Genomic DNA, 57,671 nt, shown 5'->3' on the forward strand with positions numbered 1-57,671 from the left:
CCCGCAGACGACCGGCGTCTCCAGGGGCGCGGGGAACGGCGCAATCCTTTGGGCCAACCCCCACCATCCCGCAGACGAACGCGGTTTTTCAGGGGCGCGGGGAACGGCGCGAGCAACCCCCACCAACCCGCAGACGACCGGCGTCTCCAGGGGCGCGGGGAACTGCGCAATCCTTTGGGCCAGCCCCCACCGTCCCGCAGACGAACGCGGTTTTTCAGGGGCGCGGGGAACGGCGCGGCCGGCCTCATCCGACCCGCGGACGACGAACCCGCGCACCCGGTCAAATCAGCGGCAAGCGTCACACCTTGCTGTGCGAGAACAGCTTCAGCACCGGCACCCCCACCTTGTGCCGCGCCCGCGACGCCCAGTCCCGGTGGAAGAACTCCTCCACGTAGTGCGGATCGGTCAGCACGATGACCTCGTCCGCCCCCACCTCGTCGACGAGCCCCTTCAACGCGTCGAGCGGATGCTCCTCGATCAGCCGCCCCCGCGCCTCACTGCCCGTGGCCCGCAGCGCCACCAGTGACACCTCCAGGGCCCGCTGTCCCTGCCCGACCGCCTCCGCGCCCTCGGGCGTCTCGTTCTCGCGGGCCGCCTCGTCCAGCTCGCCGAGCGCCACGTCGTCGATCGCGCGCAGGAGCCGGTCCGCCTGGTCGCCGCGGGGCTGGAGCAGCACGTGGAAGGCGACGCCTTCCTCTCCGTGCAAGGTGGTGACGAACTCCACGTCCGCGGAAGTGAGGGCCTTCTCGATCATCAATACGCTCGTGAACACGACAAACGCCCTTCTCGTCCGTGGGCCGTTCGTAGACCCCTGCGGAAACCATCCTGCCCCGTGACCGCACGGGGACTGCGATTTTCAGTGTGCCCGGCGAAAGCTAACCGGAACAGCCGATTCCACTACTTTGTCCGGACCCGATTCCTTGATCAGGTCCGGCGGTAACGGCTGAAGAGGAACCCGGCCTCCTCCAGCAAGGACGCCAGTTCGAACCGCTTCGGCACCGCGAGGGACGGACCGCCCGCGATGCGCTGGGCGTCCCCGGCGGTGAGCATCGGGGAGACCGTCAGGCACAGCTCGTCGAGGACATCGGCCGCGACCAGCTGGCCCAGCAGCCGTGGCCCGCCCTCCGTCAGGAGCCGGTACAGGCCCAGGTCGGCGAGCGCGCGAACGGCCCGTACGGGGTCCACCCCCGTGCCGTCGCCCGCGATCACGACCCGCGCGCCGGCCTTCTCGGCGGCGGCGATCCGGTCGGGCGCCGCCGCGGCCCCGGTGAGCAGCAGCGTGGGAAGCAGTGGCGAGGTGAAGAGCGGAAGCGAGAAGTCCAGGTCGAGGCTCGCGCTCACCACGGCGATCGCGGGCGCCGGGCCCTGTCCCGCCGCGGCCCGGCGCGCGGCGAAGTCGTCGCGGGCCCGCGCGGGCCGGTAACCCTCCTGCCGTACCGTTTCCGCACCGACGATCACGACGTCCGCGAGTCCGCGCAGCGTGCCGAAGATCCGCATGTCGGCGGCGCAGGAGATCGGCTGCGAACGCCCGTCGTGCTGGGCGGCCCCGTCGAGCGTGGAAACCATGTTGGCCCGCAGCCACGGCCCGGCCTCCGCGGACCTCTCGGACCTCTCGGACCCCTCGGAGCCCCCAGAGCCCCCATAGCCCCCGGCAGCCTCAGCGGATCCCGCGTCGGCCCCAGCGGATCCGACGGCATCCGCGCCGCCGCCCACGACACCCCCGTCGGGTCCCGCAACACCCGCGCCGGATCCCGCGACGCCCACCGGATAGGCGTACGCCTCGGCCAGTTCGTCGAGCTCCCATTCCCGCTCGGCTCCGGCCGGGGCTGCTGTCTCGTCGGTCACAGGGAACAGGCGTCGCATGTCGTGCAGTCTGGCACGAGACGTAGAGTGGGGAACCGTGTCAACCTCCACCACCGCCTCCGGATTCGGCCCGATAGCCGACGCGACCCCGTCGTCCCTGTGCGCCCGCGAGCCGCGCGTCCCCGCGGACCGGCTGGTCGCCGAGATGGTGCCGCCACCGCGCTTCGACTCGGTCCGTTTCGAGACCTACATCCCGGATCCGAACCAGCCGAGCCAGACCGAGGCCGTGCGGGTCCTGGCCGGTTTCGCGGCGGGTCTCGGCGGGGCACCGGCCGACGCGGGCAAGCGCGGTTTCCTCGGGCTCGGCTTCGGCAGGAAGCCCGCGAAGGCCCCGGCGGGCCCCCGCGGTGTCTACCTGGACGGCGGCTACGGCGTCGGCAAGACGCACCTGCTCGCCTCCCTCTGGCACGCGACCCCGGCGGAGCCCGCGCTCAAGGCCTTCGGCACGTTCGTGGAGCTGACGAACCTGGTCGGCGCCCTCGGTTTCCAGCAGACCGTCAAGACGCTGAGCGGCCACCGGCTGCTCTGCATCGACGAGTTCGAGCTGGACGACCCCGGTGACACCGTCCTGGTGTCCAGCCTGCTCGCCCGGCTGGTCGAGGCGGGCGTGGCGCTCGCCGCGACCTCCAACACCCTGCCGGGCAAGCTCGGCGAGGGCCGGTTCGCCTCGGTCGACTTCCTGCGTGAGATCCAGGGCCTGTCCGCCCACTTCAGGTCGCTGCGCATCGACGGCGACGACTACCGCCACCGCGGACTGCCCGAGGCCCCGGCCCCGTACTCGGAGGAGCAGGTCACGAAGGCCGCGTACGCGACTCCGGGCGCCTCGCTCGACGACTTCCCGCATCTGCTCGACCATCTGGCCCGGGTGCACCCCAGCCGGTACGGCGCGCTGACGGACGGGATCGAGGCGGTCTGCCTCACGGACGTCCAGCCGGTGCCGGACCAGTCCACCGCGCTGCGGCTGGTGGTCCTCGCCGACCGGCTGTACGACCGCGAGGTGCCGGTGCTCGCCTCGGGGATGCCGTTCGACCGCCTGTTCAGCGAGGAGATGCTGAACGGCGGCTACCGCAAGAAGTACTTCCGCGCGATCTCCCGGCTCACGGCGCTGGCCCGGGACGCCAAGGGGCTCGTACAGGACTGACCGTCCCGCCGCCCGCCCCTGCCCGCCACTCGGTGCGCTGCCCGTCGCTCGGCGATTTCCGGCCTGCCATCGACGCTCTTCGGCCCTCTTCAGGCTCTCTTCAGGGTGAAACGTTAAGTTAACCCAGCAAACAACTTCCCGCGTTAACGTTCGTGTCAACAAGGGAATACCTGATCTGAGAACCGGCCGAGAGGGGGCCCATGCGACGAGGTACGACGGTCCGGACACTGTTCGCCGTTCTCGCCGCCGTCCTGCTGGCCCTGCAGCTCTCCGCCACCACCACAACGTTCGCACCCGCGTTCGCATCCGCGCACACACCCCGACTCGCCGGCCCCGGGGAAGGCACCTGGCACGTCCCCGAAGCCAGGGCCGAGTTCGTCACCTGTGGCGACACCTCGCACTCGCACGGCCCGACCGGTCCCCTGCGCACCCGCGACCGGATCCGGGTCGCGGACCACGTCGCCCCCGCCGCCGCGCGCCTGCTGCTCTGCAAGGACGTGGCGGCCGTGCACGAGGACCCGTCGCACACCGCGGCCCCCGCGGCGCACCACCGTACGACGAGATCCTCGGGCGCCCACTCGTCGGCGGCGCTCCAGGTCTTCCGTTGCTGAGAGCACCGGTTCGGACCTGAACACCGGGCACGAAGCGACTCCGACCTGACCCACCCCTCACCACGCCACGTCCGCCGAGCGCGTCGACGTGGGGTCATGTCGCCGTACCCGCATGCGCTCCGTTTTGTACGCCGACGCGCTCGCATATGCGCGCCAGGAGGAACTGACACATGCAGCCCCTGATCGATCACGCACGCTCCTTCCGCAAGCAGTCCGCGGACCGCCCGGAGGAGTTCGCCCGTCTCGCCGAAGGCCAGTCCCCGCAGGTCCTGTTCATCACCTGCTCCGACTCGCGGGTCGTCCCGGCCCTGATCACCGGAGCCCGGCCCGGTGAACTCTTCGAACTGCGCACCGCAGGCAACATCGTCCCCCCGCACACCTCTTCGCAGCCCACCAGCGAGGCCGCCACCGTCGAGTACGCGGTGGAGGTGCTCGGCGTCACGGACGTCGTCGTCTGCGGTCACTCCCACTGCGGCGCCGTCGGCGCGCTGGTACGCGGCGACGACCTGACCGCCGTACCCGCCGTCCGCGACTGGCTCGCGCACTCGACCCCGCGCCCCGACGGCGCCACCGAGGATCCGACCGTCGCCGAGGCCGTGCAGAACCACGTCCTGACCCAACTCCTGCGGCTGCGCTCGTACCCGTGCGTGGAACGGCGGCTGAGGGACGGTCAACTGCGCCTGCACGGCTGGTTCTACGAGGTCCACACCGGGTCCGTCCTCGCGCACGACGTCCGCTCCGACTCCTTCGAGGCACTGTGAGCGCCGCGACGGGCACCCCCGCGGCCGACGGCGGGACCAACCCGGGCCGGCACCCTCGATTCCCCTTCCTGCGGCAGGACTTCGCCGCCTCGCTCGTCGTCTTCCTGGTGGCGCTGCCACTGTGCGTGGGCGTGGCCGTGGCGTCGGGCGTGCCCGCCGAACTCGGCCTGATCACCGGCATCGTGGGCGGTCTGGTCACCGGGCTGCTGCCCGGCAGCAGCCTGCAGGTCTCGGGCCCGGCCGCGGGTCTGACCGTGCTGGTCTTCGAGGCGGTACGCGAGTACGGACTGGCCGTGCTCGGTGTCATCGTCCTGGCCACCGGTCTGATCCAACTCGCCATGGGCGCGATGAAGTTGGGGCGCTACTTCCGGGCCATCTCGGTGGCCGTCGTGGAGGGCATGCTGGCGGGCATCGGCCTGGTCCTGATCGCCGGCCAGCTCTACTCGGTGGCCGGCGCCGAGGCCCCGGCCTCAGGTCTTGACAAGCTCGCCGGCCTGCCCGGGCTGGTCGCCGACTCCGCCGGTTCCACCACCGCGCTGACGTCCTTCGGGCTCGGCGCCGCCACCGTCGCCGTACTCGTGCTGTGGAAGCACCTGCCGGCCAAGGTCCGTACGGTGCCGGGGGCGCTGGCCGCGGTGGCGCTCGCCACGCTCGCGACCCTGGCCTTCGACCTGCCCGTCGCGACGGTGGAGGTACGGGGGCTGCTCGACTCCATCCAGCTGCCGGGGCTCGAAGCCGTCGGCGGGCTGGCGAGCGTGGGCGTGCTCGGCACGATCCTGGCGTTCGTGCTGATCGCGTCGGCGGAGTCGCTGTTCAGCGCCGCCGCCGTGGACCGGCTGCACGACGGGCCGCGCACCCAGTACGACAAGGAACTGATGGCGCAGGGCGCGGGCAACACGGTCTGCGGGCTGCTCGGCGCGCTGCCGATGACCGCGGTGATCGTGCGCAGCTCGGCGAACGTGTCCGCGGGCGCCCGTACGAAGGCGTCCCGGGTGCTGCACGGGGTGTGGCTGCTGCTGTTCGCGGCGCTGCTGCCGTCCGTGCTCGCCTACATCCCGCTGCCCGCGCTCGCGGGCATCCTGGTGCACGCGGGCTGGAAGCTGATCCCGCTGCGCTCGATCGCGGCACTGTGGCGCGGACACCGGGGCGAGGCGCTGATCCTCGTGGTCACGGCCGTGTCGATCGTCGCGGTCAACATGTTCGAGGGTGTGCTCATCGGCCTCGCGCTCGCCGTCGCCAAGACCGCGTGGGAGGCCTCGCACATCAAGCTGGAGGTCATAGACAAGGGAGCGGGGCCCGTACAGGCGTATCTGTCGGGCAACGCCACCTTCCTGCGGCTGCCGAAGATACTGGACGACCTGGAGGCGCTGCCGAAGGACCGTCCGGTGACGGTGGACCTGTCCGGGCTGCACCACCTGGACCACGCGTGCCGGACGGCACTGGAGAACTGGTCGCAGCGGCACAGCGAGAAGGGCACCGAGCCGGTGAAGGTCACCACGCCGGCTCCGTAGGCACCGGCTCCGTAGGCACTGCCTCCGTAGGCACCGGCAGCTGAACCGGAACCGTTCACCCCGGGGCCCGGTGCGGAACTCCCCACGAGTCCCGCACCGGGCCTTCGGGCTGTCCGGGTCGTCCGACGGCCCGCGGGAACGCCACGCTACGCGCGTGGTTCACGTGATCGTGACCACGTGATACACACAAGCGGGTCACGTACTCCTGTCCGCCAACAGGAAGGTTGCCCCATGTCCGCATCACGACTGCCCGCAACACGACGCGAAGTGCTGGCCCGCTCCGGAGCCCTGGGAGTCGGCATCGCCTTCACCGGTGCCGTGTCGGAACTCTTCACGGGTACGGCCGCCGCGCTGGGCCACTCCGGATACGGCCCCCTGCTCCCCGACCCGGACGGTCTGCTGGACCTGCCGAAAGGTTTCCGGTACCGGGTGCTGTCCCGCGAGGGCGACGAACTGCGCTCGGGCGAGGGCCAGGTGCCGAGCAACCACGACGGCATGTCCGCCTTCGCCGGCAGACACGGCCGCGTCCACCTGGTCCGCAACCACGAGAACCGCGTCACCGGCAGGATCGGCGTCCCGACGGTCGACGGCCTCACCTACGACCCGGCGGGCAAGGGCGGCTGTACGGCGCTGACCCTCGACGCCCACGGGAAAGTCGTCGGTGAACGGGTCGCGATCGCCGGTACGGCCGTCAACTGCGCGGGCGGGCCCACCCCTTGGGGAACCTGGCTGACCTGCGAGGAGACCGAGGACAAGGCCGGCACGAACGGCTACACCAAGGACCACGGTTTCATCTTCGAGGTCGACCCGGTGGACCCCCACCGCACCGGGGCCGTGCCGCTGACCGCGATGGGCCGCTTCCAGCACGAGGCGATCGCCGTCGACCCGAAGCGCGGCGTCGTCTACGAGACCGAGGACGCCTTCCTCAAACCCTTCGGCCTCTTCTACCGCTTCCTGCCCAACAAGCCGGAGGGGGGCCGCGGTTCGCTCCGCGCGGGCGGCAGACTCCAGGCGATGCGCGTACCGGGCGTCCCGGACCTCTCCTCGATCCAGGAGACGGGTGCGAGCTTCGACCGCATCGAGTGGGTCGACGTACCGGACCCGCTGGCGAGTGAAACCCCCATCCGCGACCAGGACTTCGGACCCAAGGGCATCACCCACGCGCAGAAGCTGGAGGGCTGCTACTGGGGCGGCTCGTCCGTCTACTTCGTGTCCTCCTTCGCGCACAGCAGCGAGGGCTCCGCGGCCGACCACTACGGGCAGATCTGGCGGTACGACCCCGGTGCCCGCCGGCTCACCCTGGTGATCGTCTTCGGTCCCGACACCGACGTACAGCTGCCCGGCGAGTCCCCCGACAACATCTGCCTCGCCCCCAGCGGCGGCCTGATGGTGTGCGAGGACGGCGGGGGCGCGCAGCACGTGTACGGCGTGACCCGGCGCGGTGAGGTGTATCCGATGGCCCGCAACCGGCAGGACATCGGTACGCCGGACGCCCCGGAGTGGGGCGAGTTCGCGGGCGTCACCTTCTCGCCCGACGGCCGGACGATGTACGTGAACTGCTACACGCCGGGGACGACGTTCGCGGTGACGGGGCCCTGGAGCAGGTAGTGACCTGCGCCCTGGTGGGCACCCGGCGGCCATGACGGCCGCCGGGTCGGGGGCGGGTGCGCCGCGGGTAGCGGCCCCCGCCCCCGCGGCGCAGGATCGTAGGAACCGCCCCGAAGGGATGCGCGATGGCCAAGAAGGACAGCAAGGGCAGGAAGGGCACGAAGGACGTCGGGGCCGGGGCACACCGGGCCGGGGAGAGCGCCGTCGCCATCCGCGACGCACTGCGTCTGCCGGTCGGCGAACGGATCTCCCTCTCCTCGTACGACGCCTCGGCGACCCCCGGCGGAGCGACGGCGCCCAGGTCCAAGGCCGACGGTCTCGCCGCCATCACCCGGATGGCGCAACCCCTCGCCGGACTGCAGGAACGCCTCTGGGCGGCCAGCACCGCGGGTGATCACCGCCGGGTCCTCCTGGTCCTCCAGGGCATGGACACCAGCGGCAAGGGCGGCACGGTCAAACACGTCATCGGGCTCTTCAACCCCGTCGGCTGCCGGGTCCGTGGCTTCAAGGCGCCGACCCCCGAGGAACTGGAGCACGACTTCCTCTGGCGGATCAGGAGGCAGCTCCCCCACCACGGCGAGCTGGGCATCTTCGACCGCTCCTACTACGAGGACGTCCTCGTCGGCCGGGTCCGGGAGCTGGCCCCGCGCACCGAGATCGAGTCCCGGTACGACCGGATCAACGACTTCGAGCGGGCCCTCGCCGACGACGGCACGACCGTCATCAAGTGCTTCCTGCACATCTCGTTCGAGGAACAGCGCCTGCGTCTGCTGCGCCGGCTCGCCAACCCGGACAAGCACTGGAAGTTCAGCCCGTCGGACATCGACGACCGGGCCCTGTGGCCCGCGTACCAGGAGGCGTACGAGATCGCCCTCGAACGCTGTTCCACGGACACCGCTCCCTGGTATCTGATCCCCGCCGACCGCAAGTGGTACCGGAACTGGGCGATCAGCCGGCTGCTGCTGGAGCACCTGACGGCGCTGGACCCGCAGTATCCGCGGCCGGACTTCGATGTGGAGGAGTGCCGGAAGCGGCTGCAGGAGGAGGGCTGAGCAACACCGATCAGGGGTGATATAACCGGTTTTTCCTATTCATCCGGTTAATGTCGCCCGCGTGAACACCTTCCTGTTCCTGAAGAGGGCCACCGCGGCCACCGCCGCCTGCGCGCTGACGACGGCGGGCGCGGTCGCCCTCGCGGCGTGCGGCGCTCCCGGCACCCCCCGCGCCGCCACGGTCCCCGCACCCGCGAGCGCGGTCGGTACACCCTCCCCGCCGCCCACGCTCGCCCCCGGCCCGGGCGGACTGACCCCCGTCTTCATGAAGGCGGCCGGGGCGCACGACAGGACGGTCGCTCTGACCTTCGACGCCGACATGACGGCCGACCAGGGGCCGCGGGCCGCCGCCGGGGAGCGTTTCGACAACCCGCGGCTGATCGGGACACTGCGGCGGCTGAAGGTGCCGTCGACCGTGTTCATGACGGGGCGCTGGGCCGAGGAGTACCCCCGTCAGGCGCGGGCCATCGGGCGCGATCCGCTCTTCGAGGTCGCGAACCACTCCTACAGCCATCACGCCTTCACCGAGGACTGCTACGGGCTGCCGACCGTTCCCGCGTCGGGGATGCGGGCGGACGTGGAGCGGGCGTTCACCGCGTTCCGGACGGCGGGGATCGAGCATCCGATGCCGTACTTCCGCTTCCCTGGCGGCTGTTACGACCGACGGGCGCTCAAGGCGCTGAGCGGCACCGGGGTGACGGCCGTGCAGTGGGACGTGGTCAGCGGGGACGCGTTCGCGACGGACGCGGGGGCGGTGGCGCGGCAGGTGCTGGACGGCGTACGGCCCGGTTCCGTGGTCGTCATGCACTGCACGCGCAGCGCCGCTCCGGCGACGGAGGAGGCCCTGCGGACGATCGTCCCGGAGCTGCGGGAGCGCGGCTACCGGTTCGTGAAGGTGTCGGAGCTGATCCGGCCGGACGCCTGAGACCGGAACGCGATTCATCGCCCGGGGCTCTCAAAGCGATCGCATTCTCTTGTTGGACGGCAAAAACGTCTCGGTGGAGGCTGGGACGTACCGAACGAACCCCCAGGAGGAGCCCCCATGCAGACACGCACCATCGGTGACGTCCGGGTCGGAGCGATCGGTCTGGGCGGGATGCCGATGTCCATCGAGGGGCGCCCGGACGAAGCGCGCTCGGTCGCGGCCGTGCACGCGGCGCTGGACGAGGGCGTGACGCTCTTCGACACCGCCGACGCGTATCACCGGGACGCCCACGAGGTCGGGCACAACGAGTCGCTGATCGCCCGCGCGGTGGCCTCGTACGGCGGCGACACCTCGGACGTGCTCATCGCGACGAAGGGCGGCCACCTGCGTCCGGGCGACGGCTCATGGACGCTGAACGGCTCGCCGGAGTACCTGAAGAAGGCGTGCGACGCCTCGCTGGAACGGCTCGGAGTCGAAGCCATCGGGCTCTACCAGTTCCACCGGCCGGACCCGAAGGTCCCCTACGCGGAGTCGGTCGGCGCGATCCGCGATCTGCTGGACGCGGGGAAGATCCGGTTCGCGGGTGTCTCCAACGCGGACCCCGACCGGATCCGGCTGGCGAACGACATCCTCGGCGGACGGCTGGTGAGCGTGCAGAACCAGTTCTCGCCGGCGTTCCGCTCCAGCGAGCCGGAGCTGGAGCTGTGCGCGGAACTCGGCATCGCGTTCCTGCCGTGGAGTCCGCTGGGCGGGATCTCGAAGGCGGGTGAACTGGGGTCGCGTTACGCCGTGTTCGCGGAGGTGGCGGGTGACCACGGGGTGAGCCCGCAGCAGGTGTGTCTGGCGTGGATCCTCGCGAAGGCGCCGGTGACGATCCCGATCCCGGGGTCCTCGCGCCCGGAGACGATCCGCGACTCCGTCGCCGCGGCGAGCCTGTCCCTGTCCCCGGAGGAACTGACCCGCCTGGACGCGGCGTAAAAGACTGCGCAGTTCCCCGCGCCCCGTCCGGGGGCGCGGGGAACTGCGCAGTCTTCTAGGGGCGCGGGGAACGGCGCGACCAGCCCCGACGGACCCGCACGTCACCACCCCCGACACCCCCACCCCCCGGCTGGCAAACTGGTGCACGTGAGCAGCGACGGAACACAGCACAACCCCTTCCAGCACGACCGCACCCCCCGCGACGACGCACCGCAGTTCGTACTGCCCCTGGTCGCCCGCATCGAACGCGACGAACCCCCCGCCCGCACGGACGCCCTGGAGACCGCCGCCCGAGCCGTCCTGGTCCTCCTCAGCGACGAACGCTCGCTCGGCGAGGGCGAGTGGGCGCAGGCCGTCCACGACTGGCAGGACGCCCGCATCCGCAAGGTCGTCCGCAGGGCCCGCGGCGCGGAGTGGCGCCGCGCGGAGGCCCTGCCCGGCATCACCGTCACCGGCAAGTCCGCCGAGGTCCGTGTCTTCCCCCCGGTCCCGCTCGACGGCTGGCCCAAGGACCTGGCCCGCCTCCAGGTGTCCGGCACGGACCTCGACGACCCGGAGCCGCCCGCGGACACCGACGCGGCGACGCCCGTGCTGTGGCTGAGCCCGGACCTGGACATGTCGGCGGGCAAGGCGATGGCCCAGGCGGGCCACGGCGCCCAGCTGGCCTGGTGGGAGCTGTCCGGCGAGGACCGCACGGCCTGGCGCGAGGCCGGTTTCCCGCTCGCCGTCCGCACGGCCGACGGCGAGCGGTGGGAACGCCTGGTCACGAGCGGCCTCCCGCTGGTCCGTGACGCCGGCTTCACGGAGATCGCCCCTGGTTCGTGCACGGTGGTCGCCGACCATCCGGCCCTGCGTCTCGACCGGCGGTAGGCGGAGGATGGACAGTCCGTGGAAGGACGGGCGATGACACGACTGGACGGCAGGGTCGAACGGGGCAACCGCACACGGCAGTCGGTGCTCCGCCGTACCGTCGACATCGCCTCCGCCGAGGGCCTGGAAGCCCTCTCCGTGGGGCGTCTCGCGACCGAGCTGCGGCTCAGCAAGAGCGGGGTCTTCGCCCTCTTCGGCTCCAAGGAGGAGCTGCAACTGGCCACCGTGCGCGAGGCTGCGCGCATCCACGTCGAGCGGGTCGTCACTCCGGCGGCCGAAGTCCCCGCCGGAGTGCGCCGGTTGTGGCGGCTGTGCGAGTACTGGCTCGACTACTCCCGGGACCGGGTCTTCCCCGGCGGATGCTTCTTCTACGAGGTCGTCGCCGAGTTCGACGCCCGCACCGGCCCCGTGCACGACGCGGTCGCCCAGGCCCAGCGCGCCTGGACGGGCCATGTGGAGCGCGTCATCACCGAGGCACGCGAGCTCGGTGAACTCCGCGCCGACACGGACGTGCCGCAACTCGCCTTCGAGCTGGTCGCGTTGATGGAGACCGCCAACGCCGTCTCCGTCCTGCACGACGAGACGGCCGCCTACCGCCGGGCGCGCGTCGCCATCGCGACCCGGCTGCGCATGGCGGCGACCGAGCCTTCATCGGTACCCGATCCTGCGTCGGTACGCGATGCCGTCTCGGTTCGCGATCCCGCCCAGGCACCCGAACCTGTGCCGGCGCCTGAACCGGCGTCGGTACCCGAACCGGCCTCGGCGTCCGAAATCCCCTGATCTGAGGCCCTGTTGACGTGGTGGCCGACTACCTCCCCGATCACGCGAAACAAGTAGCACGACCGTTCGCTTACTTTTATACTCCGACCATGCCCCTTCACCTCCTCCGCTCGCCCTGGCAGCCGGGCCCGCGCGCCGACGCCCAGGGCGGTCCGGCCGTCATCAGCGTCACCGACTTCACCGCCACCACCCACCCGCAGTCCTGGTCCGTCGCGCTGGCGGGGCTGAGACTGCGCCGCACCTGGCCCGGGACGCCCGGCGCGATCGGCATGTGGCTGTGGACCGACCCGGCGCGCCGGCGTTCCGGGTCCGTCTCGGTCTGGACCGACGAGACGGCCCTCAAGGAGTTCGTCGGCCGGCCGGACCACCTGCGGATCGTCCGGGCCCACCGCGGCCGGGGCGTGCTGCGCTCGGCGCTCCACACGACCGAACGGTTCGACGAGGCCGACGCCTGGGCGTACGCGCGGCACTTCATCACCGGGGAGAGGCCGTGACGGACCCGCTCGGCATCGTGGCGCTCGACCGGATCGCGGTCCTGGAGACCTCGCGCCTCGTCGACGCGGCGACCGCGGAGGACTGGGCGCGGCCCACACCCTGCGCGGGCTGGGATCTGCGGCGGCTGGTCGCCCACATGACCGCCCAGCACCGCGGATTCGCGGCGGCGGCGCGCGGCGCGGGCGCGGATCCGGCGTACTGGCGGGAGCAGGAGGAGCGGGGCGAGCCGTCGCGGATCCACCGGGAGGCCGTGACGGCGCTGCTCGCCGCCTTCGCCGCGAACGGCGTCCAGGAGCGGGAGTTCGTCCTGCCGGAGCTGGGTCTGGCCCTGCCCGGGTCACGTGCGATCGGGTTCCACTTCATCGACCACGTGGTGCACGCCTGGGACGTGGCCGTCTCGCTGGGGCTCGCGGTGCAACTGCCGGAGCCGGTCCTGGAGGCCGGGCTGGTGATCGCCCGTCTCGTGCCGGACGATCCGGCCGGGCGAGGTCCCGGCCGCCCGTTCGCGCAGGCCCTCGCGGTGCCCGCCGGGGCCGGCCCGTTGGACGAGACGCTGCGCCTGCTGGGGCGTACGCCCGAGGAGTGGCCGGCCGCGGCGTAGGGCCTGGCGCGGGACTGTGGCTCAGCCGTGTGAGGTCTGTGACACAGCAGACACGAACCATTGAACAGGTCCGCCGTCCCGTACGTATCTTCCGGCGCTGGCCAAGTACAGATTCCCAACGACCAGTTGGTAAAAACCCGGAGGCACCTGTGCGGCGTATCAACGGTACGGCCCTCGTCATCGTGGCACTCGTCGGAACGCTCGGCGCGCTCGCGTTCCCCGTGTGGTCGTACGCCGACCGCGCCGGGACCGGACCGGCGAACCTCGCCGCCGGGACCGTACAGACGAAGTGGGGGCCGCTGACCGCCACCGACCGTGACCTGATCGTCCGGGTGCGGCTGGCGGGTCTGTGGGAGCTGCCCGCCGGGCAGCAGGCCCTCGAACGCAATCCGAGTCCCGCGATGAAGGAAGCGGCCGACCACCTGATCGTCGGCCACACCGACCTCGACAAGCGGGTGCGGGGGGTCGCTCGGGAACTCGGCGTCGAACTGCCGAACCAGCCGAACGAGCAGCAGCAGGGCTGGCTCCAGCAGATGACCAACGCGAGCGACGCGGACTACCCCAAGGTGTGGGCGAACCTGCTGCGCTCCGCGCACGGCAAGATCTTCCCGGCGATCGGGACGGTCCGGAACCAGACGCGCAACACGCTGGTGCGACAGCTCGCCTCGGACACCAACCAGACCGTGCTCGACCACATCACGGTGCTGGAGAAGACCGGCGCCGTCGACTTCGAGGCGATCGCCAACGACTCGGTGGTCGGATCCACGGCCAGCCCGTCCGGTCCGGCGGCACCTGTCCCCGGAGTGGTTCCCAGCTCGGCGCCGCCCGCCGAGGCGACCGGTGACATCAACACCACGTCACGGCCGTCCCCCGGGGAGCCGGGCACGGTCAACACGAACCGCCCCGACCCCGAGGACCCGGACGCCACCCCCACCTCGCAGTGACGGTCCGAACCTCAAATGTTGCTCTGAACGTCCCCGCCGATGGGTTCGGCCCCGCCTGACGGGGCCATCACCCCGTCACGCCGGAACACAGGTCCGTCGAAGGAGACGCGCAAGGTCCTGGTGAAGTCGTGGTGACGGAGTGGAGGAGGGGGACGATGAGGAACCTGGGTACGGGAATCGGGTGGCGGCCGGAGATCGCCGAGGCCGTGGAGCGCATGCCCGGCATCGACTGGGTCGAGGCCGTCGCCGAGAACATCTGCCCCGGACATCTCCCCGAATCGCTGGTGCGGCTGCGGGAGCGCGGTGTGACCGTGGTCCCGCACGGGGTGTCGCTCGGCCTCGGCGGCGCCGACCGCCCCGCCGAGGCGAAACTCGCCGACCTGGCGGCCCGCGCCGAGGCCCTCGGCTCCCCGCTGGTCACCGAGCACATCGCGTTCGTCCGGGCGGGCGGGGCACTGACCGCCTCGCCGCTGCTGGAAGCCGGGCACCTGCTGCCCGTCCCCCGCACCCGGGACGCCCTCGACGTGCTGTGCGAGAACGTCCGGATCGCCCAGGACGCGCTGCCCGTGCCGCTCGCCGTGGAGAACATCGCGGCGCTGATCTGCTGGCCGGGCGAGGAGATGACCGAGGGGCAGTTCCTGTACGACCTGGTCGACCGCACCGGCGTACGCCTGCTCATCGACGTGGCCAACCTCCACACCAACCACGTCAACCGCGGCGAGGACCCCGCCAAGGCCCTCGACGAACTGCCCGTCGAGGCCATCGCGTACGTCCATGTCGCCGGCGGTTTCGAACGCGACGGCGTCTGGCACGACAGCCACGCGCACGCCGTGCCCCCGGCGGTCCTCGACGTACTCGCCGAACTGGCCTCCCGCGTCCGCCCGCCGGGCGTGCTCCTGGAGCGCGACGAGAACTTCCCCGAACCGGCCGAGCTGGAACGCGAGCTGCTCACGATCCGCGAAACGGTCGAGAAGTCCGCCGCGCCCCCCAAGGCGGCCGGCGGCGGCCCGGCCGCCGCCGTGGCATCCGAGGCTCACGAGCCCGAGGACCGGGCAGTCACCGGCCCCGCCCGGCAGCGGCTCGCGCTCGCGCAGGCCGCTCTGCTGTCCGCGCTCGTCGCGGGGACGCCCGTGCCCGAGGGGTTCGACCGGACCCGGCTGGCCGTGCAAGCGCGGGCGCTGGCCGGGAAGCGGGCCGATGTCGTGGCCAAGGTCGCTCCGGAGCTGCCGGAGATCCTGGCCGAGGCGTACCGGAAGGCGTTCCTGGCGTACGCGCACGGCCACCCGATGACCGACGGCTACCGGCGGGACGCGCTGGACTTCGCCGAGCACCTGCTGTTCGAGGGACGTCTGCAGGACACCGCCGTGCGGCGCGCGCTGAGCGACTGGTGGCTGGAGCGTTCGGGTCCGGCGCCGCTGTCGCAGCGCCCGGCAGCCCGGCTGGCGCGCGCCACCCGCCGGGTGCTGCTGAGGCGTTGAGAACCGGTCGACGGGTGGCGTAGAAGGCCCTCGCCGCCCGTGACGTCGCTCACCCGGGTGACAGCGCCACCCGGTGTGTCCAGGAACGCGGGCCCCGCGCCTGCTCAGCGCCGCCTCGCGACCACCGGGACGCGCGGGCACGCACTCAGCCGGCACACAGCGCATCCCGTACGGGCCCGGCGCGGGCCGGACCCGGACGACCGCCGGGCGCCGCCCACGGCACCGCCCCCGCCTGCGAGAACACCGGCCCCACCGGCCTGACCGGCTCATCCGGATCGCGTACAGCATTCGTCCAAACCCGTACCACAGTCGGCGTACGCCACGAAGTACTATGCCAAGCTCCACCAGAAGCGCACTAACGTGCGGTGCCGCAACAGGAGGCACCATGCGATCCATCGACGGCCGCGGGCTGTTCACCGGCACCGGGCTCATCATCGCGGGTCTGACGACGACCCTCGTGGCCCTCGCCTTCCCGATCTGGTCGTACGCGGACCGGTCGGGCACGGGCGTGGACACCCTGAACGCCCAGAGCGTGACGACGAGTTTCGGACCGCTGTCCGCGCAGGACCGGGACTTCGTCACGAAGGTCCGGCTGGCCGGCCTGTGGGAGCTGCCCGCCGGTCAGCAGGCCGAGGAACGCGGCACCACCAAGGCCGTACGGACGGCGGGCGAGCACCTCGTCGAGGGCCATACGTTCCTGGATGCGCGCGTACGCAGCGTGGCCGCGCGGCTCAGCCTCGAACTGCCCAACCAGCCCAGCGAACAGCAGCGCGGCCGGCTCGCCACGCTGAGCGCGGCGCGGGGCGGGGAGTACGACCGGCAGTTCGCGAACATCCTCCGCGCCGCGCACGGCAAGGTCTTCGGCCTGGTCGCCCAGATCCGCGCGAACACCCGCAACTCACTCGTCCGCGGCCTCGCCGACGACGCGAACACCACGGTGCTGGACCACATCACGGTCCTGGAGGCGACCGGCCTGGTCGACTTCGACGCCCTGGCCCGTGACGCGGCCTCCGCGAGCGCGCCCCCGCTCACCTACTCCCCCGCACCTCCCGGCCCCAAGGCCTCGCCCAGTCGCCCCGTCCCCGCCACACCCACCCCGGCCTACTCCCTGCCCCCGGCCGCGACCGCCCGGCCGTCGGACGACGGGGCGGACGGGACCGACGGGACCGACGGGACCGACGGCGGGGCGGACGGCGGGGCGGACGGCGGCGACAACAAGTCGTAGCAACCGAAGTACCGCCGACGCGAAACGTCACACCATGGCGATGCTTCGTCCAAATTGTGAACAAGCCGTGGCGCGGCCGGTCCCGCGTCGCATAGAAATCCGGCATGTTCTGGGTCCTCCTCCTTCTCCTCGCCTGGGCCGCGGCGGGCACGGCCTGTACGCGCCTGTGCCTGGCCTCGGTCCGCGCCGCCGCCGCGGACGACGCGCACACGCTCGACGGACGCGGCCTGACGCTGTACGAGGCCGCGTTCCTGTCGGGCGGCCCCGCCAGGGTCGCCGAGCTGACGCTCGTGTCGATGGCCCGCCAGCGCCGTCTGCTGCTCGCCCACACCGGCTGGGCGACCGTCGTGGACCCGCGCGGCCGGGACGAGATGGAGCGCTCCGTCCTGGGCGCGATAGGCCCCGACGGACAGTCCCGGATCGCACCGGTCCGTACGAGCGCCGCCGCCGCGGAGGCCGTACGCGTGCTCGCCGACCGGCTGGTCGCGGCGGGCCTCGCCGTGCCGGACGGGGCGCGCACCACCGTCGCGGGCGCCGTGCGCGAGGTGCGCTCGGCCACGGCGGCCGTGCTGGTGCTGGCCGCCGTCGCGCTGCTGATGCCCGCTCAGGCCCCGCACGAGCGGGCGCTGGTGGCCGTCTGGTTCACGCTGCCCCTCATCCTCACCATGAGCTGTCTGGCCATCGCGCGGATCGAGGTGCACCCCTACACCCGCTGGGCTTCCCCGGCCGGGCAGCACCTGCTCAGCTCCCTGACCCACCGGGCGGACCCCGACAGCGACGACCGTACGTACCTCACCACCGTGGCCGTGCGGGGCATCCGCGCGGTCGGCGAACCGAACCTGCGGGCGGCTTTCGGACACCGCGAGCCGCATCTCTAGGGCAGGTCTCCGAGGGGGCGCCACCGGCGCGTGCCGGGTGCGCATCGGGGTCATTGGGCCGACATCCGCGGGCCGGTTCTTTACTTCGCCGGGCCCCGAACCAAATATCCCTTTTATTACTGTCGTGTACTGAAGGGAACCTGATGCGAGCTGCCGTCCTCCTCGGAACGGCCGGAGCCCTGCTGCTGACGGCCGTCGTCGCCACCGCGCCCGCGGAAAGCGCCAAGGCCGCCTCGTCCGGCTGGGCCGAGCGGCACGGCACGGCGGTCGCCGCCGAACGGGCCGCCGCCGACGGCATCCGCTTCGGGACGTGTTCCGAGGACGAGGACGGCCCGGCCACCCTGCGGTGCGGCACGGTCACGGTCCCGCTCGACTACGCGCACCCGGACGGCGAGCAGATCGAGCTGACCGTCAGCCGGGTTCGGGCGACCGGCAAGGACCCCAGGGATCTCAAGGATTCCAGTGATCCCAAGGACGGCGAGCGGTCCGTCCCGCGGCAGGGTGCGCTCGTCTACAACCCCGGCGGTCCGGGCGCGTCCGGCATGTACTTCCCGCTGATCGGCATGTTCCCGGAGTGGAAGCGCATCGCGTCGGCGTACGACCTCGTGGGGTACGCCCCGCGCGGGGTGGCCCGCTCGTCCCCGCTGTCCTGCCAGGACCCGAAACTGCTCCTGAAGGGGCCGACGCAGTCACCGACGCACCCCTCGGAGGCGTACAAGGAGGAGCGCGTCGCGCGGGCGAAGGCGTACGCGCGGGGCTGCGTCGAGCGGTCGGGCCGTGCGATCAGGCACTACACCTCGGTCAACAACGCCCGCGACCTGGACGTCCTGCGCGCGGCCCTGGGCGAGCGGAAGCTGACCTTCATGGGAGCGTCCTACGGCACGTACTTCGGGGCCCTGTACGCGGAGCTGTTCCCGTCGCACGTACGCCGGATGGTCCTCGACTCGGCCGTCAACCCCGACCCGGCGAAGGTCTGGTACCGCAACAACCTCGACCAGTCGGCCGCCTTCGAGCGCCGCTGGGCCGACTTCCGCGCGTGGACGGCCCAGCACGACAAGGTGTACGGGCTGGGCCGCACGGCGCGGGAGGTGGGGCGCAGCTACGAGCGGGCGCGGGCGCGGCTCGCGGCGGAGCCCGCCGGCGGCGAGGTCGGTCCGGGGCAGCTGCACGGCGCGTTCCTGCAGGCCGGGTACTACGACGACTACTGGCCGCAGCGCGCGCAGGCGCTCTCCGCGTATCTGAAGGGCGACCCGAAGCCGCTGATCCGGCAGGCGGGTCCGCACCCGGACGCGGTGAAGGAGCAGGAGAACAGCAGGGCCGTCTACACGGCCATCGAGTGCAACGACGCGCCCTGGCCGCGGTCCTTCCACACCTGGGACCGCGACAACACGCGCCTCGCGCGCGTGGCCCCCTTCGAGACGTGGTCCAACGCCTGGATGAACCTGCCCTGCGCCTACTGGCCGCTGCCACGGCAACGGCCGCTGGACGTCCGCACGTTCCCCGGTGAGCTGGCGCCCACGCTCGTCCTCGCGGCGGAACGGGACGCGGCGACGCCGTACGCCGGGGCGGTGGAGATGCACCGGCGTCTGTCGGGCTCCGCGCTGGTCACGGAGCTGGCGTCCGGGTCACACGGGATCGTGGGCGGGTCCAACAAGTGCGTGAACGCCCACGTGGACGCGTATCTCTTGGAGGGCCGGGTCCCGGGGCCGCGGGCGACCTGCGGCCCGCACAAGCCCCCGAAGCCCCGCCAGGGGCTTTAAGGGGCGCGGGGAACTGCGCAGTCTTTTGCCTTTGCCTTGAGGGGCGCGGGGAACTGCGCGGCCCGCCCCCACCGGGGCCGCAGCCGACGCACCACCCCCTGCGGGGGTACGCCCCGAAGGGGGCGTCGGGCGTATCCCCGCGTCTGCGGACCGGCCGTGGCTGGTCGCGCAGTTCCCCGCGCCCCTTACGGGGCTCTCAGGCCAGGGATGCGATCAGATCCGGTACGGACTTGCGGCGGCCCGTGTAGAACGGGACCTCTTCGCGCACGTGCATGCGCGCTTCGGACGCACGCAAGTGCCGCATGAGGTCCACGATGCGATACAACTCGTCCGCCTCGAACGCGAGGATCCACTCGTAGTCGCCCAGCGAGAACGACGCGACCGTGTTGGCCCGCACATCGGGGTAGCCGCGCGCCATCTTCCCGTGGTCGGCGAGCATCCGCCGCCGGTCCTCGTCCGGCAGCAGGTACCAGTCGTAGGAGCGCACGAACGGATACACGCTGATGTAGTCGCGCGGCGTCTCGTCGGCGAGGAACGCGGGCACGTGCGAGCGGTTGAACTCCGCGGGCCGGTGCAGCGCCATGTTCGACCAGACCGGCTCCAGCGCGCGCCCCAGCTTCGTACGGCGGAAGAGGTTGTACGCCTCCTGCAGCTGGTCCGCGGTCTCGGCGTGCCACCAGACCATGAGGTCGGCGTCGGCGCGCAGCCCCGACACGTCGTAGGTGCCGCGGACCGTGACGTCCTTGGCGGCGAGCTGGTCGAACAGCTCCTGGACCTCGTCCGCGTAGCCGGTGCGGTCCTCAGGGAGCACGTCGCGGAGTTTGAACACGGACCAGAGGGTGTAGCGGATGACCTCGTTGAGGTCCTTGGCCTTCTTGCCGGCGTTCGGGGTCCTGGCCGGGCCGGTGATGGGGGCGTCGTCACTCATGGGGCTATTCTCCCGCTCCGCCGTGCAGGCTCTGCACCGGGTTGGTGATCAGGGCGTCCGTCAGCCGGTCGTCGCCCCGCAGCCGGTCCACGGCGGCGTTCGCGCTCGCGACACAGGCCGGGATGCCGACGCCGTCGTACGCCGCTCCGCACACCGCGAGGCCAGGCACCCTGCCGACGTGTTCGCGGATGCGGGCCACGCGCGCGTGGTGCCCGACCGGGTACTGGGGCAGTCCGTCGTCCCAGCGGGTCACCCGGGTCTCCAGGGGCTCCGCGGTGAGGCCGGTGGCCTCGCGCAGGTCGTGCCGGGACACGTCGACGAGGTCGGCGTCGTCGCGGCCGAGGATCTCCGTCTCCCCGTACCGGCCGACGGAGGTGCGCAGGACCACGGTGTCCGGATTCTCCTCGGCGATCCAGCCCCATTTCTGGGACGCGAACGTGGACGCCTTGATGGTCCGCCCGTCGACGGGCGGGACCAGGAAGCCGCTGCCTTCGGGGAGGGCGGTCCCCTCGCGGCGGTAGGCGAGGGTGATCAGCGCCATGGACGCGTACTCGACGGCGGCCAGCTCGGCCGCGGCGGCCGGGGCCTCGGCGGCGAGCAGCGCGGCGGCGGCGCCCGCGGGGACCGCCACGACGACGGCGTCGGCCACCAGCGTCCGGCCCCCCGCGACGACCCGCCAGCCGCCCTCGTGCCGCTCGGCGGTGCCGACCGCGTCGCCGGTGACCCGGCGCAGTTCCGTGACCGCGGCTCCCGTGACGATCTCGCCGCCCCGGGCGCGTACCGACTCGGCGACGGCGAGCGGCAGTCGGCCGATGCCGCCCTCGATGCCCATGAAGACCGGCCCGGCCGGCTGATCCGGCTTCCGACCGCGCGCGGCCTTCGCCTGGATCTCGCGGACCGCCTCCGTGAGCGAGGCGTGCGTACGGGCGGCCTCGAAGAGCTGCGGGACGGCCGAGCGCATCGAGATGCGGTACGCGTCGCCCGCGTAGACCCCGCCGAGCAGGGGCTCGACGAGCCGGTCGACGACCTCGCGGCCGAGCCGCTCGGCGACGAAGGCGCCCACCGCCACGTCGTCGCCGACCTCCGTGCGCGGCAGGTCGCGCTCGTGCTCGATGCGGCGCAGGCCTTCGTCGGACAGCACCCCGGAGAGGGCCGCCGCGTCCGCGGGGACGCCCATGACGTGTCCCTTGGGCATGGGCCGCAGGGCTCCGCGCGTCCAGATCGAGGCGCCCACCGTGTTCGGCGGCCGGAGCCGGTCGGCGAGACCGACCTCGTGGGCCAGCGCGACCGCCTCGGGCCGCCGCGCGAGCATCGACTCGGCGCCCAGGTCGACCCGGGCGCCCGCGACGGAGCCCGGCAGCAGCTTGCCGCCGAGCCGCTCGGAGGCCTCCAGGACGGTCACGTGCGCGCCGCCGTTCAGCAGCCGGTGCGCGGCGGCCAGACCGGCGATCCCGCCCCCGATGACGACGACGTGACCCGGGCCCGTACGTGTGTCTGCGTGCATGTGTCCACTGTCCCAGACCCGGTACGCCGTCTCCCGGGCCCCCGGCGCCACGGCGCGTGACCGGATGTCCGTGACCAGGGTGTCCGTGACGAGGCCGGACCGTGACCTCTTCGGGACCGGATCCGGCCAACGTCCCGCGGGGCTCGGGCGTCGAAGGAACGTCGGACAACACGACGCTCATCTCGACACCTCGGGGGTACACCGACATGCGGACACACGGCAGTGGCAGGCGAGACGGCAAGGACGGCGGCACGACCCGGTACCGCTCCGCACGCCCCGTACAGCTCCTCTCGGCGCTGTTGCTCTCCGGCGCCCTCGCCCTCACGGGGTGCACGAACTCGGCCGACGGCGGGATGGACAGCTCGGGCGACAGCAAGGCCGCCCCTCCGAACGCCGCGCAGGAGGGACCGGGTGCGGCCGACAGCGCCGCGAGCGGCGGCAAGGGCGAACAGGCCGACTCGCCGACGCGGCTGACCACCCACATCATCCACACCGCCTCACTGACCGTGCAGGTCAAGGACGTGCCGAAGTCCCTCGCCGAGGCCCGCACCACGGTCGAGAACGCGGGCGGCATGGTCGGCAACGAGACCACGGACCGCGACTCCGAGGGCCGCGAGCGGTCCCGTGTCGTCCTGCGGGTCCCGGCGGACAAGTACGAGGAGGTCCTCACGGAGCTGGAGGGCTCGGGCAAACTCATCGACCGCAAGGCGAAGGCGGAGGACGTCACCGAGCAGGTCGTCGACGTGGAGAGCCGCGTCAAGACGCAGCGGGCCAGCGTGGCGCGGATCCGCGAGCTGATGGACCGGGCCTCCAAGCTGAGCGATGTGGTCACCCTGGAGGGCGAGTTGAGCACGCGCCAGGCCGACCTGGAGTCGCTGCTGGCCCAGCAGGCCTCACTGAAGGACCGTACGAGCCTGGCCACGATCACCTTGTCGCTGTCCGAGACACCGGTGAAGAAGGCGGACAAGGACGACGATCCCACCTTCGCCGACGCGCTCGGGGGCGGCTGGGACGCGTTCGTCGGCATGTTCCGCTGGATCGCGCTGGCGCTGGGCGCGGTACTGCCGTTCCTGGTGGGCACGGCGCTGCTGCTGTTCCTGTGGGTGCGTTTCCTGCGCGGCCGGACACCGCGTGGCGCGGCCGCCGCGGCGACGACGAACGGCGAGCCCGAGCGGGACTGAAATGCCGGACCGCCGTAGCGTGTTCGCATGACTATGAGTCGCGAGAACCGTACGAAAGAGCGTCTGGTGGTCGTCGGAGGGGACGCGGCGGGCATGTCCGCCGCGTCCCAGGCACGCAGGCTGAAGGGCCCCGACGCATTGGAGATCATCGCTTTCGAGCGGGGGCACTTCAGCTCCTACTCCGCGTGCGGCATCCCGTACTGGGTGGGCGGCGAGGTCGACGACCGGGACAAGCTGATCGCCCGCTCGCCCGAGGAGCACCGGGAGCGCGGGATCGACCTGCGGATGCGTACGGAGGTCACGGAACTCGACGTCGACGGCGGCCGGGTGCGTTCCCGCGACCTGGACTCCGGGGCCGAGGAGTGGACGTCGTACGACAAGCTCGTGGTCGCGACGGGCGCCCGTCCGGTGCGGCCGTCGCTGCCCGGCATCGACGCCCCCGGGGTGCACGGGGTGCAGACCCTCGACGACGGTCAGGCGCTCATCGACACGCTGAGCCGTACGGAGGGGCGCCGCGCGGTCGTGATCGGGGCGGGCTACATCGGCGTGGAGATGGCCGAGGCGCTGATCAACCGCGGGTACGAGGTGACGGTCGTCAACCGCGGCAAGGAGCCGATGGCCACGCTCGACCCGGACATGGGCCGCCTGGTGCACGAGGCCATGGAGGGCATGGGCATCACCATGGTGAACGACGCCGAGGTCACCAAGATCCTCACCGGTGACGACGGGCGGGTCCGCGCGGTCGCCACGGAGGACGGCGAGTACGCGGCGGACGTGGTGGTCCTCGGCATCGGTGTCCGGCCGGAGACCACGCTCGCCGGGGCCGCGGGGCTGCCGCTCGGCGACCACAAGGGGCTGCTGACGGACCTGGCCATGCGGGTGCGCGGCCACGAGAACATCTGGGCGGGCGGCGACTGCGTCGAGGTGCTCGACCTGGTCTCGGGCAGCGAGCGGCACATCGCGCTGGGTACGCACGCCAACAAGCACGGCCAGGTGATCGGCTCGAACGTCGGCGGCGGCTACGCCACGTTCCCCGGGGTCGTCGGCACGGCGGTCAGCAAGGTCTGCGACCTGGAGATCGCCCGTACGGGCCTGCGCGAGAAGGACGCGCACCGGGCGGGGCTGCGCTTCGAGGCGGTCACGATCGAGTCGACGAACAGCGCGGGTTACTACCCGAAGGCCGACCTCATGACGGTGAAGATGCTCGCCGAACTGCGCACCGGCCGCCTTCTGGGCGTCCAGATCGTCGGCCGCGAGGGCGCCGCCAAGCGCGTGGACATCGCCGCCGTCGCGCTCACGGCGGGCATGACGGTCGAACAGATGACAGCCCTGGACCTCGGCTACGCCCCACCGTTCTCCCCGGTCTGGGACCCCATCCTGGTGGCGGCCCGCAAGGCGGTGACAGCGGTACGCAAGACGGCCCAGTAACCGCCCGCGCCCCGTGGGGGCCCGCAGGGCTGCGGGCCCCCACGGGGCGCGGGGAACTGCGCGACCAGCCCCCACCGGCCGTCAGCCGAACCCGACAGCCTCAAGCCCCCTGCGCATTCCCGTTTATCTTCTCTATGGCCTGCCGCGCCTGCTCCCCCGGCGTCCGCGACAACGAAGACACGGCAGAGACCTGAGGCCCACCCACGGCAGCGGGCGCAGCCGCCGGCATGGCGGACGCCGACGCGGCAGCGGGCCGCGCATGCGACCCCACCTGCCGCCCCCGCAGCCGATGACTCGCCGCCTCGTCCAGCGTCACAGGCCGCTGCATGCTCGCGGCCAGCCGCCCCGCCTCCTGGCCGAGCGCGGCCACGTCCTCCCAGGACAGACGGAGTACGACGGCGAGTTCCGCCTCGCCGTCCGGCGTGGCGATCAACGGCTGAGCGGCTCGGTCGTTCATGACCTGTTCCTCACGTATTGCGGGATCACGGGCGGTTGCCGAAACATACGCACGCGACGCCACCCCCGTTCAGACTCCCCGAACCGGGGGCAGGATTCCCCCGTGGTCATACCCGTCCATGACGTGAACCCGGCCCGCCGCACGCCCTATGTGACGTACGCGCTGATCGCCGCCAATTTCGTGGTCTTCCTGGCCACTCCGGGCGTGGCGAGCTCACTCACCGGCGACAGCGGTCCGTCCCACCTGGCCCAGCTGTGCCACCTGCAGGCGTTCCTGGAGCAGTGGGCGGCGATCCCCAGGGAGCTGATCCACGGACAGCTCCCGACGACGGTCCCCACCGGTGACGTGGGGCTGGGCGCCACCGGCCGCGGCTGTGCCGTCGGTCCGCCCGGCTACGACAAGTCACCCCAGCTGTCGGTCCTCACGGCGATGTTCCTGCACGGCGGCTGGGTGCACCTGCTCGGCAACATGCTCTTCCTGCTGATCTTCGGCAACAACATCGAGGACCGCCTCGGCCACATCCGCTACGCGCTCTTCTACGTGGCCTGCGGCTATGCGGCGGCGTACGGCTTCGCGCTGGTCAACGCCGACTCGACCGACCCGCTGATCGGTGCGTCGGGCGCGATCGCCGGGGTGCTGGGCGCGTATCTGGTCCTCTACCCGCGGGCCAGGGTCTGGGTCCTGGTCCCGTTCCTGATCTTCCTGCCGCTGCGGCTGCCCGCCTGGATCGTGCTGGGCTTCTGGTTCGGACTGCAGGCGGTGTACTCGTCCGGCAGGGGCGTCTCCGACGCCGGCACCGTCGCGTACGTGGCCCACGTGGTCGGCTTCCTCACGGGCATGCTCCTGGCCTGGCCCCTGCGCCGCGGCACCCCGCCCCCACCCCAGCCACGCGGCCTCCTGTGGGGCAGAAGAGCCCACCACCGCTGGTGAGCGCCCTCCTGGGGGCGCGGGGAACTGCGCGACCAGCCACGACGAAGCCGCACCCGAAACAGCGCCTACCGAGCGGAGCGCGTCTGCACGTACTCGACGAGCCGGGTCAGCGCATCCGGGCTCATCGACGGCAGGACCCCGTGCCCAAGGTTGAACACATGCCCCTCAAGCCCCGCGGCGGCGTCCAGCACCTCCTGGGCCTTCTGCTCCACGACCGAGGTGGGGGCGAAGAGGACAGCCGGATCCAGGTTCCCCTGGAGCGCCCGCCCGGGCCCGACCCGACGGGCGGCCTCGTCCAGCGGCACCCGCCAGTCGACGCCCACGACGTCCGCGCCCGCCTCCCCCATGAGCCCGAGCAGTTCCCCCGTACCCACACCGAAGTGGATGCGCGGGACGCCGTACGACTCGACGGCCCGGAAGACCTTCGCGGAGGCGGGCAGCACCGAGCGCCGGTAGTCGGCGGGGGCGAGGGCGCCGACCCAGGAGTCGAAGAGCTGGACGGCGGAGGCGCCCGCCTCGATCTGCACCTTCAGGAACGCGGCCGTGATGTCGGCGAGCCGGTCGAGCAGGTCGGCCCAGAGCTGCGGGTCGCCGTACATGAGCGACTTGGTGTGCTCGTGGTTGCGGGACGGGCCGCCCTCCACGAGGTAGCTCGCGAGGGTGAACGGCGCGCCCGCGAAACCGATGAGCGGGGTCGCACCCAGCTCACGGGTGAGCAGGCCCATCGCCTCGGTGACGTACCAGACGTCGTCCGGCGTCAGATCGCGCAGCTGGTCGAGGTCGGCGCGGGTGCGGATCGGGTTCGCGACGACGGGGCCCACGCCGGGCTTGATGTCCAGGTCGACACCGATGGCCTTCAGCGGTACGACGATGTCGCTGAAGTAGATCGCCGCGTCCACCTTGTGCCGGCGGACCGGCTGGAGGGTGATCTCGGCGACCAGCTCGGGCCGCATGCAGGACTCCAGCATGGGGATGCCCTCGCGCACCTTCAGGTACTCGGGCAGTGAGCGTCCGGCCTGCCGCATGAACCACACGGGCGTGTGCGGCACGGGTTCACGCCTGCACGCCTTGAGGAAGGCGGAGTCGTATGTCGCGGTCGGCTGCTGGCCCTTGGGGCGGTCAATGACGCTCACGACGAAAAGTCTCGCACGGCCCGGAGGCACCCTGAGCCGGGGCCCGACGCGCGGGCGCCCCGACGCGTGCTCCGTCACGTATCGCCGCGAACCGGCGCGTTCGGGGGCGCTTTTCGGCAACGTCATCCGGACAGTGGTCCGGCGCACGGGTGTCTCTCCCTGCGCAAAGGCTCTGTTCCCCTTAATCTTCCCCGCATGGCTGCGGCTCAGGGACGACTGTCGGACGGCGCTGGAATGGACGACCCGAAGGAGGGGGAACGGGATGCGATGGAGGCGGCTCCGCTGCCTTTTCGAGCCGCCGTCGATGCGTTGAGGGCCGCGCGGTTGCGGCCGCAGATCGAGATCGATCCGACGAAGGCGCCGCGACGGCTCGCGCCGTTCGCGTACGCGCTGGAGGCCACCGTCGTCGACGGTGACGAGGATCTGGCGGACGGCCGGCTGATCCTGCTGCACGACCCGGCGGGGCACGACGCCTGGCAGGGCTCGTTCCGCATGGTGACGCTGGTCCGTGCGGAACTGGAGCCGGAGATGGCGTCCGATCCGCTGCTGCCCGAGGTCTGCTGGTCGTGGCTGACGGGTGCGCTGAAGGCTCGCGGGCTGTCGTACGGCGAGCCCAGCGGCACGGTCACCCGGGCCGGCTCGCACTACTTCGGCGGGTTGTCGGAGCGGCCCCCGGCGTCCCAGATCGAGATCCGGGCGTCCTGGACTCCGCGTGAGGGGTTGGGCGGGGTGCCCGACACCGCGTCGCATCTGGCTTCCTGGTGCGACCTTCTCGCCCAGATCGCGGGGCTGCCTCCGGCGGCGCCGGGCGATGCGTCCGTGGTGACGCTGCCGCAGCGGCGGGGGCCCCAGTCGCGCTGAGCGCTTAGCGCTCCGCGCGACGGGCCGGATTTTGTCCGCGGGCTCGTCGTGGCTGGTCGCGCAGTTCCCCGCGCCCCTTTAGGGGGCTCATCTGAAGCCGTGCCTCTTGCGAGGTGCGGCTTCCGTCGTGTTCTGAGGGGCGTCGTCAACCCTCGGTCCGGCCTCCCCCTTCCGGGGCGCCTCTGAAGGGTGGCCTGCCGCGCCCGCGCCCCGAGCGCGCCCCCGCGACCCTCTCGCGCACCCCCGAACCACCCGCGGCCTGCACGAAAACACGTTTGCCCTTTTATCGATACGACCACTTTCGGCCTCGTATCGAAGCGGAGCGGACTCGTTTCGATCTTCGGATGATCGATCGTGCGTCCGAATTGCACGCATTATTACTCACCAAATCGTGATCATTCTCTAAAGGCGGACGGGTTTGATGCCGAAGACCTCTGTGACCTTGAAAGCACGGTTCGTCCCGGCTTCATCCCCACAGCCGGTCCCCCGTCCCGCACCCCAGGAGGCCTGGTGTCCGTTCTCCTTGAGCAGCCCGCAAGCCTGGTCGCCTACCGCCCGAACAAGCCGACCGCGATGGTGGTCGTGGCCGACCCCCGCGTGCGCTCCACCGTCACCCGCCACCTGTGGGCGCTCGGTGTTCGCGACGTGATCGAGGCTTCGTCCGTCGCGGAGGCTCGTCCCCGCATCGGCAACCCCCGCGACATCTGTGTCGCAGACGTCCATCTCCCCGACGGCTCCGGCCTCACCCTCCTGTCCGAAACCCGCGCCGCGGGCTGGCCGAACGGCCTGGCCCTGTCCGCCGCCGACGACATCGGCGCCGTACGCAACGCCCTCGCGGGCGGCGTCAAGGGCTACGTCGTCACCGGCACCCGTACGAACGTCGGGCTTCCCACCCGGCCGGGCGTCGCCCCCATCGGCTCGGCAGCCGCCCGTATGCACCGCCGCCCCCCGGGTTCCCCGAGCCACCCGGGCGGCTACCGCGAGCTGTCCGGCCGAGAGGTCGAGGTGCTCCGGCTGGTGGCGGAAGGCCAGTCGAACAAGGCCATCGGTGTCTCGATGGGCCTGTCCGCGCTGACCGTCAAGAGCCACCTCGCCCGCATCGCCCGCAAGCTCGGCACGGGTGACCGCGCCGGCATGGTGGCGGTGGCCCTGCGCACGGGAATCATCCACTGACCCCCGCCGAAACCATCCCCTCCGCCTGAACCGGATCCTCCCCTCCGCACGAACCAGGACGCTCGACTGATGCAGGATTCACCGGCCTGACTGGTTTACGACCCTCTGACGCCCGTCGACGGAACGTTCCGTCGACGGGCGTCTGTCATACACAGATACCCTTGACAGGTGACCGACGCCCAAGAGACCGCAGCAGACAGCTCACTGCGAACCACCGGAGGCGCTCCTCCGGACGACGTCGAACCGGCGCCGATCCCCTTGCTGGAGCCCCGCGACGGAATTCCGCCGGTGATCACCGACGAGGACGCCCTCGCCGAGATGATCGCCGCGTTCGCGGCGGGCACCGGCCCCGTCGCCGTCGACGCCGAGCGGGCGTCCGGCTACCGCTACGGGCAGCGCGCCTATCTGGTGCAGCTGCGCCGCGAGGGCGCGGGGTCCGCGCTCATCGACCCCGTCGCCTGCCCCGACCTGTCGGGCCTCGGCGAGGCGCTCTCCGGAGTGGAGTGGGTGCTGCACGCGGCCACCCAGGACCTGCCGTGTCTGCGGGAGATAGGTATGGTCCCCAGCCGCCTGTTCGACACCGAGCTGGCCGGCCGGCTGGCCGGGTTCCCGCGGGTCGGGCTCGGCGCGATGGTCGAGGGCGTCCTGGGCTTCGTACTGGAGAAGGGGCACTCGGCCGTCGACTGGTCGACCCGCCCGCTGCCCGAGCCGTGGCTGCGCTACGCCGCGCTCGACGTGGAGCTGCTCGTCGACCTGCGGGACGCTCTGGAGAAGGAGCTGGACCGGCAGGGCAAGCTGGAGTGGGCCCGCGAGGAGTTCGACGCGATCGCCTCGGCACCGCCGCCGGAGCCCCGCAAGGACCCGTGGCGCCGTACGTCGGGCATGCACAAGGTGCGCCGCCGCCGGCAGATGGCCGTCGTACGGGAGCTGTGGGAGACCCGGGACCGGGCCGCGCGCCGCCGGGACATCTCGCCGGGCAAGATCCTCGGCGACGGGGCGATCGTCGAGGCCGCGCTGGCCGTACCGGCCAATGTGCACGCGCTCGCCGCGCTGAACGGCTTCGGGCACCGCATGGGCCGGCGCCAGCTGGATCAGTGGCAGGCGGCCGTCGACCGGGCGAAGGAACTGCCCGACGCCGAGTTGCCGCAGCCGGGTCAGCCGCTCAACGGGCCGCCTCCGCCGCGTGCCTGGGCCGAGAAGGACCCGGCCGCCGCGGCGCGGCTGTCGGCGGCGCGGGCCGCGGTGTCCGCGCTGGCGGAGAGCCTGAACATGCCCCAGGAGAACCTGATCACTCCTGACACGGTTCGACGGGTCTGCTGGGAGCCGCCGGCCGCTCCGGACGCGGCGTCCGTCGCGGCTGCGCTCGCGGGGTACGGGGCTCGCGCTTGGCAGGTCGCGCAGGTCACGCCTGTGCTGGTTGCTGCGCTGGCTGTGAAGGCCAAGGCCAAGGAGTAGGGTCCGGGCCCTTGCAGGGGCGCCCCTTCGCCGTGGGTGGTGCGGAGGATTCGCGACTGACCGTCCGTTGTGGCTTGTCGCGCAGTTCCCCGCGCCCCTAGAGGCGCGGAGCGCCTCCCGGGCTACTTCGTCGCGCCCCTGGTGAAGCCGTTGTAGATGTAGCGCTGGAGGAACAGGAAGACCAGCAGGGTCGGGAGGATGACCAGGACCGCTCCTGCCGAGATGTTCTCCCAATGTGCTCCGAACGGGCCCTTGAAGCGGAACAGCGACGTTGAGATCACGCCAAGATCCTCGGACGGCATGTAGAGGAACGGGATGTAGAAGTCGTTGTAGACGGTGATCCCCTTCACGATCACCACCGTCGCGATCGCGGGCTTCAGCAGCGGCAGGATGATCTTCCGGTAGATCGTGAAGGCGTTCGCGCCGTCGAGCCGGGCGGACTCGTCGAGGGAGACGGGGATCGACCGGACGAACTGCAGGAAGATGTAGATCGAGACGATGTCCGTGCCCATGTAGAGCACGATGGGCGCCCAGCGGCTGTCGAACATGCCGAAGCTGTCGACGATCTGGAAGGTCGCCACCTGGGTGGTCACGCCGGGTACGAGCGTGGCGACCAGGAACAGTGCGACGACCAGCTTCCTGAAGCGGAAGGTGTAGCGGTCGATCGCGTACGCCGCCATCGACCCGATGATCACCGTGCCGGTGACGGAGAAGAGCAGGATGAACGCGGTGTTCCCGAACGCCGAGAGCATCCGGCCGTCCTGGAAGGCCGTCACGTAGTTGTCGAAGTTCAGCGGGTCGTCGGGGAGTTGCAGCGCCCCGCTGTCGTTCGCCATCTCCTCCTGCGATTTGAGGGAGGTCAGCAGGACGACGAGGAGCGGCAGCAGGACGACCACGCTCGCGGCGATCAGTGACAGGTAGGTGAGGCTGCGGGCGATCCCACCGCGCGAGACGCGGGGCCTACGGCTCTCATGGCTCATACGAGGTCCACCTTGTCGTCCGGGACGAGGCGTCGCTGGACCCAGGTCACCGCGAGGATGATCAGGAGCAGGACGACCGCGGCCGCCGAGGCCAGCCCCGTCTTGTTGAACTGAAAGGCCAGTTTCACCGTCTGGATCACGAAGGTCTCCGTGCCGGTCGCGCCGCCGGTCATGATGAACGGCACCTCGAAGGCGGACAGCGAGCCGGAGATGGAGAGGATGACGGTCAGGCTGAGTACGGGCCTGATGCCGGGCGCGATGATGTACCGGAACTGGTGCCAGCGGTTCGCCCCGTCCAGTTCGGCGGCCTCGTACAGCTCCCCCGGGACGGACTGGATCGCGCCGAGGAACAGGACGAAGTTCAGGCCCAGGTAGCGCCAGACGGAGACACCCGCCAGCGAGACGTTCGCGGAGACCGGGGTGCCCAGCCAGGCGCGGTCGGAGTGGACGCCGAACAGGCTCAGCACCGAGTCGAGGGTGCCGCCGTCCTGGAAGAAGTAGAGGAAGACGAAACCGATCGCCACCCCGTTGATCAGATACGGGAAGAAGAGCACGCCCTTGAAGAAGTTCCGGAAGCGCACATTGAAGCTGAGGACCGTCGCGAAGTAGAGCGCGACGACGATCTGCACGACGGACGCGGCCAGGTAGTAGCCGCTCACGAAGAAGACCTCGAACAGCTCGGGGCGGGTGAAGAGTTCGACGTAGTTGCCCGCGCCCGTGTAGCTCAGCTCCGGGCTGACGCCGTCCCAGTCGGTGAAGCTGTACGCGACCATGTTGGCGACCGGCGCGTACGTGAACGTGATCAGCAGGACCAGCGGGGCGGCGAGGAACAGCCACGGGGTCAGGCCCCGCCGCAGACGCAGCCGGCGCGGGGCACGGGCGCGCGCCGGGCCGGCGGCGGGAGCGGTCTCCTTCGGCCGCGCCGCCTTCTCGGTCGTGTCCGTCATCAGGACCCCGTGGACTTCCGCGCCTCTTCCCAGCGCTTGCCGAGGTCGCCGAGGAAGTCGTCGAGGCTGCCCTTCCTGGCGCCGCGGGCCAGGTCGACGAGGTCCTGGCGGTAGTCGGGCTTCCAGAGGCCGACCTCCGACTCGTTGTCGATCTCCTTGACCTCCGCGCCCTTCGCGTCGTCGAGTTCGATGAGCTGTACGTCCGCGTCCTCGTACGGCTGCAGCACCTCGGGCAGCGGGGTGCCCTTGACCGGGGAGACGGTCAGGTTGTCGGCCGCGTAACCGGACTTGTCGGTGAACCAGTCGACCCAGGCGCGGGCCGCCGCCTTGTGGTCGGAGTTGATGTTGACGGCCTGGTTGTAGTCGGGCGACATGGTCGCGCAGAACCTGCCGTCCCGCTGGGCCGGGAAAGGCATGAAGCCGATGTCGTCCGGGTTCGCGCCGGCCTGTTTCGCCGCCGCCCGGAACTGGGTGATCGCCCAGGAGCCGAGCCACATCGTGGCGATGTCGCCCTTGGCCAACTTGGGCTTGGAGGCTTCCCAGTTGGTGGTCGTCGGGTCCTTCTCGATCAGTCCGCCGCGCACGATGTCGTACAGCAGGGTGTCGGCGACGCGCAGGTCCTCGCCCTTCGCCCACGGGTCGCCCCCGGCGAGACGGGACGTGGCCTGCGGGTCGCAGCTGACCGCGCCGTCCATGTACGTCCACTGCGTCAGCGGCCACATGTCCTTGAAGTTCGTGTAGTACGGGATCGCGTCGGTCTTCGCTTTGACGGCCTTGAGACCGGCGACGAACTCGGCCGGTGTGGTGGGCCAGTCGGTGATCCCGGCGTCCTTCCAGACCCGCTTGTTGTAGAGGAAGCCGGGGAGGGCTCCCATCGGGCTCTGTCCGTAGACCTTGCCGTCGACCGTGGTGAAGTCGGTGAACAGGTACTTCTTCGCGCGGTCGGTCTCGGCGCCGAGGGACGCGAAGAACCTGGGGTAGTCGTTCTTCTTGATCACGGCGGGGATCATCAGCACATCGCCGTAGTTCTCGGTGTTCATCCGGATCTTGACCTCGCCCTCGTAGTCCGTGAGGGCGTCGAACTCGACCTCGACCTTCGGATAGGTCTTGTTGAATTCGGCCGCGTATTTCTTCATCGTGCCGTCCTGCACGAGGTCGGTCCGGTGGGTGAGGACGGTGATCGTGCCGGACACCTTGGCCGGGTCGTCGGGCGCCTCGGCGTCCGCGCCCTTCGACGTGCCTCCGCTTCCGGTACAGCCCGCGGCCAGCAGCGCGGCGGCGAGGAGGCTTCCGGCGATCTTCGTGCGGTGGTTCATCTTCACCAGCTCCGTTCAGGGACGGATGAGCACGAGGGGGATGGCTGGTTCCGCACTCTGACAGCCGTTACTAAACCGGTAAAGTCCTTATTTCGCCAAGGATCGAGAGGCATTACTACCGCCTTTGCCACCGTCCGGTCAGCATTGACCTATACCGGTTTAGGAGTGCGCATGCTGGATGTCACGCCGATCCACGAGGGATGGGTCCTGCGGCACGACGGGGCCGAACTGCCGGCCACGGTGCCGGGCTGCGTGCACACGGATCTGCTGACGGCGGGGGTCGTCCCGGACCCGTTCCTCGGGCGCGGCGAGACCGAGGTGGCGTGGGTGGGGCGGCGCGACTGGCTGTACGAGACGACGCTCGCGCCCGCGCCGGGCGGACATGAGCAGACCGACCTCGTCTTCGACGGCCTCGACACCGTCGCCGAGGTCCGGCTGGACGGCCAACTCCTGGGAACCGTACGGAACATGCACCGCTCGTACCGCTTCGACGTCACCGGGCTCGGCGGGCGGCTCTCGGTCCACTTCCGGTCCGCGTACGGAGAGGCGGAAGCGGTGCGCGGACGGCTCGGCGAGCGGCCGAACGCCTACCCCGAGCCCTTCCAGTACCTCCGCAAGATGGCCTGCTCCTTCGGCTGGGACTGGGGCCCGACCCTGGTGACGGCCGGCATCTGGAAACCGGTCCGCCTCGAACACTGGACGACGGCCCGCATAGCGCGAGTACGACCCCTGGTGACGGTCGAACAAGACGTGGGACGCGTCGAGTTGGATGTGGAGGTCGAACGGTCACAGGTGGAGGTCGGGCTGACGCTGAACGCCCGGGTGGGCGGGGTCGAGACGGCCGTGGACGTGGTCGGCAGCAGCGCGACCGTCCGCGTCGAGGTGCCGGACGCCGACCTGTGGTGGCCGCGCGGCTACGGCGAACAGGCCTTGTACGAGGTTGAGTTGACCCTTGCCGACGCCGGCGGGCCGCTGGACTCCTGGCGCCGACGCGTCGGCTTCAGGACCGTCGAGCTCGACCGGCGGGACGACGAGCACGGCTCCGGGTTCACGTTCGTCGTCAACGGCGAGCGGCTCTTCGCGCGGGGCGTCAACTGGATCCCCGACGACGTCCTGCCCTCCCGGATCACCCGCGAGCGCTACCGCACCCGCCTGGCCCAGGCGGCCGGCGCCGGCGTGGACCTCGTACGGGTGTGGGGCGGTGGCCTCTACGAGAGCGAGGACTTCTACGACGCCTGCGACGAACTGGGCCTGCTGGTCTGGCAGGACTTCCCCTTCGCGTGCGCCGCCTACCCGGAGGAACAGCCGTTGCGCGGCGAGGTGGAGGCCGAGGCGCGCGAGAACGTCGTACGGCTGATGCCGCATCCCTCGCTCGTGCTGTGGAACGGCAACAACGAGAACCTGTGGGGCTTCCGGGACTGGGACTGGGAGCGGCGGCTGGCCGGGGACTCGTGGGGCGAGGGGTACTACCTCGGCCTGCTGCCGCGCGTGGTGGCCGAGCTGGACCCGACCCGGCCGTACACGGCGGGCAGTCCCTGGTCGGGCTCCTGGGACCACCACCCCAACGACCCCGCGCACGGCACCCATCACTCGTGGGAGGTGTGGAACCGTCGGGACTACGCGGACTACCGGCTCGAAGTCCCGCGTTTCGTGGCCGAGTTCGGCTGGCAGGCACCGCCCGCGTACGCCACACTGCGGCGCGCCCTGCCCGGCGAGGTGCTCGCGCCCGACTCCCCCGGCATGCTGCACCACCAGAAGGCCGACGACGGCAACGGGAAGCTGGCGCGCGGACTCGCCCGGCACTTCGCCGTACCCGAACAGGGCTTCGGCGAGGCCGACTTCGACCGCTGGCACCACCTCACCCAGGTGAACCAGGCACGGGCCGTCGCCACCGGCATCGAGCACTGGCGGTCGCACTGGCCGGTGTGCGCGGGCACGATCCTCTGGCAGCTCAACGACTGCTGGCCGGTCACCAGTTGGGCCGCCATCGACGGGGACGGCCGGGAGAAACCGCTCTACCACGAACTGAAACGGCTGTACGCGGACCGGCTGTTGACGCTCCAGCCGCGACCCGACGGGCTCGTACTCGCGGCCGTCAACCAGTCCGCCGAGCCATGGGCGTGCCGGGTGGTACTGCGGCGGATGTCGGTGGAGGGCGGGGTGGTGGCGGAGGCGGCCGTGGAGGTGACGGCGGCGGTGCGGGCACGGGCGGTCGGTGACCTGCGGGTACCGGAGGATCTTGTGCCGGTGGGGCCGAAGGAGTTCCTGGTGGCGGACGCGGGCGCGCGCGGGGCCGGCGGGGACGGGAAGGTGGGCGGGGGCGCGGGTGGGGGTGGGGGCCAGGATGGGGGCCCGGGTGGGCTGCGGGCGTTGTACTTTCCCGCCGCCGACCATGAGATCCCGTACCCGCGGCCCCGGTTCGACGTCTCGGTCTCCGCTCCCGGGGAGGTCACGGTCACCGCCCACACGCTCGTACGGGATCTGCTGCTGCAGGCCGACCGGCTGACTCCCGACGCCTCGGCCGACCGGGGGCTCGTCACACTGCTCCCGGGCGAAGAGGTGACCATCGGCGTGCGGGGCTGGGAGACTCTCGGAGAACTGGACGCGGAGACCGTACGCTCCGCCCTGTACTGCGTGGAGCCCGCACGATGACGACACCGTCCCGCGTCACCATCAAGGACGTCGCGGCCCGCGCCGGGGTGTCCAAAGGGGCCGTGTCGCTCGCCTTCAACCACAAACCGGGACTGTCCGAGGCGACCCGGGACCGGATCTTCGAGGCGGCCAGACAACTGGGCTGGGCGCCGAACCTCGCCGCTCGGTCACTGGCCGGGCGACGGGTGGACGTGGTGGGGCTCGCGATCTGCCGGCCCGCGAGGCTCCTCGGACTCGAACCGTTCTACATGGAGTTCATCTCAGGTGTGGAGAGCGTGCTGACCGAGCACTCGTGCTCGCTGCTGCTGCGGCTGCTGCGGACCGTGGAGGAGGAGGTCGGACTCCTGGACTCCTGGTGGCGGGGCAAGCACGTCAGCGGGTCGATCCTGGTGGACTTCCGGGCGGACGATCCGCGCGTGGCCGCCGTCGAACGGCTCGGGATGCCCGTCGTCGCCGTCGGGCACCCCACGCTGACCGGCGGACTCACGTCCGTGTGGACCGACGACGCGAGTGCCGTAACGGAAGCCGTGCGGTATCTCGCGGCGCTCGGGCACCGGAGGGTCGCGCGGGTGGGCGGGGCCGCGGCACTCGGGCACACGGCGATCCGTACGGCCGCGTTCGACGCGGCGGCGCGGGGGCTTGAGCTGAGCGGGGCGTGGCAGGTGGCGACCGACTTCTCCGGGGAGGCGGGGGCGCGGGCCACCCGGTCGCTGCTTTCCGCGTCCGCCTCGGACCGGCCCACGGCGATCGTGTACGACAACGACATCATGGCCGTGGCGGGGTTGTCGGTGGCGTCCGAGATGGGGCTGTCGGTGCCGGGGGACGTGTCGCTGCTGGCGTGGGACGACTCGCAGCTGTGCCGGTTGACGCATCCGACGCTGTCGGCGATGAGTCATGACGTGCACGGGTTCGGGGCGGAGGTTGCTCGAACGTTGTTCGGCGTCATCACGGGCGGTGAGGCGGGGGGGTCGCACCCGGTACCCACACCGGTGCTGACCCCCCGGGGGTCCACGGCCCCACCGTGACGCTCCGCACGGGGACGGGCGCGGGCCGGCGGGGCCGGGCGCGCAGTTCCCCGCGCCCCTAGGGGGGTGGGGCGACCGTCGTGGGGCCCGTGCGGGTACATCGTGGCTGAGCGCGCCGTTCCCCGCGCCCCTAGGGGGGTGGGGCGACCGTCGTGGGGCCCGTGCGGGTACGTCGTGGCTGGCCGCGCAGTTCCCCGCGCCCCTGAGGGGCGCCGTCGCGGCCCGAAGAAAGGCCGGGGCGAAGCCCCGCTTTTCAGGGGCGCGGGGAACGGCGCGGCCAGCCACGACGTGCCCGCAGGTATCACGCGACGGGTACCGCCCCGGTCTGAGGGGCGCGGGGAACTGCGCGGTCTGCCTCAGCGGGGCCGCAGGTGTGGGGCCGGGCGGGCACACTGGGAGTGTGACCTTCGCCGCTCCGGGCCCCGGGACTGGGCAGCTACGTTACCCGTAAGTAGCATGGGTCCTGAGCGCGCGCTCAGCGCATCGCAGTAGTGCAATCCGCATCTGGAGGAGAGCCATCGTGCCTCGTACCGTCAGGGACGTCGTCTTCGTCGACGGCGTCCGCACCCCGTTCGGCAAGGCGGGCCCGAAGGGCATCTACCACGAGACCCGCGCCGACGACCTCGTCGTGAAGGCGATCCGGGAGCTGCTGCGCCGCAACCCCGGACTCGACCCGAAGAAGATCGACGAGGTCGCCATCGCCGCGACCACGCAGATCGGCGACCAGGGCCTGACGCTGGGCCGCACGGCAGGCATCCTGGCCGGGCTCCCCCAGTCCGTGCCCGGCTACTCGATCGACCGCATGTGCGCCGGCGCGCTCACCGCCGTGACGACCGCCGCCGGCTCCGTCGCCTTCGGCGCGTACGACGCCGTCATCGCGGGCGGTGTCGAGCACATGGGCCGCCACCCCATGGGCGAGGGCGTCGACCCGAACCCCCGCTTCGTGAGCGACAAGCTCGTCGACGAGTCGGCCCTCTTCATGGGCATGACCGCGGAGAACCTGCACGACCGCTACCCCACGATCACCAAGCAGCGTGCCGACGAGTACGCCGTGCGCTCGCAGGAGAAGGCCGCCAAGGCGTACGCCAACGGCAAGATCCAGCAGGACCTGGTGCCGATCTCGGTGCGCAACACCAACGCGGAGGTCGGTGAGACGGGCTGGGGCCTGGTCACCGCCGACGAGCCGATGCGCCCGGGGACCACCCTGGAGAACCTGGCGGGCCTCAAGACCCCGTTCCGCGTGCACGGCCGGGTCACCGCCGGTAACGCGGCCGGTCTGAACGACGGCGCCACCGCCTCGATCATCGCGAGTGAGGAATTCGCCCGCGAGCACGACCTGCCCGTACGCATGCGGCTCGTCTCGTACGCCTTCGCGGGCGTCGAGCCGGAGGTCATGGGCTACGGCCCGATCCCGGCCACCGAGAAGGCCCTCGCGAAGGCCGGTCTGTCGATCGAGGACATCAACCTCTTCGAGATCAACGAGGCCTTCGCCGTCCAGGTCCTCGCGTTCCTGGAGCACTACGGCATCGCCGACGACGACGCGCGCGTCAACCAGTACGGCGGCGCCATCGCGTACGGCCACCCGCTGGCCTCCTCCGGCGTCCGGCTGATGACCCAGCTGGCCCGCCAGTTCGAGGAGCAGCCGGAGGTCCGTTACGGCCTCACCACCATGTGCGTCGGCTTCGGCATGGGCGCCACGGTGATCTGGGAGAACCCGCACCACAAGGACGCCGGAGGCGACAAGTGAGCACCACTGAACTCCTGAAGGGCGCAGCGGAGCTGTTCCCCGACGAGGTCGTGACGTCGGCGCACGTACGCCACCTCGACCTGCCGTTCGGCGCCGGGCGCTTCGCGCTCATCACGCTGGACAACGGCTTCGACCACACCAAGCCGACCACCTTCGGCCCGGCCTCGCTGGCGAACCTCAACGCCGCGATCGACCAGGTCGAGAAGGAGGCCGCGGCCGGCGAGATCATCGGCGTCGGCATCACCGGCAAGCCGTTCATCTTCGCCGTCGGCGCGGACCTCAAGGGCGTCGAGCTCCTCAAGGAGCACAAGGACGCGCTCGCCATCGGCAAGGGCGGCCACGAGGTCTTCAAGCGGCTGTCCGCCCTCGCGGTGCCGACCTTCGCGTACTACAACGGCGCGGCCATGGGCGGCGGCGTCGAGGTCGGTCTGCACTGCAGCTACCGCACGGTCTCCGCGTCCCTGCCCGCCTTCTCGCTCCCCGAGGTCTTCCTCGGTCTGGTACCCGGCTGGGGCGGCTGCGCCCTCCTGCCGAACCTGATCGGCGCCGACAAGGCCGTCTCGGTAATCATCGAGAACTCGCTCAACCAGAACAAGCAGCTCAAGGGCGTGCAGGTCTACGAACTGGGCATCGCCGACGCGCTCTTCGAGGGCGCGGACTTCCTTGAGCAGTCGCTGATCTGGACGGCGTCCGTCCTCAAGGGCGAGATCGTCGTCGACCGCCCGGTCATCGACCGCGGCGAGGCCTGGGACCAGGCCGTCGCCAAGGGCCGCTTCATCGCGGACAGCAAGGTGCACGGGGCGGCCCCGGCCGCGTACCGCGCGCTCGACATCATCGCCGCCGCGAAGAACGGCGACCTCCAGCAGGGCTTCGACGCCGAGGACGCCGCCCTCGCCGACCTGATCATGGGTGGCGAGCTGCGCTCCGGCATCTACGCCTTCAACCTGGTGCAGAAGCGCGGCAAGCGCCCCGCCGGGGCCCCGGACAAGTCCCTCGCGCGCCCGGTCACCAAGGTCGGTGTCGTCGGCGCCGGTCTGATGGCCTCGCAGCTCGCCCTGCTGTTCCTGCGCCGCCTTGAGGTGCCGGTCGTGCTGACCGACATCGACCAGGAGCGGGTCGACAAGGGTGTGGGCTACGTCCACGCCGAGATCGACAAGCTGCTCGGCAAGGGCCGTGTCAACCAGGACAAGGCGAACCGCCTCAAGGCCCTCGTCTCCGGTGTCCTGGACAAGGCCGAGGGCTTCTCCGACGCCGACTTCATCATCGAGGCCGTCTTCGAGGAGATCGGCGTCAAGCAGCAGGTGTTCGCGGAGGTCGAGGCGGTCGCCCCGGCGCACGCGATCCTCGCCACCAACACGTCCTCGCTGTCGGTGACCGAGATGGCGTCGAAGCTCAAGAACCCCGAGCGGGTCGTGGGCTTCCACTTCTTCAACCCCGTCGCGATCCTCCCCCTCCTGGAGATCGTGCGGGGCGAGGCGACGGACGACGCCTCGCTGGCCACGGCGTTCGGTGTCGCCAAGAAGCTGAAGAAGACCGCGGTCCTCGTGAAGGACGCTCCCGCGTTCGTCGTGAACCGCATCCTCACCCGCTTCATGGGCGAGATCCAGAACGTCATCGACGAGGGCACGCCGGTCGCGGTCGCCGAGAAGGCGGTCGAGCCGCTGGGTCTGCCGATGTCTCCGCTGGTCCTCCTTGAGCTGGTCGGTCCGGCCATCGGCCTGCACGTCTCCGAGACGCTCAACCGGGCCTTCCCCGACCGCTTCACGGTCTCGCCGAACCTGGCGGCGGTCGTCAAGGCGGGCAAGCGCGGGTTCTACGTGTACGACAGCGGCAAGCCCGAGCTCGACCCCGAGGTGGCCGCGCTGCTTCAGCAGGGCGACTCCGTCCTGGACGAGGAGCAGGTCCGCGCCCGTGTCCTCGACGCCGTCGCCCAGGAGATCGGGCTCATGCTCGACGAGGGGGTCGTGGCTGAGGCGCAGGACGTCGACCTGTGCCTGATCACGGGGGCCGGGTGGCCGTTCCACCTGGGCGGCATCACGCCGTACCTGGACCGTGAGGGTGTCTCCCAACGGGTCAACGGCAAGCCGTTCCTGACCCCGGGAGTGGCGTCGGTCCCGGCGTAGTTTCCTCGCCCCCGCCGCCCCTACCCGTCCCGTCACCGACTCGGGGGCCAGCCCCCGAACCCCCGGTCCTCAAACGCCGGACGGCTGAAAGATTCGCGGACGGTCCGCGAATCTCCAGCCCGTCCGCGAATCTCCAGCCCGTCCGGCGTTTGAGGACAAAGGGGGGCGAGGGGGCGCAGCCCCCATGTGTGGACGGGAACGGGTAGGGGCGGCGGGGGCGACTAAATGCTCTGCCAGGCCGCGAGTGCCAAGCCCGGTTCCGGCTTGCGGTGGGTGAGGAGCAGCGTGCCCGTGGACGGCGCGAGCGTCGCCGCGACCACCCGGCCCTCCTCGTCCTCCGCCAGCGACACCACCGCGTCGGCGGGCAGCTCCGGACCCGAGTCCGTCCACCACGCCCCCGCGGACTCCTGCTCCGTGGGATACGCGGCGAAGGCGACCCGCCCGCTCGCGGACCGCTGCGCGAGCAGCGTGCAGTCGACGTCGTCGAGCCGGCAACGGATCGCGGCCACCGGCCCCGGCCCCGCGCAGCCGAGGAGTTCCACCGGCTCCGCCCCGGCCCGCCACGCGCACACCGTGCCGTTGTCGTCCGTGTAGAACAGCGTCACGTGGTCGTCGGAGGTGGTCAGCGCCCGCAGGGTGCCGGGGCGGACCGCGACCTTCAGGGGTTCCTCGTCGAGGGCGGGGATGTGGCCAGGACCGGCCTGCGTCCAGCGGAGGATGCCGGCGGGCGTGGCCGCGTACAGCTCGACGCGTCCGGACGCGCGGGTGACGGCGGCGAGTTCGCCGGTGACCTCGCGGCCCTTGAGGTCGCGCCAGGGGCCCCAGCCCCCGCGCTCCTTCTGGCCGCGCATGCTGACCCCGCCGCCCTTGTTGCGGACGAAGACGTGCGCGCGGCCCTCGGCGTCCACGGTGACGGCCGGTACGCCGGTCTGCGCGCCCTTGGTGTTGGGGTGCCCGAGCCGTTCCCAGTCGAGCGCGGCGAGGTGCGGGCGGAAGTGGGTGGAGTGGACGAGTCCGGCCTCGTCGGCGCCGGTGGGGCGCCAGGAGACCAGGTGGGCGTAAGAGTCGGCGCCCTGGCCCACGGCGAGCACGGGGTGGACGCGTTGGTCGCCGCCGACCGTGCGGGGTGCCGTCCAGGGGCCGCCGGGACGTTGCTCGGCCCAGCACCGCACCGCTTCCTCCAGGGGAGCGTAGGCGCTGAGTCTGCCGTCCCGGCCGCGTATGAGCCAGGTGCCGTTGAGTGTGCGGGCCATTGACACTCCCCCACTCTAATCGGGTCGTGTGATCGCCCTCCGTGCGACCCTGGCCGTATGGACGCTGCCCCGCTCGTGATCGTCGACGCCGCCAATGTGGTGGGGTCGGTCCCCGACGGCTGGTGGCGTGACCGCCGGGGCGCCGCGGAGCGCGTACGGGATCTGCTCGTCCCGTACGCCGACGACGGGCTGCCGGGCCTCGCGGGGCCCCTGGAGCTGGTCCTCGTGGTCGAGGGCGGCGCCCGGGGCGTGACGTCCGTGCCCGGGGTACGGGTCGAGGCGGCGCCCGGCAGCGGGGACGACCGGATCGTGGAGCTGGTCGCCGAACACCCGGGCCGCGCGCGCCTGGTGGTCACGGCGGACCGGGAACTGCGGCGCAGGGTGACGGAGTTGGGCGCCGAGGTCACGGGCCCGAGGACCGTACGCCCGTAACCCCGTGATCCCCTGCCTGGTCAACTCCGGTCGGCGGCTGCCTTCTCGTCCCGGCCGAGGCGGCTGTGCGAGCGGCCGTAGACGAAGTAGACGAGGAAGCCGAGGGCCATCCAGATGCCGAACCGCAGCCAGGTCTCGGCGGGCAGGTTCAGCATCAGCCACAGCGAGGCGGCGACGGAGACGATCGGCAGGATCGGCACCAGCGGGGTGCGGAAGGCGCGGGGCAGGTCCGGGCGGGTGCGGCGCAGGATGATCACGCCGACCGCGACCACGACGAACGCGAACAGCGTGCCGATGTTGACCAGTTCGGCCAGCTCGCTCAGGCTGGTGAAGCCCGCGACGATCGCGATGATCACGCCGAGCAGGATGGTCGGCCGGTGCGGGGTCCTGAAGCGCGGGTGGACGTGCGAGAAGAAGCGCGGCAGCAGTCCGTCGCGGCTCATCGCGAAGAAGACCCGGGTCTGGCCGAGCAGCAGGATCATGCAGACGGTCGTGAGGCCGACGGCGGCGCCGAAGCTGATGAAGCCCGCGTACCAGGGGTGTCCGGTGGCCTTGAAGGCGTCGGCGAGCGGGGCGTCCACGGACAGCTTGGTGTAGTGCTGCATACCGGTCACGACGACCGACACCGCGACGTAGAGGGTGGTGCAGATGAGCAGTGAGCCGAGGATGCCGCGGGGCATGTCCCGCTGCGGGTTCTTGGTCTCCTCGGCGGCGGTGGCCACGACGTCGAAGCCGATGAAGGCGAAGAAGACGACGGAGGCGGCGGTGAAGATGCCCATCACGCCGAAGTTCGAGGGCGCCCAGCCGAACATCAGCTGGATGAGCGGCGAGTCGAGACCGCTGCCCGCGTCGACGGGCTTCGCCTTCGGGACGAACGGGTCGTAGTTGTCGCCCTTGATGAAGAAGGCACCCGCGATGATCACGACGAGGACGACGGTGACCTTGATGGCGACCACGACGGCGGTGACGCGCGCGGAGAGCTTCGTACCGACCACGAGGATGCCGGTGAGCACCAGGACGAGGGCGGCGGCGAGGATGTCGAAGCCGAAGCCGTCGGCGCCCTCTCTGCCGCTGAGCGCCGCGGGCAGGTGCCAGCCCGCGTTGTCGAGCAGCGAGGCGATGTAGCCGGACCAGCCGACCGCGACCACCGCGGTGCCGAGCGCGAACTCCAGCACGAGGTCCCAGCCGATGATCCAGGCGGGCAGTTCACCGAGGGAGGCGTACGAGAACGTGTACGCGGAGCCGGCCACCGGGACGGTGGAGGCGAACTCGGCGTAGCAGAGCGCGGCGAGCGCGCAGACGACCCCGGCCACGACGAAGGCCAGGGCGACGGCGGGACCGGCGTTGTTCTTGGCGACCGTGCCGGTGAGGACGAAGATGCCGGTGCCGATGATGACACCGACCCCGAAGACGGTCAGGTCCAGGGCGGACAGGGATTTCTTGAGCGCGTGCTCCGGTTCCTCGGTGTCCTGGATGGACTGCTCGATCTTCTTCGTCCTGAAGAGGGTGTTGCTCACGGGCCTACTCCCCACGCGTTGTCGTCCTCGACATGATCGAGAGGGTGCGTGGTCCGTATGCCCCGGCACGTGGGGATTCACGCGAATGGGCCGGTTCAGCCACCGTAAAGGGTGCGGAACCGGCCCATGCGGGTGTGTCCGGGTGTGCCGATCGGGCGGGTGTGTCAGTCGCGGGCGGGCTCCGGTGTGGCGTGGGCCTGGTCGTACCGTCCGTCGAGCTTGGAGACGAGGCCGGTGACCTGCCGGGCGATGTCCGGTGCGGTCAGTCCGATCTCGGCCATGACCTCCTTGCGGGAGGCGTGGTCGAGGAAGCGCGGCGGGATGCCGAAGTCGCGCAGCGGTACGTCCACGCCCGCGTCGCGCAGGGCCTGGGCGATCGACGAGCCGACGCCGCCGACGCGGGAGTTGTCCTCGACGGTGACGACCACGCGGTGCCGGTCGGCGAGCGGGGCCATGGCCTCGTCGACGGGTTTGACCCAGCGGGGGTCGACGACGGTGGTGGAGATGCCCTGCTGGTCGAGGAGACCGGCGATCTCCAGGCACATCGGGGCGAGGGCGCCGACCGAGACGAGGAGCACGTCCGGGGTGTCGGTGCCGGGCTCCCGCAGGACGTCCATGCCTCCGACGCGGCCCACGGCGGGTACGGCCGGGCCGACCGCACCCTTGGAGAAGCGGACCACCGTCGGTGCGTCCGTGACCTGGACGGCCTCGCGCAGCTGGGCGCGGACCTGGTCGGCGTCGCGCGGCGCGGCGAGCCTGAGGCCCGGGACGACCTGGAGGATCGACATGTCCCACATGCCGTTGTGGGAGGCACCGTCGGTGCCGGTGACACCGGCCCGGTCGAGCACGAAGGTGACACCGCACTTGTGCAGGGCCACGTCCATCAGGACCTGGTCGAAGGCGCGGTTGAGGAAGGTCGCGTACACCGCGAAGACCGGGTGCAGTCCGCCGGTGGCGAGGCCGGCCGCGGAGACCGCGCCGTGCTGCTCGGCGATGCCGACGTCGTAGATGCGGTGCGGGAAGGCGTCCGCGAACTTCTTCAGGCCGACCGGCTGCAGCATGGCCGCCGTGATCGCGACGACGTCCTCGCGCTCCTTGCCGAGCGCGACCATCTCGTCGCCGAAGACGGAGGTCCAGTCGGCGCCCGACGCCTTCACGGGCAGGCCCGTGTCGGGGTGGATGGGGCCGATGCCGTGGAAGCGGTCCGCCTCGTCGCTCAGGGCGGGCTGGTAGCCGCGGCCCTTCTCGGTGAGGCAGTGCACGATGACGGGGCCGCCGAAGCGCTTGGCGCGGGCGAGCGCGGACTCCAGGGCCTCCATGTCGTGCCCGTCGATGGGCCCGACGTACTTCAGGCCGAGGTCCTCGAACATGCCCTGCGGGGCGATGAAGTCCTTGAGGCCCTTCTTGGCGCCGTGCAGGGTCTCGTAGAGGGGCCTGCCGACGACCGGAGTGCGCTCCAGGAGGTCCTTGCCGCGGGCCAGGAAGCGCTCGTAGCCGTCGGTGGTGCGCAGGGTCGCCAGATGGTTCGCGAGGCCGCCGATGGTCGGCGCGTACGACCGCTCGTTGTCGTTGACGACGATGACGAGCGGGCGGTCCTTGGCGTCGGCGATGTTGTTCAGCGCCTCCCAGGCCATGCCTCCGGTGAGCGCCCCGTCGCCGATGACGGCGACGACGTGGTGGTCGTCCTTGCGCAGCACCTCGTTGGCCTTGGCGAGGCCGTCGGCCCAGCCGAGGACCGTGGAGGCGTGGCTGTTCTCGATGACGTCGTGCTCGGACTCGGCCTGCGAGGGGTAGCCGGACAGGCCGCCCTTCATCTTCAGCTTCGAGAAGTCCTGGCGGCCCGTGAGCAGCTTGTGGACGTAGGACTGGTGTCCGGTGTCCCACAGGATCCGGTCCTTGGGGGACTCGAAGACCCGGTGCAGGGCGATGGTCAGCTCGACGACGCCGAGGTTGGGGCCGAGGTGGCCGCCGGTCTTGGACACCGCGTCGACCAGGAACGTCCTGATCTCGTCCGCGAGCTGGTCCAGCTGCTCCAGGCTGAGCCGGTCCAGATCGCGCGGTCCCTTGATGCGGGTCAGCAGCGGCACCCGTGCCTCCTTGCAGTAGAGCGATCGAGCTGTGCGGGGCCTGACGAGTCTAATGTTCCGTCTTTCCCACCGACGCCCGGGCTGTGCGTCGTACATCACGCGTTCGGCCGTACATCCCCTTCCCTACCAAACCCCCCAACGAACACAAAAGTGCCCGGCACCACCATGTGGTGCCGGGCACTTTTTCGAGGGGCTCCGCCCCTCAGGGGCGCGGGGAACTGCGCGACCAGCCAAAACGGACCCGCAGCCCCCACGAACAGCAAGCCCCCGGACCTGAGGGGCAACCACGAATCCCTACGCGCGGCCAGCAGTCTTCTGCGTCTTGCGCGTGATCGAGTCGATGACAACCGTGGCCAGAAGCACACCACCAGTGATCATGTACTGAACCGGCGTGGCGATGCCCTCAAGGGCGAGCCCGTACTGGATCGAGGTGATCACCATGACACCGAGCAGCGCGTTCCACGTGCGGCCACGGCCACCGAAGAGGCTGGTGCCACCGATGACGGCCGCCGCGATGACGTTCATCAGCAGGTCACCCGCACCGGCGCTCTGGTTGGCCGCGGCGATCTTCGAGGCCCAGAACAGACCGCCGACGGCGGCGAAGAAGCCCGCCAGGGCGAAGACCGAGACACGGACCGCCGTGACGTTGATACCGGCACGACGGGACGCCTCGACACTGCCGCCGAGCGCGAAGATCTTGCGGCCGTAGCTGGTGCGGCGCAGGACGAAGTCGCTCAGCACCAGGACCAGGATGAAGAGCAGCAGCGCCAGCGGCAGACCCTTGTACTGGTTGAACATGATCGCGGCGGCGAACGCCACGATCGCGAGCAGGACCGTGCGCATGATCAGGTCGCCCAGCGGCCGGGACGGGATGCCCGCGGCCTCACGGCGGCGGCTGTCCAGGAAGCTGGTGACGAAGAAGAGCACCACGGCGACGAGCGCGAGGCCGTAGGCGGCCGCGACGTCCGAGAAGTAGTACGTGGTCAGCTTGCCGACCACGCCCTCGCCGTCGATGTTGATGGTGCCGTTCTCGCCCAGGATCTGGAGCATGAAGCCGAGCCAGAACAGCAGGCCTGCCAGGGTGACCGCGAACGCGGGGGCGCCGATCCGGGCGAAGAAGAAGCCGTGGAGCGCGCCGATGGCCGCACCGCTCGCGAGGGCGATGAGGACGGCCAGCCACTCGTTCACGCCGTGTGTGACGCTCAGTACGGCGGTGATGGCACCCGCCACACCGCTGACCGAGCCGACCGACAGGTCGATCTCGCCGAGCAGCAGCACGAAGATGATGCCGACCGACATCATGCCGGTGGCGACCATCGCGACGGCGATGTTGTTGAGGTTCTCGGCGGAGAGGAAGGCCGAGTTCAGGCTCTGGAAGATGATGCAGATGACGATCAGGCCGATGACGACCGGGACGGAGCCCAGGTCACCGCCCTTCATCTTGCGCTTGAACTCGCCGACGTAGCCGGCCAGGCCCTGCTCGCGCACGAGCAGCCTGGGGTCGACCACGGTCACCGCGTCGGCGGCGGCCTCGGGGTTCGCGACGGCGTGTTCGTCCGTGCTGGCGGAGGTCTTGTCGATGCTCACTTCTGAGCCTCCCCGTTGCTGCGCGCCGCACGGCGGGTCACGGCGTTGTCCGTGGCACCGGTGATGGCGGAGATGATCTCTTCCTGCGAGGTCGCCTTGACCTCGAAGACGCCGTTGTTGCGGCCGAGCCGGAGCACGGCCACCTTGTCGGCGACGGCCTTCACATCGGCCATGTTGTGGCTGATGAGCAGGACGGCGTGGCCGCGCTCGCGCAGCCGCTCGACCAGGTCGAGGACCTGGGCGGTCTGCTCGACACCGAGGGCCGCGGTGGGCTCGTCGAGGATGACCAGCTTGGGCTCGCCGAGCATGGAGCGGGCGATGGCCACGGTCTGGCGCTGACCGCCGGAGAGCGAGGCGATCGGGATGCGCACGCTGGGGATGCGGATCGACAGCGTCTGGAGCAGTTCGCGTGAGCGGCGCTCCATCTCGACCTCGTCCAGGATGCCGCGCTTCTTCAGCTCACGGCCCAGGTAGAGGTTGCCGACGACGTCGATGTTGTCGCACAGCGCGAGGTCCTGGTAGACCGTCGCGACACCCAGGTGCTGGGCGTCGTGCGGCTTGTTGATCTGGACGGCCTTGCCGTCCCATTCGATGACACCCTCGTCGATCGGGTGCACGCCGGCGATCGTTTTCACCAGCGTGGACTTTCCGGCGCCGTTGTCGCCGACCAGGGCGACCACCTCACCGGCGTGGACCTCAAGCTCTACGTCGGTGAGCGCCTGAACGGCACCGAATCGCTTCGAGACCCCGCGCAACGCCAGAACAGGCGTAGCGGACACGTTAACCATCTCCTTCGCCGCCTGACCCGGCGGGAGGTTGTGCAGAAGAGTTTGGGGGGAGGAAGGGTTCCGTCCGGCGCCCCGCCCTAGCTGCGGGGCTGGTGATTGCGGGGCGCCGGAGGGGCTTCGGGTACGACCGTCCCTCATGGACCGCATTGTCGCGGACCACAAGCCCGTACGGGAATTCAGTGGACCGAATTCCCGTACGCGGTAAGGGACTTGTCATTGCCTACTTCAGGCCGGCCTTGTCACAGGCGGACTTGAACTTGGCGGTGCAGATCTCGTCGAGCGTGTAGATGCCGTCCTTGATGACGGTGTCGTTGATGTTGTCCTTGGTCAGCGAGACGACCGGGACGAGCACCGACGGGACGCCCTTGGTGGTGGGGCTGTCGACCGAGTCCTTGGCGATGGAGTCGAGCTTCTCGCCCTTGGCGAGCGCGACGGCCATCTGCGCGGCGACGTCCGCCTCCTGCGGGTAGGACTTGTAGACGCTCATGAACTGGTCGCCCGAGACGATGCGCTGCACACCCGCGAGCTCGGCGTCCTGGCCGGTGACCGGGGGAAGCTTGGAGACGCCCGCGGCCTTGAGGGCGGTGATGATACCGCCGGCCATGCCGTCGTTGGCGGAGTAGACGCCGACGATCTTGTCCTTGCCGATCGCCGAGATGGCGCCTTCCATGTTCAGGTTGGCGTTCTCCGGCTTCCACTCCTTGGTGTCGTACGACTTGGCGATGTCCACCTTGCCGTCGAGCTGGGAGAGGGCGCCCTTCTTGAAGAGGGCGGCGTTCGGGTCGGTGACCGCGCCGTTCATCATGACGATCTTCGCGGAGGGCTTGGCCTTGTCGCCCAGGGCCTCCAGGAGCGCCTTGCCCTGGACGCGGCCGACCTCTTCGTTGTCGAAGGAGGTGTAGGCGTCGATCGGGCCCTCGGCGAGGCGGTCGTACGCGACGACGGGGATGCCGGCGTCCTTGGCCTTCTTCACGCCGTTGGCGATGGCCTTGGAGTCCACCGCGTCCACGATCAGCACGTCCACCTTGTTGGTGATCATCGTGTCGACCTGCTGGGACTGCGTGGTGGCGTCCTGCTTGGCGTTGGCGTAGACGACCTCGCCCTTGTCGTTCGTGAGCTCCTTGACCTTCTTCTCGATCAAGGGCTTGTCGAACTTCTCGTACCGCGCGGTCTGGTTCTCCGGAAGGAGGAGGCCGACCTTGATGTTGTCGCCCTTGGCGGCGGACTTCGTGGAGTCGCTCTTGTCGCCGGACTCCTCGGCGCTGCCACAGGCAGCCAGCGAGACGGCCATCGCACCAGCGGCAACGGCAAAGGCGGCGCGACGCATACGCGTGTTCACTTCAGAAACCTCCCTGACGAGGCCGCGACGTTGCGGCCGAGGTGGCTGGAAGTCAACTCGGCCGCACGTGCGACGTCAAGAAGTAAATCCTTAACGGAATGGCAACGCTGCCATCCGTTCTCTAAGTGAAGGCAGGTGTTACAGCAGTGAGCGACCCGTCCAAAAGGGTTGAATCGCCCATCTCGCCGAGTGCGAGGGCGAGCGCCCCGAGGACCTCCGCCCGACCGCCAAGTGCCCCTGGCAGAACGGATAGTTGACGTGCCGCACTGGGGATCGCATAGCGGCCGACGGACTCCCTGATGGGTCCCAGAACGAGCTCTCCGGCCTCGGCGAGATCACCGCCGAGCACCACCCGGCTCGGATTGAGCAGGTTGCACAGATTCGCCACTCCACTGCCGATATGTCGGCCGACGTCGGCGATCACCCGACGGCAGCCAGGGTCTCCGTCCCGCGCCAGCCGTACGACACCTTCCATGGTCAGATCCGTGCCGTGGCTGGACTGGAGGAGCGGCAGCACATAGCGCGCCGCCGCGAAGGTCTCCAGGCAGCCGCGGTTCCCGCAGCGGCAGACGGGGCCGGACTCGTCAAGAGTAATATGCCCGATTTCTCCCGCTGTGCCACCCGGGCCGCGGTAGATCTTGCTGTTGATCACGAGTCCGGCGCCTACACCGCTGGCCACCTTGATGTAGGCGAGGTCACGGACGCCCCTGCCGCTCCCCCAGACGAGTTCCCCGAGGGCTCCGAGGTTGGCGTCGTTGTCGACGTGCACGGGGACGCCCAGACGCCCCTGGAGCTCCTCCGCGGGCTTGGTACCGGTCCAGCCCGGCAGGATCGCGGTGGAGCCGAGCGTGCCGGACTCCACGTCGATCGGCCCGGGCACGCCGAGACCCACCCCGGCGACCTTCGAGCGCTCCACGCCGGTGGCCGCGATCAGGCGGTTGACCAGCTGTTCCGCCCGGTCGAAGCCCTGCGCGGCGGAGGCGTCCACATCGAGCGGCTCGGACTCCTCGGCCAGCACCTGGTGGGCGAGGTTGCCGACCGCGACCCGCAGATGCGTATGGCCGAAGTCGACGCCGATGACAATGCCGGCGTCACCGCTCAGACTGACGCTGCGGGCCCTGCGGCCACCTGCCGAGGTGGGGGTGACCTCGACCGTCCCGCCGTCCTTCAGCTCCCGCACGATGTTGGAGACCGTGGCCGCGGACAGGCCCGTCGTCCTCGCGATCTCCGCCTGCGTGAGCGACCCGGCCAGGCGCACCGCGCGTACGACCCGTTCGAGATTGGCTCGGTGCAGCGACGACTGCGACCCCGGAGTCTCCACGACGACCTCCTGCGTACGGGGTCGCCTCGGTGAGACCCCGTCTATGTCCAACTAGTGAACTCTAAGCAGAGCCGTTGGCGTCGACTCCCGTCAAGAGGTTGAGCGAGGAAGGGGCGCGCGGGCGCATGTGACGCGAGGGTGGCCCCGGCTCCATTCCGGGACCACCCTCACAAACCGAACCGATGGGCCGCCCGTTACTTGAGCGCCCCCGCGGTGAGCCCCTGCACGACCTGGCGCTGGAAGACGATGTACGCGGCCAGCACCGGCAGCATCGCCATCACGAGGCCCGCGAACAGCCCGGACCAGTCACCCTTGTACCCCTGGCTGACGGCGAGCTGGACGAGCCCCTGGGTGAGCACCTTGTTCTCCGGCTCGGTGTTGAGCACCGTCGGCAGCATGTACTGGTTCCACTGCCCCAGGAAGTTGAAGATGGTGATGCTGATCAGGCCGGGCTTGGCCATCGGCAGCATCACCTGGAAGAACGTCCTGGTGTGCGAGGCGCCGTCCACGAAGGCCGCCTCCGCCACCGAGGTCGGCAGGGTGCGGAAGAAGGACGTCATGAAGAACACGGTGAACGGCAGCGAGTAGCCGATGTAGACCAGGATCAGTCCGGGCAGCGTGTTCAGCAGCGCGAGGTTCTGCATGACGTAGAACAGCGGGACCAGCGCCAGGATGATCGGGAAGCTCATCCCTCCGATGAAGAGGAAGTAGATGAAGCGGTTCCCGGGGAACTCGAAGCGCGCGAGGACGTAGGCCGCCATGGAGCCCAGCAGCATGGTGCCGAGGAGCGAGAACCCCACCACGATGATCGTGTTGAGGAAGTAGTCGCTCATGTTCGCCTCGGTCCAGGCGCGCGACCAGTTGTCGAAGTGCAGCGAGTCGGGCAGCGCCCAGGGCGAACTGAAGATCTCCTTGTCCGTCTTGAAGGAGGTCATCACCGCCCAGAGCAGCGGCATCACCACCATGATCGCCCAGAGGATCAGGAAGCCGTGCGAGAAGACGTTCAGCGTCCTGCCGGTGGCCTTCTCCTCGGGCGGGGGCGCGGACGCCGCCTTGCTGACGGGCGGCCTCTCGTCGGTGGTGCCGGCGGGAGGCGTGTCGGTCGTCTTCACTCGTGGCCTCCTCGCGGGTCGGTCTGCTCGGTTCGCATCAGTACTCCAGCCGCTCGCGCCGGCCCAGCTTCATGACGACCGCCACGAACAGCAGCGTCACGACGAGCAGGGCGACACCGATCGTCGTCGCGTAGGCGGCCTGGCCGTCGCGGAACGCCTTCTGGTAGACGTACAGCGGCAGGACGGTCGTCGAGTAGTCGGGGCCGCCGCCGTTCGGGCCCACGGTCATGATCTGCACGACCGCGAAGGACTCGGCGCCGAGCGCCAGGATGCCCACGTAGGCCCAGCCGGACTGCACGGTGTCCCAGAGCAACGGCAGGGTGATCTTGAAGAAGGTCGTGATGCGGTTCGCGCCGTCCAGGAGCGCCGCCTCGTAGTAGTCCTTGGGGATGGAGGCCATTCCCGCCGAGAAGAGCACCACGAAGAAACCGACCGTGCACCAGACGAGTACCGCGAAGACGCACCAGAGCGCGAGATCCGGATCGCCCAGCCAGTCGGGCTGGACACTGTCGAGACCGACCGCCTTCAGGGCCGAGTTGATAGCGCCGCTGTTGGGGTTGTAGGCGAACTGGAACAGCAGCGCGACGATCGCGATCGACAGCACCTGCGGAAAGAAGTACACCACCTTGTAGAAGGCGGAACCGCGTACACCGGCGATCGCGGCATTCTTCCGCCGCCGTCCGCCGACATTCAGCATGAAGGCGAAGAACAGCGCCATGGTGAGCGTCACCAGCGGCAGCAGCACGACAAGCATCACGCTGTGCTGCAACGATTTCCAGAAGACCTCGTCGTCCAGCAGTCTCGTGTAATTCTTGAAGCCCACCATCTTGAACTCGGGGCTGAGACCGCTCCAGTCCGTGAACGAGTAGTAGATGGACTGGATGAAGGGCCAGATGACGAACAGGCCGTAAATGGCCAGGGGGGCCGTCAAGAACCCCACGATGAAACGGTATTTACCGTGTTGCATTCCTACCGACCCGATCTTCCCGCGGGGGGTGCCGTCGACGCCGCACAACGAGAGCCGGGGCCCCGGACACCGCCCGGGGCCCCGGCCGCGCTCACTGGTGCTTGTAGTGCTGGATGTTCTCGTCCTTGGCCGCCTCGTCGGCGTAGCCCTGGATCTTCTTGATGGCTTCGACCGGGGTGAGGCGCCCCGCCATCATCTCGCCGAGGCCGCCGACGCCGATCTTCTCCTTCTGGAGCGCCACGTACCAGTCCTGGATACGCGGGTTGACCACGTTGTCGCCGGCCTTCTCCAGGGCCGCCACACCGGCCTTCAGACCCGGCGTCAGCTCGATTCCGTCGGTACCGCCGTTGAAGGCGGTCAGCGACTTGACCGACGAGGTGAAGTTCTTCGACGAGGCCTCGCTGAGCATGATGCGCAGCTGCTCCATGCCGCCGTCGGTGTTCTTGGCCTTGGCGGGCACGATGAAGGGTTCGCCGCCGGAGGCCCAGATGGTGCCGAAGGGCATCTTGTCGGAGCTGTCGATGCCGCTGGGCGCGTTCACCGCCAGGTTGAAGTCCTTCGGCATCGTCTTCGCCGCCTCGTTCTCCACCCAGGAGCCGTTCGGGATGAAGAGCGCCTTGCCCTCGGTCCAGGCGGTCTGGGACTGGATGTGGTCCAGGCCCGGGGTGCCCTTGAGGATGTAGCCCTTCTTGTAGAGCTCGTAGTACGCCTCGAAACAGGTCTTGACGGCCGGGTGCTTCCAGGCGTTCGGCTCCAGGTTGTCGATGGCGTCCAGGACCTCGCGGCCGCCGACCTTGGCGATCATCGGGTAGAGCGAGAAGGGGATGTAGTACGGGTGCTTGCCCGCGTACGTCCAGCCCGCGATGCCCTTCTTCTTCGCCTTGGCGCAGACCGCGAGCATGTCGTCCCAGGTCTCCGGGTACGTGGCGTCGAGGCCGTCCAGCGCCTTCTGCGAGTACCAGACGCCGTAGACCGTGTACGCGTAGTACATGATCCAGACCGGGTCGCCGTCGAACTGGCCCATCTCGACGATGCCGGGGCGCAGGGTGTCCCGGACCTTCTTGGCCGGGTCGTCGAAGGACGGCGCGTCGAGGAGCGGGGTGAGGTCCGAGAGCTGCTTCTTGCCGACGAGGACGCCCATGTCCATCTGCTCGGCGCCCGAGTTGTCGATCAGGTCCGGCGGGGTGCCCTGGTTGAAGCGCGGCTGCAGGACCGACTGGATCTTCTGGGTGGAGGAGAACTTGACCTTCGCCTTGGGGAAGTTCTTCTCGTAGACCGCCTTGGCGTCCTCGGCGTACTGCGTGCCGAAACCGCCGTCGAAGATCACGATCTCCAGCGGCGCGCTCTCGTTGACGGCGAGCGGGTTCGCCTTGGTCTTCTTGCCCTTGTCGACCTTTTCCTCGCTGCCGCTGTCGCCGCTGGCACACGCGGACAGAAAGCCCATCGTGGGTACGGTGATCAGACCGAGCGCGGCGGACCGCTTGATCAGGTCGCGCCGGCCGACACCCTCGCGGTCGTTGCGTGCGGAAGTGGATCCCATGCTCAAGTCCTCGCCTTCATCAGGACTCAGGCGGTGAACCGGACCCTCCCCGGCACCGCGGTTGGTACTGCATTACCCGGGGGAAACCCCCGGTCCCCCGGCAGGAAAAACAGGTCGGACGGACTGCCCGGCGCTTGAGCGAGGGAACATCAGTAGAGCTGGATCGTGCCTGGAATACCGGGAGCCGCAGGAATGCGCGGCACGTCGCTGTTCGCCGCGCCCCCTCGCCTGCCGGCCACTGCCTGCCCGCGGCCGGTCGAACGATCGGGCGGACGCCGACAGGTATAGTCCACTTCCCGCCAACGGAGCAAGATCGAATGCACAGTTGGCCGACACTCTTTCCCGAAGTGAGACCTCGCGGAAATATGAGCTGCCCGCAGGGGTTGTCACACAGCGGGTGATCAGGCAACGATCAGTGCCCGAACAGGAAGCCGACAGGTGGGCCCACGAGGGGGCCGTCGAGTCGGCTGTCGGCATTACCCCCGTACGCCACATCCAACACCCTTGACAGCACTGGCCACTTGACTCCCTACTGGACCTGCGCAGCGATTTTGACAACGTTGTCCAGGCGCACGTGACAGGGAGGGTGCTGGCGCATGCACCACAGATCTCGGCAAGGGTCTCCGTACAGATCCCGGCTCGGAACGAGGCACGGGTGGGGTTCCACAGCGGTTCTCGGAGCGGCCGCCTTCGCACTGGTGGTGGCCTCGCAGGGCGCCGCCGTAGCCCGTCCCGGTGAAGCGGCGGCGGCTGATCGGGAGTTCGCCTCCTCCTTCGAGGCGGGTGAACCCGCACCCGACTGGCTCAACACGGTCGACACCTCGGCGGACGGCACCAAGCGCGCCTCGGGCGTCGACGGCGGTTTCAGCACCGGCATCCCCGGCAATGTGACGGACCACGTCACGGACGTCCGCGCGAGCGCCGAGAACACCGGCGGGGGCGAGGTGAAGGAGAACCTCGCCGATGTCGAGCCCAGCACCAAGTGGCTGACCTTCGCGCCCACCGGCTGGGTGGAGTTCGAGCTGGACGCCCCCGTCAAGCTGCTGTCGTACGCGCTCACGTCGGCCAACGACCACGACGAGCGCGACCCCGTCGACTGGACCTTCCAGGGCTCCACGGACGGCAAGGACTGGAAGACCCTCGACACCCGGACCGGCGAGTCCTTCGGCGAGCGGTTCCAGACGAAGACGTACAAACTCGGTGAACCGGCCGAGTACGCGCACTTCCGGCTCGACATCACCAAGAACAAGGGTGCCTCCGACGCCCTGCAGCTCGCCGACGTCCAGTTCTCGACGGGCGACGAGGAGGACCCGACCCCCAAGGACATGCTGTCCCTCGTGGACCGCGGTCCGAGCGGCTCCCCGACGGCCAAGGCGGGCGCGGGCTTCACCGGCAAGAAGGCGCTGCGGTACGCGGGCACCCACAAGGCGGACGGCCGCGCCTACTCGTACAACAAGGTCTTCGACGTGAACGTGGCCGTCGGCCGCGACACCGAGCTGGCGTACCGGATCTTCCCGTCGATGGCGGACGGCGACCGGGACTACGACGCCACGAACGTGTCGGTCGACCTCGCCTTCACCGACGGCACCTACCTCAGTGACCTGCGCGCCCAGGACCAGCACGGGTTCGCGCTGACACCGCAGGGCCAGGGCGCCTCGAAGGTGCTGTACGTCAACCAGTGGAACAACGTCACCTCGCGGATCGGCTCGGTCGCGGCCGGCCGGACCGTCGACCGCGTCCTTCTCGCGTACGACTCGCCGAAGGGGCCCGCCAAGTTCCGCGGCTGGCTGGACGACGTGAAGCTGAGCGTCAAGAAGCCCGAGAAGCCCAAGGCGCACCTCTCGGACTACGCGTCGACCGTCCGCGGCACCAACTCCAGCGGCGGCTTCTCTCGCGGCAACAACTTCCCGGCCACGGCCGTGCCGCACGGCTTCAACTTCTGGACCCCGGTGACGAACGCGGGTTCGCTGAGCTGGCTGTACGACTACGCGCGCTCCAACAACGCGGACAACCTGCCCACCGTCCAGGCGTTCAGCGCGAGCCATGAGCCGAGCCCCTGGATGGGCGACCGGCAGACCTTCCAGGTGATGCCGTCGGCCGCGTCCGGCACCCCGGAGACGGGCCGCACCGCCCGTGCGCTGCCCTTCAGGCACGAGAACGAGACGGCACGCCCGCACTACTACGGCGTGACCTTCGAGAACGGCCTGAAGACGGAGATCACGCCGACGGACCACGCGGCGTCCATGCGGTTCACCTTCCCCGGTGACGACGCGAACGTCCTCTTCGACAACGTCACCGACCAGGCGGGCCTGACCCTCGACAAGGAGAGCGGCACCTTCACCGGCTACTCGGACGTGAAGTCCGGTCTGTCGACGGGCGCCACCCGCCTCTTCGTGTACGGGACCTT

The 57,671-nt window shown here is 70.4% G+C and carries 47 protein-coding genes and 1 pseudogene (1 of these 48 only partly in view); 29 read left to right on the plus strand and 19 right to left on the minus strand.

What is annotated here, in order from left to right:
* Positions 1-298: 298 nt before the first annotated feature.
* Both C6Y14_RS41505 and C6Y14_RS41510 read right to left on the minus strand, forming a co-directional pair.
* Complete coding sequence (locus C6Y14_RS41505) at positions 299-772, minus strand: indole-3-glycerol phosphate synthase (protein WP_199855052.1); 474 nt, start codon at positions 770-772, stop codon at positions 299-301.
* A gap of 152 nt (positions 773-924) precedes the next feature.
* The gene (locus C6Y14_RS41510) at positions 925-1,863 is read right to left on the minus strand and encodes a pyrimidine reductase family protein (RefSeq protein ID WP_225891541.1); all 939 of its coding nucleotides are present in this window, start codon (positions 1,861-1,863) and stop codon (positions 925-927) included.
* Between C6Y14_RS41510 and zapE the strand changes: the two genes are divergently transcribed.
* The 17 genes and pseudogenes from zapE to C6Y14_RS41600 all read left to right on the plus strand — a co-directional run bounded on the left by zapE (position 1,862) and on the right by C6Y14_RS41600 (position 19,481).
* A complete protein-coding gene (gene zapE, locus C6Y14_RS41520; RefSeq protein WP_404828918.1) occupies positions 1,862-3,004 on the plus strand; it encodes a cell division protein ZapE in 1,143 nt (380 codons plus the stop codon). The genes C6Y14_RS41510 and zapE overlap by 2 nt on opposite strands.
* Positions 3,005-3,204: 200 nt before the next feature.
* Complete coding sequence (locus C6Y14_RS41525) at positions 3,205-3,615, plus strand: hypothetical protein (protein ID WP_107022128.1); 411 nt, start codon at positions 3,205-3,207, stop codon at positions 3,613-3,615.
* A gap of 170 nt (positions 3,616-3,785) precedes the next feature.
* Positions 3,786-4,376, plus strand: a complete 591-nt coding sequence (locus C6Y14_RS41530) for a carbonic anhydrase (RefSeq protein ID WP_107022129.1) — start codon at positions 3,786-3,788, stop codon at positions 4,374-4,376.
* Positions 4,373-5,887 (plus strand): SulP family inorganic anion transporter, encoded by a 1,515-nt coding sequence (locus C6Y14_RS41535; protein WP_107022130.1) that lies wholly within the window; start codon positions 4,373-4,375, stop codon positions 5,885-5,887. Before C6Y14_RS41530 ends, C6Y14_RS41535 begins: the two co-directional genes overlap by 4 nt.
* Before the next feature lie 231 nt (positions 5,888-6,118).
* Positions 6,119-7,495, plus strand: a complete 1,377-nt coding sequence (locus C6Y14_RS41540) for a PhoX family protein (protein ID WP_107022131.1) — start codon at positions 6,119-6,121, stop codon at positions 7,493-7,495.
* A gap of 125 nt (positions 7,496-7,620) precedes the next feature.
* Positions 7,621-8,547 carry a PPK2 family polyphosphate kinase gene (locus tag C6Y14_RS41545; protein ID WP_107022132.1) on the plus strand — a complete coding sequence of 309 codons (927 nt, stop codon included), beginning with the start codon at positions 7,621-7,623 and terminating at the stop codon, positions 8,545-8,547.
* A gap of 61 nt (positions 8,548-8,608) precedes the next feature.
* On the plus strand, positions 8,609-9,472 hold the full coding sequence (locus C6Y14_RS41550; RefSeq protein WP_404828920.1) for a polysaccharide deacetylase family protein: 864 nt from the start codon (positions 8,609-8,611) through the stop codon (positions 9,470-9,472).
* 117 nt (positions 9,473-9,589) lie between these two features.
* Entirely contained in the window at positions 9,590-10,450 is an 861-nt protein-coding gene (locus C6Y14_RS41555) for an aldo/keto reductase (RefSeq protein WP_107022133.1), read from the plus strand.
* 141 nt (positions 10,451-10,591) lie between these two features.
* Positions 10,592-11,320, plus strand: a complete 729-nt coding sequence (locus tag C6Y14_RS41560; RefSeq protein WP_404828921.1) for a peptidyl-tRNA hydrolase — start codon at positions 10,592-10,594, stop codon at positions 11,318-11,320.
* A gap of 33 nt (positions 11,321-11,353) precedes the next feature.
* Positions 11,354-11,980 (plus strand): annotated as a pseudogene (locus C6Y14_RS41565) (TetR/AcrR family transcriptional regulator); the annotation flags it as partial.
* Between the two features lie 209 nt (positions 11,981-12,189).
* Positions 12,190-12,594, plus strand: a complete 405-nt coding sequence (locus tag C6Y14_RS41570) for a hypothetical protein (RefSeq protein ID WP_107022136.1) — start codon at positions 12,190-12,192, stop codon at positions 12,592-12,594.
* Positions 12,591-13,196, plus strand: a complete 606-nt coding sequence (locus C6Y14_RS41575) for a TIGR03086 family metal-binding protein (RefSeq protein WP_107022137.1) — start codon at positions 12,591-12,593, stop codon at positions 13,194-13,196. Before C6Y14_RS41570 ends, C6Y14_RS41575 begins: the two co-directional genes overlap by 4 nt.
* 149 nt (positions 13,197-13,345) lie before the next feature.
* Entirely contained in the window at positions 13,346-14,140 is a 795-nt protein-coding gene (locus C6Y14_RS41580) for a DUF4142 domain-containing protein (RefSeq protein ID WP_107022138.1), read from the plus strand.
* 155 nt (positions 14,141-14,295) lie between these two features.
* Positions 14,296-15,618, plus strand: a complete 1,323-nt coding sequence (locus C6Y14_RS41585) for a DUF692 domain-containing protein (RefSeq protein ID WP_107022139.1) — start codon at positions 14,296-14,298, stop codon at positions 15,616-15,618.
* Between the two features lie 385 nt (positions 15,619-16,003).
* Positions 16,004-16,843 (plus strand): DUF4142 domain-containing protein, encoded by an 840-nt coding sequence (locus C6Y14_RS41590; RefSeq protein ID WP_107022140.1) that lies wholly within the window; start codon positions 16,004-16,006, stop codon positions 16,841-16,843.
* Positions 16,844-16,947: 104 nt separating this feature from the next.
* Positions 16,948-17,721 (plus strand): TIGR04222 domain-containing membrane protein, encoded by a 774-nt coding sequence (locus C6Y14_RS41595; protein WP_107022141.1) that lies wholly within the window; start codon positions 16,948-16,950, stop codon positions 17,719-17,721.
* Between the two features lie 143 nt (positions 17,722-17,864).
* Entirely contained in the window at positions 17,865-19,481 is a 1,617-nt protein-coding gene (locus C6Y14_RS41600) for an alpha/beta hydrolase (RefSeq protein WP_107022142.1), read from the plus strand.
* Between the two features lie 196 nt (positions 19,482-19,677).
* Here the strand turns inward: C6Y14_RS41600 and hemQ are convergent, their stop codons facing one another.
* Together hemQ and hemG are read right to left on the minus strand one after the other, a co-directional pair.
* Positions 19,678-20,409, minus strand: coding sequence for a hydrogen peroxide-dependent heme synthase (gene hemQ, locus C6Y14_RS41605; RefSeq protein WP_107022143.1), 732 nt, complete (start codon positions 20,407-20,409; stop codon positions 19,678-19,680).
* A gap of 4 nt (positions 20,410-20,413) precedes the next feature.
* Complete coding sequence (hemG, locus tag C6Y14_RS41610; RefSeq protein WP_107022144.1) at positions 20,414-21,913, minus strand: protoporphyrinogen oxidase; 1,500 nt, start codon at positions 21,911-21,913, stop codon at positions 20,414-20,416.
* Positions 21,914-22,119: 206 nt separating this feature from the next.
* Here hemG and C6Y14_RS41615 point away from each other — a divergent pair, with 206 nt between their 5' ends.
* Both C6Y14_RS41615 and C6Y14_RS41620 read left to right on the plus strand, forming a co-directional pair.
* Positions 22,120-23,094, plus strand: a complete 975-nt coding sequence (locus C6Y14_RS41615; protein ID WP_107022180.1) for a DUF4349 domain-containing protein — start codon at positions 22,120-22,122, stop codon at positions 23,092-23,094.
* Between the two features lie 27 nt (positions 23,095-23,121).
* Positions 23,122-24,522, plus strand: coding sequence for an FAD-dependent oxidoreductase (locus tag C6Y14_RS41620; protein WP_107022145.1), 1,401 nt, complete (start codon positions 23,122-23,124; stop codon positions 24,520-24,522).
* A 100-nt stretch (positions 24,523-24,622) separates the two neighbouring features.
* Here C6Y14_RS41620 and C6Y14_RS41625 read toward each other — a convergent pair whose 3' ends face one another.
* A complete protein-coding gene (locus C6Y14_RS41625; RefSeq protein WP_107022146.1) occupies positions 24,623-24,979 on the minus strand; it encodes a hypothetical protein in 357 nt (118 codons plus the stop codon).
* A 102-nt stretch (positions 24,980-25,081) separates the two neighbouring features.
* Between C6Y14_RS41625 and C6Y14_RS41630 the strand changes: the two genes are divergently transcribed.
* Positions 25,082-25,909, plus strand: a complete 828-nt coding sequence (locus C6Y14_RS41630) for a rhomboid family intramembrane serine protease (RefSeq protein WP_107022147.1) — start codon at positions 25,082-25,084, stop codon at positions 25,907-25,909.
* Between the two features lie 65 nt (positions 25,910-25,974).
* Here the strand turns inward: C6Y14_RS41630 and hemE are convergent, their stop codons facing one another.
* Positions 25,975-27,042, minus strand: a complete 1,068-nt coding sequence (gene hemE, locus C6Y14_RS41635; protein ID WP_225891542.1) for a uroporphyrinogen decarboxylase — start codon at positions 27,040-27,042, stop codon at positions 25,975-25,977.
* Positions 27,043-27,276: 234 nt separating this feature from the next.
* Between hemE and C6Y14_RS41640 the strand changes: the two genes are divergently transcribed.
* From C6Y14_RS41640 to C6Y14_RS41650, 3 genes are all read left to right on the plus strand, one after another.
* Positions 27,277-27,903 carry a DUF3000 domain-containing protein gene (locus C6Y14_RS41640; protein ID WP_199855056.1) on the plus strand — a complete coding sequence of 209 codons (627 nt, stop codon included), beginning with the start codon at positions 27,277-27,279 and terminating at the stop codon, positions 27,901-27,903.
* 510 nt (positions 27,904-28,413) lie between these two features.
* Complete coding sequence (locus C6Y14_RS41645) at positions 28,414-29,076, plus strand: response regulator transcription factor (protein WP_055514175.1); 663 nt, start codon at positions 28,414-28,416, stop codon at positions 29,074-29,076.
* A 168-nt stretch (positions 29,077-29,244) separates the two neighbouring features.
* Positions 29,245-30,531, plus strand: coding sequence for an HRDC domain-containing protein (locus C6Y14_RS41650; RefSeq protein ID WP_107022150.1), 1,287 nt, complete (start codon positions 29,245-29,247; stop codon positions 30,529-30,531).
* 122 nt (positions 30,532-30,653) lie between these two features.
* Here the strand turns inward: C6Y14_RS41650 and C6Y14_RS41655 are convergent, their stop codons facing one another.
* The 3 genes from C6Y14_RS41655 to C6Y14_RS41665 are packed head-to-tail and all read right to left on the minus strand — an operon-like array spanning position 30,654 to position 33,774.
* Positions 30,654-31,511 carry a carbohydrate ABC transporter permease gene (locus C6Y14_RS41655; RefSeq protein WP_107022151.1) on the minus strand — a complete coding sequence of 286 codons (858 nt, stop codon included), beginning with the start codon at positions 31,509-31,511 and terminating at the stop codon, positions 30,654-30,656.
* On the minus strand, positions 31,508-32,458 hold the full coding sequence (locus C6Y14_RS41660) for a carbohydrate ABC transporter permease (RefSeq protein ID WP_107022152.1): 951 nt from the start codon (positions 32,456-32,458) through the stop codon (positions 31,508-31,510). Before C6Y14_RS41660 ends, C6Y14_RS41655 begins: the two co-directional genes overlap by 4 nt.
* The gene (locus C6Y14_RS41665) at positions 32,458-33,774 is read right to left on the minus strand and encodes an ABC transporter substrate-binding protein (RefSeq protein WP_107022181.1); all 1,317 of its coding nucleotides are present in this window, start codon (positions 33,772-33,774) and stop codon (positions 32,458-32,460) included. Before C6Y14_RS41665 ends, C6Y14_RS41660 begins: the two co-directional genes overlap by 1 nt.
* A gap of 171 nt (positions 33,775-33,945) precedes the next feature.
* Here C6Y14_RS41665 and C6Y14_RS41670 point away from each other — a divergent pair, with 171 nt between their 5' ends.
* The 4 genes from C6Y14_RS41670 (at position 33,946) to C6Y14_RS41685 (ending at position 41,321) form a co-directional block, all read left to right on the plus strand.
* Positions 33,946-36,426: a glycoside hydrolase family 2 protein gene (locus C6Y14_RS41670; RefSeq protein ID WP_107022153.1), complete on the plus strand. Its 2,481-nt coding sequence runs from the start codon at positions 33,946-33,948 to the stop codon at positions 36,424-36,426.
* Complete coding sequence (locus tag C6Y14_RS41675; RefSeq protein WP_107022154.1) at positions 36,423-37,451, plus strand: LacI family DNA-binding transcriptional regulator; 1,029 nt, start codon at positions 36,423-36,425, stop codon at positions 37,449-37,451. Before C6Y14_RS41670 ends, C6Y14_RS41675 begins: the two co-directional genes overlap by 4 nt.
* Before the next feature lie 520 nt (positions 37,452-37,971).
* A complete protein-coding gene (locus C6Y14_RS41680; RefSeq protein WP_107022155.1) occupies positions 37,972-39,198 on the plus strand; it encodes a thiolase family protein in 1,227 nt (408 codons plus the stop codon).
* Positions 39,195-41,321, plus strand: a complete 2,127-nt coding sequence (locus tag C6Y14_RS41685; protein ID WP_107022156.1) for a 3-hydroxyacyl-CoA dehydrogenase NAD-binding domain-containing protein — start codon at positions 39,195-39,197, stop codon at positions 41,319-41,321. Before C6Y14_RS41680 ends, C6Y14_RS41685 begins: the two co-directional genes overlap by 4 nt.
* A 221-nt stretch (positions 41,322-41,542) precedes the next feature.
* On the opposite strand, the gene C6Y14_RS41690 is transcribed toward C6Y14_RS41685, so the two are convergent.
* Positions 41,543-42,574, minus strand: a complete 1,032-nt coding sequence (locus C6Y14_RS41690; protein WP_107022157.1) for a hypothetical protein — start codon at positions 42,572-42,574, stop codon at positions 41,543-41,545.
* Between the two features lie 57 nt (positions 42,575-42,631).
* Between C6Y14_RS41690 and C6Y14_RS41695 the strand changes: the two genes are divergently transcribed.
* Positions 42,632-43,006, plus strand: coding sequence for a PIN domain-containing protein (locus C6Y14_RS41695; RefSeq protein WP_107022158.1), 375 nt, complete (start codon positions 42,632-42,634; stop codon positions 43,004-43,006).
* A 20-nt stretch (positions 43,007-43,026) separates the two neighbouring features.
* On the opposite strand, the gene C6Y14_RS41700 is transcribed toward C6Y14_RS41695, so the two are convergent.
* The 9 genes from C6Y14_RS41700 to ngcE form a co-directional block, all read right to left on the minus strand.
* Positions 43,027-44,523, minus strand: coding sequence for an amino acid permease (locus C6Y14_RS41700; RefSeq protein ID WP_107022159.1), 1,497 nt, complete (start codon positions 44,521-44,523; stop codon positions 43,027-43,029).
* 164 nt (positions 44,524-44,687) lie between these two features.
* Positions 44,688-46,610, minus strand: a complete 1,923-nt coding sequence (gene dxs, locus C6Y14_RS41705; protein WP_107022160.1) for a 1-deoxy-D-xylulose-5-phosphate synthase — start codon at positions 46,608-46,610, stop codon at positions 44,688-44,690.
* A 294-nt stretch (positions 46,611-46,904) separates the two neighbouring features.
* Positions 46,905-48,197 carry a sugar ABC transporter permease gene (locus tag C6Y14_RS41710; protein WP_107022161.1) on the minus strand — a complete coding sequence of 431 codons (1,293 nt, stop codon included), beginning with the start codon at positions 48,195-48,197 and terminating at the stop codon, positions 46,905-46,907.
* On the minus strand, positions 48,194-48,985 hold the full coding sequence (locus C6Y14_RS41715; RefSeq protein WP_189777611.1) for an ATP-binding cassette domain-containing protein: 792 nt from the start codon (positions 48,983-48,985) through the stop codon (positions 48,194-48,196). Before C6Y14_RS41715 ends, C6Y14_RS41710 begins: the two co-directional genes overlap by 4 nt.
* Before the next feature lie 220 nt (positions 48,986-49,205).
* Positions 49,206-50,312: a substrate-binding domain-containing protein gene (locus C6Y14_RS41720; protein ID WP_107022163.1), complete on the minus strand. Its 1,107-nt coding sequence runs from the start codon at positions 50,310-50,312 to the stop codon at positions 49,206-49,208.
* Between the two features lie 133 nt (positions 50,313-50,445).
* Positions 50,446-51,645 (minus strand): ROK family transcriptional regulator, encoded by a 1,200-nt coding sequence (locus tag C6Y14_RS41725; RefSeq protein WP_107022164.1) that lies wholly within the window; start codon positions 51,643-51,645, stop codon positions 50,446-50,448.
* A 194-nt stretch (positions 51,646-51,839) separates the two neighbouring features.
* Positions 51,840-52,757: a carbohydrate ABC transporter permease gene (locus C6Y14_RS41730; protein ID WP_107022165.1), complete on the minus strand. Its 918-nt coding sequence runs from the start codon at positions 52,755-52,757 to the stop codon at positions 51,840-51,842.
* 37 nt (positions 52,758-52,794) lie between these two features.
* Positions 52,795-53,724 (minus strand): carbohydrate ABC transporter permease, encoded by a 930-nt coding sequence (locus C6Y14_RS41735; RefSeq protein WP_107022166.1) that lies wholly within the window; start codon positions 53,722-53,724, stop codon positions 52,795-52,797.
* Positions 53,725-53,815: 91 nt separating this feature from the next.
* A complete protein-coding gene (gene ngcE / locus C6Y14_RS41740) occupies positions 53,816-55,264 on the minus strand; it encodes an N-acetylglucosamine/diacetylchitobiose ABC transporter substrate-binding protein (protein ID WP_107022167.1) in 1,449 nt (482 codons plus the stop codon).
* Between the two features lie 695 nt (positions 55,265-55,959).
* On the opposite strand from ngcE, the gene C6Y14_RS41745 reads away from it, so the two are divergent.
* On the plus strand, positions 55,960-57,671 hold the start of the coding sequence (locus C6Y14_RS41745) for a GH92 family glycosyl hydrolase (RefSeq protein WP_107022182.1). Its footprint extends 2,029 nt past the window's final position; the window shows 1,712 of its 3,741 coding nt (coding positions 1-1,712); its start codon is at positions 55,960-55,962; the stop codon falls past the right edge of the window.

Origin of the sequence: Streptomyces dioscori (assembly GCF_003024195.1) — a bacterium.
Classification (GTDB): Bacteria; Actinomycetota; Actinomycetes; order Streptomycetales; family Streptomycetaceae; genus Streptomyces; species Streptomyces dioscori.

What these genes read in the sequence shown, in the direction of transcription:
- zapE (WP_404828918.1), top strand. Translation starts at nt 1,862, where the DNA reads ATGTCGTGCAGTCTGGCACGAGACGTAGAGTGGGGAACCGTGTCAACC.
- C6Y14_RS41510 (WP_225891541.1), bottom strand. Translation starts at nt 1,863, where the DNA reads ATGCGACGCCTGTTCCCTGTGACCGACGAGACAGCAGCCCCGGCCGGA.
- C6Y14_RS41525 (WP_107022128.1), top strand. Translation starts at nt 3,205, where the DNA reads ATGCGACGAGGTACGACGGTCCGGACACTGTTCGCCGTTCTCGCCGCC.
- C6Y14_RS41530 (WP_107022129.1), top strand. Translation starts at nt 3,786, where the DNA reads ATGCAGCCCCTGATCGATCACGCACGCTCCTTCCGCAAGCAGTCCGCG.
- C6Y14_RS41540 (WP_107022131.1), top strand. Translation starts at nt 6,119, where the DNA reads ATGTCCGCATCACGACTGCCCGCAACACGACGCGAAGTGCTGGCCCGC.
- C6Y14_RS41545 (WP_107022132.1), top strand. Translation starts at nt 7,621, where the DNA reads ATGGCCAAGAAGGACAGCAAGGGCAGGAAGGGCACGAAGGACGTCGGG.
- C6Y14_RS41555 (WP_107022133.1), top strand. Translation starts at nt 9,590, where the DNA reads ATGCAGACACGCACCATCGGTGACGTCCGGGTCGGAGCGATCGGTCTG.
- C6Y14_RS41570 (WP_107022136.1), top strand. Translation starts at nt 12,190, where the DNA reads ATGCCCCTTCACCTCCTCCGCTCGCCCTGGCAGCCGGGCCCGCGCGCC.
- C6Y14_RS41585 (WP_107022139.1), top strand. Translation starts at nt 14,296, where the DNA reads ATGAGGAACCTGGGTACGGGAATCGGGTGGCGGCCGGAGATCGCCGAG.
- C6Y14_RS41590 (WP_107022140.1), top strand. Translation starts at nt 16,004, where the DNA reads ATGCGATCCATCGACGGCCGCGGGCTGTTCACCGGCACCGGGCTCATC.
- C6Y14_RS41595 (WP_107022141.1), top strand. Translation starts at nt 16,948, where the DNA reads ATGTTCTGGGTCCTCCTCCTTCTCCTCGCCTGGGCCGCGGCGGGCACG.
- C6Y14_RS41600 (WP_107022142.1), top strand. Translation starts at nt 17,865, where the DNA reads ATGCGAGCTGCCGTCCTCCTCGGAACGGCCGGAGCCCTGCTGCTGACG.
- hemQ (WP_107022143.1), bottom strand. Translation starts at nt 20,409, where the DNA reads ATGAGTGACGACGCCCCCATCACCGGCCCGGCCAGGACCCCGAACGCC.
- hemG (WP_107022144.1), bottom strand. Translation starts at nt 21,913, where the DNA reads ATGCACGCAGACACACGTACGGGCCCGGGTCACGTCGTCGTCATCGGG.
- C6Y14_RS41615 (WP_107022180.1), top strand. Translation starts at nt 22,120, where the DNA reads ATGCGGACACACGGCAGTGGCAGGCGAGACGGCAAGGACGGCGGCACG.
- C6Y14_RS41620 (WP_107022145.1), top strand. Translation starts at nt 23,122, where the DNA reads ATGACTATGAGTCGCGAGAACCGTACGAAAGAGCGTCTGGTGGTCGTC.
- C6Y14_RS41625 (WP_107022146.1), bottom strand. Translation starts at nt 24,979, where the DNA reads ATGAACGACCGAGCCGCTCAGCCGTTGATCGCCACGCCGGACGGCGAG.
- C6Y14_RS41640 (WP_199855056.1), top strand. Translation starts at nt 27,277, where the DNA reads ATGGACGACCCGAAGGAGGGGGAACGGGATGCGATGGAGGCGGCTCCG.
- C6Y14_RS41655 (WP_107022151.1), bottom strand. Translation starts at nt 31,511, where the DNA reads ATGAGCCATGAGAGCCGTAGGCCCCGCGTCTCGCGCGGTGGGATCGCC.
- C6Y14_RS41660 (WP_107022152.1), bottom strand. Translation starts at nt 32,458, where the DNA reads ATGACGGACACGACCGAGAAGGCGGCGCGGCCGAAGGAGACCGCTCCC.
- C6Y14_RS41665 (WP_107022181.1), bottom strand. Translation starts at nt 33,774, where the DNA reads ATGAACCACCGCACGAAGATCGCCGGAAGCCTCCTCGCCGCCGCGCTG.
- C6Y14_RS41670 (WP_107022153.1), top strand. Translation starts at nt 33,946, where the DNA reads ATGCTGGATGTCACGCCGATCCACGAGGGATGGGTCCTGCGGCACGAC.
- C6Y14_RS41675 (WP_107022154.1), top strand. Translation starts at nt 36,423, where the DNA reads ATGACGACACCGTCCCGCGTCACCATCAAGGACGTCGCGGCCCGCGCC.
- C6Y14_RS41690 (WP_107022157.1), bottom strand. Translation starts at nt 42,574, where the DNA reads ATGGCCCGCACACTCAACGGCACCTGGCTCATACGCGGCCGGGACGGC.
- C6Y14_RS41695 (WP_107022158.1), top strand. Translation starts at nt 42,632, where the DNA reads ATGGACGCTGCCCCGCTCGTGATCGTCGACGCCGCCAATGTGGTGGGG.
- C6Y14_RS41715 (WP_189777611.1), bottom strand. Translation starts at nt 48,985, where the DNA reads ATGGTTAACGTGTCCGCTACGCCTGTTCTGGCGTTGCGCGGGGTCTCG.
- C6Y14_RS41720 (WP_107022163.1), bottom strand. Translation starts at nt 50,312, where the DNA reads ATGCGTCGCGCCGCCTTTGCCGTTGCCGCTGGTGCGATGGCCGTCTCG.
- C6Y14_RS41735 (WP_107022166.1), bottom strand. Translation starts at nt 53,724, where the DNA reads ATGCAACACGGTAAATACCGTTTCATCGTGGGGTTCTTGACGGCCCCC.
- ngcE (WP_107022167.1), bottom strand. Translation starts at nt 55,264, where the DNA reads ATGGGATCCACTTCCGCACGCAACGACCGCGAGGGTGTCGGCCGGCGC.